At 37.7% G+C, this 57,671-nt stretch carries 42 protein-coding genes, 1 tRNA gene, 1 rRNA gene and 1 other RNA gene (1 of these 45 running past the window's edge); 19 read left to right on the top strand and 26 right to left on the bottom strand.

What is annotated here, in order from left to right; all coding sequences use genetic code 11:
* The 11 genes from gyrB to M0R21_02360 form a co-directional block, all read right to left on the bottom strand.
* Positions 1–239, bottom strand: partial view of a DNA topoisomerase (ATP-hydrolyzing) subunit B gene (gene gyrB / locus M0R21_02410; GenBank protein MCK9616664.1) — the 5' portion only. The gene continues 1,726 nt to the left of window position 1, outside the view; only the first 239 of its 1,965 coding nucleotides appear in the window; its start codon is at positions 237–239; its stop codon lies beyond the left edge, outside the window.
* Positions 240–367: 128 nt separating this feature from the next.
* Complete coding sequence (locus M0R21_02405) at positions 368–2,098, bottom strand: hypothetical protein (protein MCK9616663.1); 1,731 nt, start codon at positions 2,096–2,098, stop codon at positions 368–370.
* Between the two features lie 133 nt (positions 2,099–2,231).
* Positions 2,232–5,267 (bottom strand): tetratricopeptide repeat protein, encoded by a 3,036-nt coding sequence (locus M0R21_02400; protein ID MCK9616662.1) that lies wholly within the window; start codon positions 5,265–5,267, stop codon positions 2,232–2,234.
* Positions 5,268–5,411: 144 nt separating this feature from the next.
* Positions 5,412–5,796, bottom strand: an RNA gene (gene rnpB / locus M0R21_02395) — RNase P RNA component class A.
* A gap of 33 nt (positions 5,797–5,829) precedes the next feature.
* Positions 5,830–7,125 carry a bifunctional folylpolyglutamate synthase/dihydrofolate synthase gene (locus M0R21_02390; protein MCK9616661.1) on the bottom strand — a complete coding sequence of 432 codons (1,296 nt, stop codon included), beginning with the start codon at positions 7,123–7,125 and terminating at the stop codon, positions 5,830–5,832.
* The gene (locus M0R21_02385) at positions 7,125–7,976 is read right to left on the bottom strand and encodes a hypothetical protein (GenBank protein ID MCK9616660.1); all 852 of its coding nucleotides are present in this window, start codon (positions 7,974–7,976) and stop codon (positions 7,125–7,127) included. Before M0R21_02385 ends, M0R21_02390 begins: the two co-directional genes overlap by 1 nt.
* Complete coding sequence (locus tag M0R21_02380) at positions 7,969–8,379, bottom strand: biopolymer transporter ExbD (protein MCK9616659.1); 411 nt, start codon at positions 8,377–8,379, stop codon at positions 7,969–7,971. The genes M0R21_02385 and M0R21_02380 overlap by 8 nt, the downstream gene beginning before the upstream one ends.
* The gene (locus M0R21_02375; GenBank protein ID MCK9616658.1) at positions 8,376–9,119 is read right to left on the bottom strand and encodes a MotA/TolQ/ExbB proton channel family protein; all 744 of its coding nucleotides are present in this window, start codon (positions 9,117–9,119) and stop codon (positions 8,376–8,378) included. Before M0R21_02375 ends, M0R21_02380 begins: the two co-directional genes overlap by 4 nt.
* A 139-nt stretch (positions 9,120–9,258) precedes the next feature.
* Positions 9,259–11,238: a KUP/HAK/KT family potassium transporter gene (locus tag M0R21_02370; protein MCK9616657.1), complete on the bottom strand. Its 1,980-nt coding sequence runs from the start codon at positions 11,236–11,238 to the stop codon at positions 9,259–9,261.
* A gap of 60 nt (positions 11,239–11,298) precedes the next feature.
* On the bottom strand, positions 11,299–11,943 hold the full coding sequence (locus M0R21_02365; GenBank protein MCK9616656.1) for a DedA family protein: 645 nt from the start codon (positions 11,941–11,943) through the stop codon (positions 11,299–11,301).
* Between the two features lie 31 nt (positions 11,944–11,974).
* Positions 11,975–13,390 carry an inorganic phosphate transporter gene (locus M0R21_02360; GenBank protein MCK9616655.1) on the bottom strand — a complete coding sequence of 472 codons (1,416 nt, stop codon included), beginning with the start codon at positions 13,388–13,390 and terminating at the stop codon, positions 11,975–11,977.
* A gap of 260 nt (positions 13,391–13,650) precedes the next feature.
* On the opposite strand from M0R21_02360, the gene M0R21_02355 reads away from it, so the two are divergent.
* From M0R21_02355 to M0R21_02340, 4 genes are read left to right on the top strand one after another with little or no spacing between them, the layout of a single operon-like run.
* Positions 13,651–14,220 (top strand): RNA polymerase sigma factor, encoded by a 570-nt coding sequence (locus M0R21_02355; GenBank protein MCK9616654.1) that lies wholly within the window; start codon positions 13,651–13,653, stop codon positions 14,218–14,220.
* Between the two features lie 56 nt (positions 14,221–14,276).
* A complete protein-coding gene (locus tag M0R21_02350) occupies positions 14,277–14,744 on the top strand; it encodes a hypothetical protein (GenBank protein ID MCK9616653.1) in 468 nt (155 codons plus the stop codon).
* Between the two features lie 4 nt (positions 14,745–14,748).
* Positions 14,749–15,291 carry a periplasmic heavy metal sensor gene (locus M0R21_02345; GenBank protein MCK9616652.1) on the top strand — a complete coding sequence of 181 codons (543 nt, stop codon included), beginning with the start codon at positions 14,749–14,751 and terminating at the stop codon, positions 15,289–15,291.
* Positions 15,292–15,304: 13 nt separating this feature from the next.
* A complete protein-coding gene (locus M0R21_02340) occupies positions 15,305–15,808 on the top strand; it encodes a Spy/CpxP family protein refolding chaperone (protein ID MCK9616651.1) in 504 nt (167 codons plus the stop codon).
* A 98-nt stretch (positions 15,809–15,906) separates the two neighbouring features.
* Here the strand turns inward: M0R21_02340 and M0R21_02335 are convergent, their stop codons facing one another.
* From M0R21_02335 to M0R21_02320, 4 genes are all read right to left on the bottom strand, one after another.
* The gene (locus tag M0R21_02335; GenBank protein ID MCK9616650.1) at positions 15,907–16,992 is read right to left on the bottom strand and encodes an anhydro-N-acetylmuramic acid kinase; all 1,086 of its coding nucleotides are present in this window, start codon (positions 16,990–16,992) and stop codon (positions 15,907–15,909) included.
* Positions 16,982–18,274 carry a UDP-N-acetylmuramoyl-tripeptide--D-alanyl-D-alanine ligase gene (locus tag M0R21_02330; GenBank protein ID MCK9616649.1) on the bottom strand — a complete coding sequence of 431 codons (1,293 nt, stop codon included), beginning with the start codon at positions 18,272–18,274 and terminating at the stop codon, positions 16,982–16,984. The genes M0R21_02335 and M0R21_02330 overlap by 11 nt, the downstream gene beginning before the upstream one ends.
* Before the next feature lie 70 nt (positions 18,275–18,344).
* Positions 18,345–19,829 carry an SUMF1/EgtB/PvdO family nonheme iron enzyme gene (locus M0R21_02325; GenBank protein MCK9616648.1) on the bottom strand — a complete coding sequence of 495 codons (1,485 nt, stop codon included), beginning with the start codon at positions 19,827–19,829 and terminating at the stop codon, positions 18,345–18,347.
* 38 nt (positions 19,830–19,867) lie between these two features.
* The gene (locus M0R21_02320; protein MCK9616647.1) at positions 19,868–20,863 is read right to left on the bottom strand and encodes a type IX secretion system membrane protein PorP/SprF; all 996 of its coding nucleotides are present in this window, start codon (positions 20,861–20,863) and stop codon (positions 19,868–19,870) included.
* A 209-nt stretch (positions 20,864–21,072) separates the two neighbouring features.
* Between M0R21_02320 and porU (M0R21_02315) the strand changes: the two genes are divergently transcribed.
* The 4 genes from porU (M0R21_02315) to ispF all read left to right on the top strand — a co-directional run bounded on the left by porU (M0R21_02315) (position 21,073) and on the right by ispF (position 29,854).
* On the top strand, positions 21,073–24,513 hold the full coding sequence (porU, locus tag M0R21_02315) for a type IX secretion system sortase PorU (protein ID MCK9616646.1): 3,441 nt from the start codon (positions 21,073–21,075) through the stop codon (positions 24,511–24,513).
* A gap of 32 nt (positions 24,514–24,545) precedes the next feature.
* The gene (porU, locus tag M0R21_02310; GenBank protein ID MCK9616645.1) at positions 24,546–28,031 is read left to right on the top strand and encodes a type IX secretion system sortase PorU; all 3,486 of its coding nucleotides are present in this window, start codon (positions 24,546–24,548) and stop codon (positions 28,029–28,031) included.
* A gap of 73 nt (positions 28,032–28,104) precedes the next feature.
* The gene (porV, locus tag M0R21_02305; protein ID MCK9616644.1) at positions 28,105–29,337 is read left to right on the top strand and encodes a type IX secretion system outer membrane channel protein PorV; all 1,233 of its coding nucleotides are present in this window, start codon (positions 28,105–28,107) and stop codon (positions 29,335–29,337) included.
* A 28-nt stretch (positions 29,338–29,365) separates the two neighbouring features.
* Positions 29,366–29,854: a 2-C-methyl-D-erythritol 2,4-cyclodiphosphate synthase gene (gene ispF / locus M0R21_02300; GenBank protein MCK9616643.1), complete on the top strand. Its 489-nt coding sequence runs from the start codon at positions 29,366–29,368 to the stop codon at positions 29,852–29,854.
* Here ispF and M0R21_02295 read toward each other — a convergent pair.
* The 3 genes from M0R21_02295 to M0R21_02285 all read right to left on the bottom strand — a co-directional run bounded on the left by M0R21_02295 (position 29,835) and on the right by M0R21_02285 (position 34,119).
* A complete protein-coding gene (locus M0R21_02295; GenBank protein ID MCK9616642.1) occupies positions 29,835–32,063 on the bottom strand; it encodes a BamA/TamA family outer membrane protein in 2,229 nt (742 codons plus the stop codon). The genes ispF and M0R21_02295 overlap by 20 nt on opposite strands.
* A 453-nt stretch (positions 32,064–32,516) precedes the next feature.
* Positions 32,517–32,591: transfer RNA gene (locus M0R21_02290), tRNA-Val, on the bottom strand.
* 304 nt (positions 32,592–32,895) lie between these two features.
* Positions 32,896–34,119 (bottom strand): IS110 family transposase, encoded by a 1,224-nt coding sequence (locus M0R21_02285; GenBank protein MCK9616641.1) that lies wholly within the window; start codon positions 34,117–34,119, stop codon positions 32,896–32,898.
* A 160-nt stretch (positions 34,120–34,279) separates the two neighbouring features.
* Here M0R21_02285 and murB point away from each other — a divergent pair, with 160 nt between their 5' ends.
* A complete protein-coding gene (murB, locus tag M0R21_02280) occupies positions 34,280–35,296 on the top strand; it encodes a UDP-N-acetylmuramate dehydrogenase (GenBank protein ID MCK9616640.1) in 1,017 nt (338 codons plus the stop codon).
* Between the two features lie 9 nt (positions 35,297–35,305).
* Here murB and M0R21_02275 read toward each other — a convergent pair whose 3' ends face one another.
* On the bottom strand, positions 35,306–36,436 hold the full coding sequence (locus M0R21_02275; GenBank protein MCK9616639.1) for a glycosyltransferase family 4 protein: 1,131 nt from the start codon (positions 36,434–36,436) through the stop codon (positions 35,306–35,308).
* Between the two features lie 120 nt (positions 36,437–36,556).
* Here M0R21_02275 and M0R21_02270 point away from each other — a divergent pair, with 120 nt between their 5' ends.
* From M0R21_02270 to M0R21_02250, 5 genes are all read left to right on the top strand, one after another.
* On the top strand, positions 36,557–38,038 hold the full coding sequence (locus M0R21_02270; protein ID MCK9616638.1) for a polysaccharide biosynthesis C-terminal domain-containing protein: 1,482 nt from the start codon (positions 36,557–36,559) through the stop codon (positions 38,036–38,038).
* 97 nt (positions 38,039–38,135) lie between these two features.
* Positions 38,136–40,370, top strand: coding sequence for a Wzz/FepE/Etk N-terminal domain-containing protein (locus tag M0R21_02265; GenBank protein ID MCK9616637.1), 2,235 nt, complete (start codon positions 38,136–38,138; stop codon positions 40,368–40,370).
* Positions 40,371–40,390: 20 nt separating this feature from the next.
* On the top strand, positions 40,391–41,866 hold the full coding sequence (locus tag M0R21_02260; GenBank protein MCK9616636.1) for an O-antigen ligase family protein: 1,476 nt from the start codon (positions 40,391–40,393) through the stop codon (positions 41,864–41,866).
* Positions 41,867–41,937: 71 nt separating this feature from the next.
* Entirely contained in the window at positions 41,938–43,437 is a 1,500-nt protein-coding gene (gene amrB, locus M0R21_02255; protein MCK9616635.1) for an AmmeMemoRadiSam system protein B, read from the top strand.
* A gap of 18 nt (positions 43,438–43,455) precedes the next feature.
* Entirely contained in the window at positions 43,456–43,593 is a 138-nt protein-coding gene (locus M0R21_02250) for a hypothetical protein (protein ID MCK9616634.1), read from the top strand.
* A 181-nt stretch (positions 43,594–43,774) separates the two neighbouring features.
* Here M0R21_02250 and M0R21_02245 read toward each other — a convergent pair whose 3' ends face one another.
* Both M0R21_02245 and tsaD read right to left on the bottom strand, forming a co-directional pair.
* Positions 43,775–44,434 carry a CoA pyrophosphatase gene (locus tag M0R21_02245; protein ID MCK9616633.1) on the bottom strand — a complete coding sequence of 220 codons (660 nt, stop codon included), beginning with the start codon at positions 44,432–44,434 and terminating at the stop codon, positions 43,775–43,777.
* Positions 44,435–44,445: 11 nt separating this feature from the next.
* Positions 44,446–45,465, bottom strand: a complete 1,020-nt coding sequence (gene tsaD / locus M0R21_02240) for a tRNA (adenosine(37)-N6)-threonylcarbamoyltransferase complex transferase subunit TsaD (GenBank protein ID MCK9616632.1) — start codon at positions 45,463–45,465, stop codon at positions 44,446–44,448.
* Positions 45,466–45,534: 69 nt separating this feature from the next.
* On the opposite strand from tsaD, the gene M0R21_02235 reads away from it, so the two are divergent.
* Positions 45,535–49,968: a translocation/assembly module TamB domain-containing protein gene (locus M0R21_02235; GenBank protein ID MCK9616631.1), complete on the top strand. Its 4,434-nt coding sequence runs from the start codon at positions 45,535–45,537 to the stop codon at positions 49,966–49,968.
* A 68-nt stretch (positions 49,969–50,036) separates the two neighbouring features.
* Positions 50,037–50,330, top strand: coding sequence for a DUF2007 domain-containing protein (locus M0R21_02230; GenBank protein MCK9616630.1), 294 nt, complete (start codon positions 50,037–50,039; stop codon positions 50,328–50,330).
* Positions 50,331–50,381: 51 nt separating this feature from the next.
* On the opposite strand, the gene M0R21_02225 is transcribed toward M0R21_02230, so the two are convergent.
* From M0R21_02225 to tig, 4 genes are all read right to left on the bottom strand, one after another.
* On the bottom strand, positions 50,382–50,990 hold the full coding sequence (locus M0R21_02225) for a DUF4294 domain-containing protein (GenBank protein ID MCK9616629.1): 609 nt from the start codon (positions 50,988–50,990) through the stop codon (positions 50,382–50,384).
* Between the two features lie 89 nt (positions 50,991–51,079).
* Positions 51,080–52,315 carry an ATP-dependent Clp protease ATP-binding subunit ClpX gene (gene clpX, locus M0R21_02220; GenBank protein MCK9616628.1) on the bottom strand — a complete coding sequence of 412 codons (1,236 nt, stop codon included), beginning with the start codon at positions 52,313–52,315 and terminating at the stop codon, positions 51,080–51,082.
* A 1-nt stretch (position 52,316) separates the two neighbouring features.
* A complete protein-coding gene (clpP, locus tag M0R21_02215; GenBank protein MCK9616627.1) occupies positions 52,317–52,991 on the bottom strand; it encodes an ATP-dependent Clp endopeptidase proteolytic subunit ClpP in 675 nt (224 codons plus the stop codon).
* Between the two features lie 19 nt (positions 52,992–53,010).
* A complete protein-coding gene (gene tig, locus M0R21_02210; protein ID MCK9616626.1) occupies positions 53,011–54,363 on the bottom strand; it encodes a trigger factor in 1,353 nt (450 codons plus the stop codon).
* A gap of 306 nt (positions 54,364–54,669) precedes the next feature.
* On the opposite strand from tig, the gene M0R21_02205 reads away from it, so the two are divergent.
* On the top strand, positions 54,670–56,124 hold the full coding sequence (locus M0R21_02205; GenBank protein MCK9616625.1) for an aminoacyl-histidine dipeptidase: 1,455 nt from the start codon (positions 54,670–54,672) through the stop codon (positions 56,122–56,124).
* 62 nt (positions 56,125–56,186) lie between these two features.
* Here M0R21_02205 and M0R21_02200 read toward each other — a convergent pair whose 3' ends face one another.
* The gene (locus M0R21_02200; GenBank protein MCK9616624.1) at positions 56,187–56,783 is read right to left on the bottom strand and encodes a hypothetical protein; all 597 of its coding nucleotides are present in this window, start codon (positions 56,781–56,783) and stop codon (positions 56,187–56,189) included.
* A gap of 328 nt (positions 56,784–57,111) precedes the next feature.
* On the opposite strand from M0R21_02200, the gene M0R21_02195 reads away from it, so the two are divergent.
* Positions 57,112–57,348, top strand: a complete 237-nt coding sequence (locus M0R21_02195) for a hypothetical protein (protein MCK9616623.1) — start codon at positions 57,112–57,114, stop codon at positions 57,346–57,348.
* Positions 57,349–57,376: 28 nt separating this feature from the next.
* Positions 57,377–57,671, top strand: a 16S ribosomal RNA gene (locus M0R21_02190); the annotation flags it as partial.

Below are 57,671 nucleotides of genomic sequence, written 5' to 3'. Positions count from 1 at the left end.
AGCACTTTAACGGAATTATCTGTGAGTATTGTAACTTCTATCCGGTCGCAATAACCGACAAGAGCCTCATCTATCGAATTATCAATTACTTCATAAACCAAATGGTGCAATCCGCGTTCGCTAACATCACCAATATACATGGCAGGGCGTTTACGAACAGCTTCCAATCCTTCCAATACCTGAATGTTATCTGCAGTATAATTTTCCTGTGCAGATAAGTTCTTTCTCACATTATTCATAATCAATTATATATCATCCACAATAAAAGTAATCAAATGTATAAAAAATTTGTTTACATCTGACACTTAAAGTTAACAAAATCAAATATTTTATTAACAATTTGGCTAATGCAAAACGAATGAAACTGTTAAAAATTGTATGAAGCGCCAAGCAACACGTTAAAACCTTTCACAGGATAGTTGTTCCATAGGGAATAAGAAGAAGATGTGAGGTTATTCAACTGCAAAAAAGCGCTGATTTTCTCAGTTACGGAATACTGTGCCCCGATATTCATATCAAAAACGGGGTCTAATTGTTTGATTTTTTCATACACATACAGGCTCGATGTTTGTGTAACCGGATCAATGCGAGTTTCGTTTGTATAATCTTTTACGTATCTTTTCCCCGCAGTAAATAATTGGCTATTAAAGGAAAGACGTTTACTGGTTTTAAACTGCATTTGCATAACCAAATCCCAGTCGGGTCTATGGAAAGGCTTTTCAAGTTTATCCATCGAATAATGGTAATACCCGCCTTTTACAGTGGCAGAAATCCAGGAGTTGACATGGTACGAAGCTTCACCGGTAAAAGAGAACAGGGTAATGTCGTCGTATTCCACACTGAATTTGTTGTGAAATGCCTGTGCATACGAATTGGTGTCCTTGTTGTACGAATTGATGTCATTGATGTAAAATGGGTAATCCAATATCCGTGATGATGAGATAACGGCTCGCAGTGAAATTTCAGCAGAAGGATTGCTGTTGATTCCGGCAAAAATCCGAAATTTTTCGTTGCTGTTTTTGCGGACAGAAGTATTGTTTAAATAAGGATTTTCTTGGGTCAGGCTTCGAAGTCCGTTTTGCTGAAGATTCCCGTCAATTCCGGCTCTCAGCATCAGAAGGTCTTCGAGCAGGTTAATGCTGGCTTCCGCCTTAGGGTATAAGTAAAACTTACTCTCGGAACCTGAAACTATTACGGGTTGCAAACCTATCAGGATATTAAAACCCTGCATTACACCCCTGATGTAAGGCTGAATGCGGATGATAGAATTCTGTTTAGATAAAAGGCTGTCTTCGTTATCGTAAAAATCAGCATTGAGGTTAATTCCTACAATTTCTTTATCGGCAAAACGAAAGGCATCGTAATTTTTATACACTCCTGCATTTGTTCCTATGTTTAGTTCATGGCTTTCCCAGCGATCAGAAAAAGAGAAAAAGTGCAAATCGGCAAAATAATTGCCTTTTTCCAGTTCAGGATTGTTGCTTTGGTACAATAGCGTACCATTAAAAGTCGAAAACCGTTGCTTTATGTCATTTTTTGACAACGAATAGGTATAGTCACTGGGCTTATATCCGTAAAAGTGATGTACATCTCTTGAAAATCCAAGGTTTGCTGAAAGTTGTGTCTGGTTTTCAAAAAAATGTTTGCCGTTTAATGAAAGAGAGTTAGTGCTGTATGTACTGTTGTCGTAATCTTTGATGCTTCCGTTTACCGAGTGGTGTTTGTAATGTATATTCCAAGACTGTTTTTCGTTACGGGTGCTGCTGTAAAAAGCTTCAAGATAAGGTGTCCAGTAGTTTCCTATACCTGCTTTAACGTATCCTTTTGTGACATCAGGTAGCGATTCTCCGGCAACGTTGAGGGGTTTAACAGGCTCAACCTGGAAATTTGTTGGATACTGGCTGGTTCTAATAGAGTAAACGACGGTTGGGGCTTGTAGGGTTGACTGGTAAATGGATGGAGTTCCGTTGATTTTTGTGGCTTCGGGAACCGTAGGGTCAAAAGGAGCCACCACGGTAATTTCTTCATTTTGCGCCATTGCAGTTATGGGGAAATGCAAGCCAAACGTATAAATGAACAACGCAAAACAGGTTTTCATCCGAAGGAAATTTGTTTTACAAGTCCGGGGCGGAATTTGTTTACAATAGTTTTTATCCGTGTTTATCATTATTAACCGGAACGAACGTTGCATGGAAAAATATATGGAGTTGGATTTCATTTTTAGCTTGTTTTTAATTGTTTATTGTCGGTTTTTCACTACTAATAATGGCGTTTAGCTTCTCTTTGGCAATAGATTTTAGGTCTTCGCCTTCATAATTATCAATAATACTTTGCAGGGTTTGTTTCGCCTGAAAAAGATTACCTGTTTGTACATAAATATCACCCAACAGAATGAAACCGCTGGCAACCCAAAAGTCGTATGATGTAAAGTTTTCGGAAAGTGCAAAAACTTTTTTCTCAGCTTCCTGGTACTTTTGTTGTTCGAAAGCTATTTTAGCCAGATAGTAATTTGCTTCGGCACCCCGTTCTCCCTGTGAGAGTTGCAATGTGTTTTCAAATGAACGGGTTGCTTTGCCCATGTCTTTAAGAGCATAGGCTGAATGGGCAATGAGCAGTTGTGTTTCAGACTGTAACGATGCAGAAATTTTTTCTGCTGAAAGTAATTTATCGGCGGTAATCATTACTGAATCGTAGTTGGACAAACGATAATAACATCGCATTTGCCCGGCAGTAGCCTCCGTCCGGATATTGTTTTGTTCTGCCGATTCGTAAAGCCGTTTAAAAGCAATAAGCGCATCGGAATATTTTTTATCGGAATATTGTATTTCCGCAATTTTGGACCAGGAACTTTCGGTAAAACGGTTGGCTGGCTGCGAAACGACAAGGCTATATCCGGTTAAGGCTTCGTTTTTTTTATTGTTATTATACAAGCATTCAGCTTTGTAAAAAGCAGCATTCACAATAAATGCACCGTTCGGAAATTTCGACAGGTAGTTGCCAAATTCTGTAACAGAGCTGTTGCAATCGCCTTTCATGTACAAGTTTTCGGCAGCAATATAGGAAGCAGAATCTTCTTCGGCCATGGAAATATTGGCAAAGGGAATGTTTTTGGCAAATGCAAAATAGTCATCCACCCGATTCATGTCAATATAAATATTTTTAATGGTAACCAGTGCTTCGCGGGCTTCCGGGGTATTGGGGTATGTATCAACAAGGTTGCGGAGTGTTTGCAGGGCAAGGTCGTTTTGTTCGTTGTTGTAATAAATCATTCCGTTTTTCAGTTTTGCTTTGATGGCAAAATTGCTACGGGGAGTTTCGCTGATGATACGTTTGAAGTAAATCATTGCTTGTTCATTATTATTTTGTACTAACGATGTAACTCCTAACTCATAAAGGGCGTCGTCATAATAAGCTGATTTTTTGTATTTTTTTATCAGTTCGCTCAGGGCTGCCGATTTTGGGTTCAGTTTTCCCTGTGCACCATAGGCAAGGGCTTTCTGGTACAGGGCGTAATCGGCATCGTTTGCCGATGAGTTTAATGCTTTATCGTAATATTCGATTGCTTCGAGGTATTGTTTGTTGGCAAAATAACAATCTGCGGTTCGCAACTGTGCATCGGCAATTACAGTTGGTTCTTCCTTGCTTTTTGCAACGAGAAACTTCCTGAATCCTGTTAAAGCTTCTTTATAATTTTTTTTATTTAATTGAATATAAGCGATGTTATAATTGGCAAGATTGTAGTATTTTGATTGATAGGCGGAGGGCAATAACATAAACGAGCGGTAATTCGACAACGCTTGTTCGAAGTCAGAAAGCCGGTAATAACTTTCGCCCAGCCAGTAACGTGCAGAAGCGGTAAGCCCTTTGTTCAGGTTGTAAGTGAGTGATTTTTTAAACATCGCTACTGCTTCTTCAAATTTATTGTCATTGTACAATTCTACACCTCTGTTGAATGTGATATTTTGGTAGGCTTCTTTCAGCCGGTCGTCTTTCACTTTGATATTTTCGAGAGAGGCAAAAGCATCTTTGTAATTGTTCGACGAAAGGAAAAGATTCACAAGGTAAGTGTACATTTCATCTGCAAACTGCGATTTTGGAAACTCACTTATAAACAGCTTTATAGAATTAATTGCGTCATTTAGAGGGTTTTTCGACAATTCGTAGGAGAGTTTTGCATAATTGTACAGGGCGTTTTCCCTGAGTTCAGGGTAGAAATCCATTTTCAAAAAAGATGCAAATGTGTTTCTTGCAAATTGTTTTTCACCTGTTTTAATGTAACAGTCGGCTAACAGGTAAAGCGAATTTTGTGTGAGGGAGTCTTCGTCTTTGGCAATTTCCTGAAAAAACGGAATAGCCTTGGGGTAATTTGCTGTTTTATAATATGCAAAAGCTAATTGGTAAAACTCAGGACGGCTTACCTGACGCGTCGTACGGTCGGAATACAATTCAAGATATGGAATTGATTCGGCATATTTTCCAGTTTTGTAATACGATTCTCCAACCAGGCGGGCAAGGTCGAAAATTTTCTTTGTTTTTTCATTTTCGAGCAGGGGTATGGCAACCTGCAGAAGCGCATCATATTCGCCTTTGATGTAATGTATTTGGGCTATATATAACGGAACCATATTTTTAAAGGTTTCGTTGGTTTTAAGTTTATTAAAACCCGAAAGAGCGGTTTCATAATTTTTATTCAGATACGAAATGTGGGAATAATAATACAAAGCCGGGGCACTGTACTGGTTTTCCGAATCTTTTATTTCATAAAAATTTTTCAATGCTTTTTCAAAATCATTTCTTTTAAAATAACTTAACCCCAGTTTAAAATAATATTCCGCGAGGTCACGGTTGTTCAGTTCGAAAATATCGGTTTTCTCAAAAGCGGCAACTGCTTTTTGAAAATCTTTTTGGCTGTAATAAAATTTGCCGAGTTGAAAATAGGCAACTTTTGTATTATTATTGTCGGGATGGTAGGTAATAAACTCTATCATCCGGTATTCGGCATCGGGGTGCAGCAATTCAAGTGCACAAAATGCGGCATAGTATTCTGCATCAATACGTATAGCATCCTCTTTATCCGGAATGGATTGCATCACGTTTTCAAAAAGTGCCTGTGCGGCTCCGAATTTCTGCACTGAAAACATTTCTTTTGCCAGCCGATAGTCGGCATAGGGCTGCAGTTCGCTGGCTGTATTTTGGGAAAAAACTTTTCCTGTATTGCAAAGGATAATGAAAAAGAGTAATGATAAGAAGCTGGTTTTAATTTTCATATGATTCTGTCTAAAGAAAGATAAAAATACTTGAAAAAAGAGACTGATAATTATACATAACCAATAACTTTTCAACAGGGAACTATTGAAAAATAACGGAGATTACAACCCAATTAGTATAAAAATCTTTGGATAGAAAAAGAAAAAAGCAATCGTTCCGTAAGCAGGATTCTGTTTTATTCTGTCATTTATCTGGGAAGGCAGTTGCCTGCCAGCTCTAACGACCTACCCCTCCTTTACTTCCGAAGAAACCGGACGAGCAATCCGGATTCTGCAAAATGCAGAAATTCAGGATATATTTGGTCTTTCAACCCATAAGGTTTACCCCCGTCACCGATCGCCCGCTGACGTCGTAGGCTCTTACCCCACGTTTTCACCCTTACCCCGATTTAATCGGGGCGGTTATTTTCTGTGGCACTTTCTGTTCCCGGAAAACCGGGACCTTCCCGTTAGGAAGTATGGTGCTCTGTGTTGTCCTGACTTTCCTCCCTCCAGCCGAAAACCGGAGAGCGACAGATCGAACGATTGCTGCTGCAAAGATACGAAATATAAAAGAATGCAATTAAACTACTTCGGCAACTACAAAAATACTTCCGCTTACCAGTATAAGGTCTTTCATCGAAGCTGCCTTTTGCGCAAAAGTATAAGCCTCTTTTACTGATGAATATATATTGCCATGCAAGCCAAATCCGGCGGCTTTTCCGGCGAGTTCGGAAGCATCGGCTCCACGAGGAATGTTGGCTTTGCAAAAATAGTATGTTGCATTCCGGGGCAACATTTCCAAAACATGATCAATATCTTTATCGTTCGCCATCCCGATTACAAAATGGAGGTGATCATACTGCATAAGCTGCAATTGGGAAATGACTTCTTGCATACCGTCGGGATTATGGGCACAATCGCAAATGCAAAGAGGCTGTGATTGCAGAATCTGCCACCTCCCTGATAATCCGGTATTTTTGTTAACGTTTCGTAGCCCCCGGCGGATGGAATCTTCCCCAATCTTCCACCCATTTGCATTTAATACACGGAGAGTTTGCAACACAGTACGAATATTCTTTAACTGGTACTGCCCTGTGAGGTCGCATTGTAGTGATTTTAAATACAATGTGTTGTCAGGGAAATAAATATCTGTAACCAGGCAACGATTTTTTTTATCATAAAGAGCATTACCGGTAATAAATTCCTTGTCGGCAAAAAATATGGAGGAACCTGTTTCCTTAGCTTTATTGATAAAAATGTCCTGGGTAGAGGGGTGCGTTTCTCCAATCACCGTAGGAATATTTTTTTTGATTATTCCTGCTTTTTCGAAGGCAATTTTTTCAAGTGTATTTCCCAGGAAATGAGTATGGTCGAAACCAATATTGGTGATTGTTGATACGATGGGAGTTATGATATTGGTAGAATCAAGCCTTCCTCCCAGTCCGGTTTCGATTACGGCTATATCAATCTGTTCTTCTGCAAACCATTCAAAAGCCATCCCGACGGTCATTTCGAAGAAAGAAGGCTGGATGCTTTCAAACAATTCTTTGTATTTGTCAACATAGTGGGTTACAGATTTTTTGGAAATTTTTTTTCCGTTAATGCGGATACGTTCTCTAAAGTCCTTCAGATGGGGAGAGGTATAAAGTCCGGTTTTCAGTCCTTGAATTTGCAAAACAGAAGCAAGCATGTGCGAAACAGAGCCTTTGCCATTGGTGCCCGCAATGTGAATACTCCGGAAACGGGATTGCGGATTCCCGATAGCATTGCATAGCTGCAGGGTATTGCTCAGGTCGGCTTTGTATGCAGCAGCACCAATGCGGTGATACATAGGTAACTGGCTAAACATATAATCCAGTGCCTGCTGATAGTTCATCAGTTACGGGTAATAAAAATATAAGTAATAGTGCCTTTTTGTTCTTCCGGGGCACCGGGTTTGGCATCAAAATGCGCCTTAATTGCTGATTGTTCGGCAAGTTTCCACAGGGTAAGGTCTGTAGTTGTTGTTCCTCTTGCTCCCGATTTTGCACGGGTAACTTCACCCTGGCGGTTTACTGTAATTTCAACCACTACTTTACCTTGCTCTTTCGAACGGCTTTGTGGTACAGGGATATAGTTAGATTTGCGTCCTGAAAGTGCGAATGAAACGCCACCTCCGGTGCCGGTACCCACACCAGTTCCCTGACCTCCGCCTTGTCCGCCTCCTGAGCCTTGACCACCTGAACCATAGTAGTTTTTTGAATTTGGGGTGCCATTGGGATTTCCCTGATCGCCCGGGTTTCCGGTAATTCCTTCATTTCCTGTTTTGGCTTTTTTCTTAAATAAAGCATTGGGATTTACCGTTGGTTGCGGCTGGGCTATTTTTTCTTTTGTTCTATCGGGAGAAGTTTTCAAAGAGGTTTCTTCGCCATTTTCTTCGCTAAGAACATTTTCATCAGGGGCTACCGCATTTTTCGAAACGGTGGTTTGTTCGGATACGGCTGTAATTTTTGTTTCTTTAAACTTAGGCATGGCAATTTCCTGAGGTTGCTCGTCGCCCATTCCCTCTTCAGAATTGCCCAGGTTAACTTCTATTCCCAAACCAGTACCTCCGCCACCATCTTCAGGAAATGGAGGGATCGGAGTAGTAAAGGCTACCCATATCATCAGCAGGAATAGTAACCCATGAAAAATAAGGGTTCCTCCGAAGCCAAATATTCTGTTACGTGTTTCCTTTCGTTTATCCATTGCTCCCCTGAGGCGATTTGGTTGCAAGTATCATTTTTACTTTCAGTTTGTTTCCTATTTCGAGTATGTTTACTAAGTCCTGTACACTTAAACTGTTATCGCAACGTAAAATCACGGTGGCATCAGCTGATTTTTGCAATTCTTTCTGTAATATGGGTTCTAACATTTGGAAAGAAACAGGCTGGTTGTTGATAAAATACTGTAAATCCTTAGTTACAGATACTGCAATTTCCTTTTTATGAATTGCCTGGTTATGCTTTGAACTGGGAAGTGTAAGTCTGATTACATTGGGATTTAGCAGGGTGGACATGATGAGAAAAAACAACATCAGAAAAAACATGATGTCGTTCATGCTCGAAGTAGCTACTTCTGCTTTGATATTATTTTTTCTGCGGAGTTTCATTTGGTGGGTTCTTGCAGTAAATCAATAAATTCCATAGCATTATGTTCCATTTTCTGCACAATTTTGTCTACCATGATATTCAGCCAATGGTAGCAAACAAAAGCAAAAATACCGATAATAAGACCGGCGGCACTCGATACCATTTTAGTGTATAGTCCGGATGAAACGCTTGTTATGCTTATATCACCGGCAAGCGAAATGTCATGAAAAATTTTAATTACCCCGATAATGGTTCCTATAAACCCAAACATGGGGGCAATCCCGGCGATGATGGCTAAAATGACAAGGTTTTTTTCAAGTTTGTACACTTCAAATTTACCGACAATTTCAATAGATTCTTCTATTTCCTTGAGTGGTCTGCCTATGCGCTTTATTCCTTTTTCAATCATGCGGGCAACGGGTTTATCGTTGTTTTTGCAGAAAGAAAGGGCAGAATCAATCCTTCCATCCATGATGAAATCGCGGATGTTGTTCATAAAATTAGATTCCTGCTTAGATGCACGTTTAATGGCAAGGTATCTTTCAATGAAAACATACACTGCAATCAATGAAAGTAAAGCAATGGGAATCATAATAGGTCCGCCTTTTATCACAAGGTCAAGCAGGGTTAAGGTTTCGCTGACAGGCTGTTGTACTAAAGGCATACTTACCTGTTGTGCTGTTTGTGTCAGTGTGTCGGTAACCGTATCCATTCCCTGAACCGGGGAGCTGGGAATTTGAAGTAATAATCCGTTAAGCATTGATTTTTATTTTTTTGATTGGGTAAAGTTAGATAATTGAATAAGCAGACAATGGAGGATTTCCTTTTTTTTGTTAACAAACTGATGTTAATACAGAAATAACTGAAAAAGAGTAATTTTATTTTTCAGTTTGCATTTTTTAATGGGGAGCAGAAGATGTATGCCCGTTGTTGATACGTTTTAATTTTGATAATTCGACTTCTTCTACTATGAGAGGGACTTTTTCAACTATCACATTGCTGGTGTCGAGTCCTAGGGCTTTTACCTCCGAAATTCCGACACGTTTCAGGATAGAGTAAATATCCATAATAAACTGATCGAAGGGCGAAAAATCGAAATCATAATTTTGGATACGGTCAATAATTACAAATCGGAAATCACTTTGAATATTGTATTTACGAAGTGAAGGATAACGGCTTACCACGTCTATCTCATCGTTTTTCACCAATTCTTCAATAACTTTTTTAAAAAACAGGTTCAGTCGGGGAACAACCTTGAATCCCATTTTGAAATCAACCCGGATAATGGAATCGGCAACAATGGTATCTACTTTATATTCAAGCGTGTGTGGTTCATCAAGAATATCAACATGTACAAACCAGTAGCAGTCAGCACGTTTAGGTTTTTTGTTGATAAGGGAATAGATGATTTTTTGCTCAATGTCAGTTTTGTAATTTGCACGGGTAATATACACAAGGTTGGTAGCGTATTTTGGAATACTTTCGTCGTTACGCAAGTCTTTCAGTATTTCAATATAGTCTTTGATTTTAACGAATTCGGTGAATCGTTTTTTGATATTTCTGCCCCGGAACCACACAAACATTACGATCGTGAATATACCGGCAAGAAGCAGGGTAAACCAACCTCCACTTGAAAATTTATGTAGGTTGGCAATAAGGAAAGAACCTTCAATGGAGAGATAAACCAGTACAATCGGAATAGCATAAAGAAATGAGGCTTTCTTTTTAGACAGGTAGAAAAATAGCAACATGGTTGTCATTAACATAGTGATGGTTATTGACAAACCGTATGCTGCTTCCATATTGGAAGATTCTTTAAAAAAGATAATAACAAAAATTACTGCCAGGAATAAGAACCAGTTAACACTGGGAATATACATCTGCCCCTTAATGGTAGTAGGGTAACTTATTTTAACCTTTGGCCAGAAATTCAATGAAATAGCTTCGCTTATGATAGTATAACTCCCGCTGATTAGTGCCTGGCTGGCTATTATGGCTGCTGCTGTGGATAAGATGACACCAAAAATTAAAAACCAGGGAGGCATAATCATGTAGAAAGGATTGATGCCGGTTATCAGGATATCTGTATGGGTAAGTATCCAGGCACCCTGCCCTAAATAATTAAGCAACAGACTTATTTTTACGTATCCCCAGGTAATTCTGATATTTTTTAAACCACAATGCCCCAAATCGGAATACAAAGCCTCGGCACCTGTGGTACAAAGAAAAACAGCTCCGAGCAAAATAAACCCCCCAGGATATTGTACAAGCAATTTGTAGGCGTAATAAGGGTTGAATGATTTAATAATTTCAGGATAATTAAAAATTTGTATAGTACCTATAATGCTAAGCATCAGAAACCAGCAAAACATAATGGGACCAAAAAATTCTCCGATAAATTTTGTACCAAACTGCTGAATAATAAAAAGAAGTGCAATTATGATAAGCGCAATAGGTATAACATTTACGTGAGGATTAATGATTTTTAATCCTTCTATGGCTGATACAACGGTAATTGACGGTGTGATTACCCCATCTGCTAATAAAGCAGAACCCCCGATGATAGCCAGAATAAATACCCATTTTCTTTTTTTACGAATCAGGGCATACAGGGAAAAAATTCCTCCTTCTCCCTTGTTGTTAGCCCTTAAGGTGATAATAACATATTTTAGAGTGGTTTGCAGTGTAAGTGTCCAGAAAATACAGGAAATAGCACCGAGAATAAAATCATGGGTAATCCCTGCATTTGCACCGTTTACAATGGCTTTCATTACGTAAAGGGGCGATGTGCCGATGTCGCCATATACAATGCCTAAAGTAACAATAAGCCCTGTTAATGACAACTTTGAAATACCGGACCTGATTTTACGATTTTCCATTGATTGGGAAAAAACACGCAAAAGTAATTAAGTTTTTAATCGAAAAAATTTTCGGAGCCATTATTTTTGAAACCTGTGACGCAACGCAGTAAACACGGGTGGCAGTAATGAGATGCCGATAATGGCAAAAATTACTATGGAAAAATTACTTTTTACCGAGGGTAAATTCCCAAAGAGATAACCAGCAATGCTAAAAAGACTCACCCAAATTATATTCCCAATAAAACTGAAAGTATAAAACCGGGGATATTTCATTTTTCCCACCCCTGCAACGAAGGGTGCAAAAGTGCGGATAATGGGCATAAATCGGGCAATAATTATAGTTATCACCCCATGCTTTTCGTAAAAAGTATGGGTTTGGTCAAGATATTTCCTTTTTATCAAACGATAATCTTTTTTATACACTTTGTCTCCTAAAAACCTTCCAATCCAATAGTTGGAATTATCTCCGGCGAAAGCAGCAATTACCAAAATAACAACAATATATATAATATTTAATGGGTTCCCGGGCATTGCAGCTACTGCTCCGGCTGCAAACAAAAGCGAATCTCCGGGTAAAAATGGGGTAACAACCAAGCCGGTTTCGCAAAAAATAATTGTAAACAGGATTAAGTAAGTCCATGTTTGATAATCAACCACCCAATTTCGTAAAACAATATCAATATGGGTGAGAATGTAGATTAATTGGTTAAAAAGTTCTAGCATGAAAAATTATTTACGTAAAAAGTGCGCAAAATTAGCTAAAAATCATGCGAAACAATAAAAATAAAATGGCTGAGAGAAATATAGTTACAGGTAACGTAATTAGCCAGGCAATGGCGATGTTTTTTACCGTTTTCATTTGCAGATTTTTAAGCCCATTATCAGCAACCATAGAACCGGCAACTCCGGATGAAAGTACATGTGTGGTACTCACCGGCAAGCCTAACCAAGTAGAAACGCTTATGGTACTGGCAGCTATTATTTCTGCGGTTGCTCCCTGCGCATAAGTTAAATGGGTTTTGCCGATGCGTTCGCCTATGGTAACAACAATACGTTTCCACCCAATCATAGTCCCTAATCCTAATGATAATGAGATCATTAAAATTACCCACCAGGGGGAATATTCTGTAAATGTTTTAATATTTGCTATGTGTTTTTTAAATATTTTTGTTTCGGATGATGGAATAATATTATTGTATTGTATATTATATTCGGATATCAAGGCATTCGATTTCTTTGCAATAAGGAGGATATCTTTTCTTATTTCAAAATGTTTTTTTGAAGGAACCTGGGTAAAAAGTGTCGCGTGGGATACATACGATTGTATGGAATCAATTTCCAATTGTATGGAATGGAAAGTTGCCAGTTGTTCTTTATTAAGTTTAGCTGAATCAATTTTTGAGAGGGTAAATTCTATTCTTTGTAAACTTGTAACAAGTTGCTGGGGTTTTTTTGTATGGTCGAGTGCAAAATGAAAAGGAATAATGCCAATTAAGATTATCATTACCAGTCCAATTCCTTTTTGTCCGTCGTTCGAACCGTGCGAAAAACTTACACTGGTACAAGTTAAAATCAAGATGCTTCGAATCCAGAGAGGTGGAGCTTTTTTTTCAGGAGGGTCTTTAAATATTTTTTTATTTTTTATCAACTTTTTAAGTATAACCATCAGAATAAAAGCAAATCCAAAGCCAAAAACCGGTGAAATAAGCAGAGAGAGACCAACATCGCCTATTTTATTCCAGTTTAAAACCACCGAGTGTCCTCCCGGCATTAGCATATAAGCAAGGCCAACACCAAAAATTGAACCTATTAATGTATGCGAACTTGAGCAGGGAATACCAAAATACCATGTTCCCAAATTCCAAAGTATAGCAGTCAACAGCAATGCCATTATCATGCTTAAACCATGGTAAATATTCTGATCTATAAGGGCTTCAGTAGGTAAAAGATTAACTATACCCATTGCTACTGCAATTCCACCTACATATACTCCTATAAAATTCCACATCCCTGACCAAATAACTGCAACTTTAGGTTTTAAAGAGTGAGTATAAATTACAGTTGCCACCGCATTGGCTGTGTCGTGAAATCCATTGATAAATTCAAAAGAACAGGCTGCCAACAAGCATATTATCAGTAAAATAGTTAACCAAATATCTAAACCGAACATGTTAATTCTTTATGTGCTTACATGATAAATTCATATTAAAAAATATAAATTTTGCGCAAAAGTAAACTGTACAACCGAGGTTTTTTTAAGCTAATGTTAATTTTAGGTTAATTTAATATGATTTTTGCGTTTTAATTGTGCAAGTATAATGCTAGTAATTGTATTACGCAAGTTTTCCCCATTTCTTTTGTCTGATGTATTATTGCAATTAAACTCCGGAATTCAAAAGTTGTCATAATAGAGATGCCAAGTCCATTGCTATGACCGAAAACGAACTTATTATTAAAGCCATTCAGAATGAGGAAAAAGCTTTTGAAATAATAGTAGAACGCTATAAAACAATGGTCTATAAAATATGTTTTGGGTTTATTCATAATACTGACGATGCCAATGATATTGCTCAGGACGTTTTTGTAGAAGTATTTCAATCGTTACCAAAATTTAAAAATGCTTCAAAATTTTCAACCTGGATTTACCGTATTGCAGTAAATAAATCAATAAATTTTCTCAGAAGTGTGAAACGCAGACAATGGATACAAGCATTTGAAAATATTTTATATTCAAAAAATTATGAAGAAAATGAGCCTGTTGCAACAGAAAACATGCATCCGGGCTATGCCATTGAAAATAAGGAAAGAGCCGCAGAATTGTACAAAGCTATAGAAACATTGCCTGAAAAACAGAGAATAGCATTCACTTTACACAATTTCGATGATTTACCATATAAAGAAATTGCCGCTGTAATGCATACCAGTTTGCCGTCAGTAGAATCGCTTATTCACAGAGCCAAGATTAATCTTCAAAAAAAATTAATTTACTTATACCATTAAATATTTTCAAACGCAAGTTTTATTAATAGCAGGTGTCGAATTAAAAAAGTAAGACAATGGAATGTAAAGAAGTGCAATCGAAAATGGTGTTTTATTCCGAAGAAAGCTTCTCTGTTTCGGAAAAAAGACTAATTACCGAACATCTCTTGACATGTCAACAATGCAATTTACTATTTAATCAATTGCAATCTGTTTTTCAGGAGATGAAAGAGGATTTGCAAAATGCAAACATCAATCCATATTTTACGGCTAAGGTAATCGAAAAGATAAAAAATCAGAATACAATCCGCTCAGCACCTATGTCATTTTTTTTAAATAAGTTAACCCCCTTGACTGTTGCTGTAATTGCAGGGATAATTGTCGGTATCATCATAGGAAATACCCTGTGGTATGGTAGTGTCCCTTTCACCGTTTTCTCCGACAGGGATACAGTTTTGGCAATTTCCGCCAGTGAATATTATCTTGATGATGATGGCGTTTTGCAGGAATCACTAAATACTTATTTGGACGTTAATAACAAATAAAAATATGAGTACCACAAGAAAAATAGCACTTCTTACGTGGACAGTAATTATTCTGTTAATCATAAATATTGCTGCCCTTGGCACAATGGCTTACCATTCCTTCAGGCATAGTACTCCCGAAGAACAAAACCCAAGAGGTATCGGTGGTGGATTCATTGAAAAAGAGTTGCAATTAAGCCCTATGCAGAAAACTCAGTTTAAGACATTAAGAATGGAGTTTTTTTCTTCATCTTCTGAAATTTTTAAACAGCAGCGCGAAAACAAGCAAAAAATGATTCGGGAACTTTCGAATGATACTCCCGATACTTCTGAGTTGCATGCAATAGCACTTTCGATGGGGGAGTTACATAAACAATTGAAAATAAATACATACAGACACTTTATTGCTCTACAAAAAATATGTACTCCCACACAACGCAAAAAATTAAAAACGCTTCTGAACAAAATTCCACAACTTAACGATGCCAAACCGGGAAAAGAAATGCAATACAGGCATCACCATGGCTGGAAAAATCAGCAACAAAGAATAAATAAAGATAATAACTAATAATCAATCAATCATGAAAACTATGAAAATGATAACGGCTGTACTTTTTATGCTGGCTTTTATGGCAGCAAATACAGCCATTGCACAACCTGGAAGCGGGTATGGCAAACAACGGCTCGATGAAAAAAACTGTAATAGAGCATACTATAACCATAGTTTGCCAAATTTGTCTGAAGATCAGCAGACAAAAATTGAAAAACTCCACGATCAACATTTCAAATCTATGCAGGCAATCCGCGACCAGATGGCAGAAAAGAAAGCCAGGCTGAACACATTAAACCATGCCGATAAACCGGATATGGATGCCATTAACAAAGTAATTGAAGATATCGGGCAGCTAAAAGTGCAAATGATGAAGAAAAAGATTACGCATCGCTTGGAAATCAGGAATTTGCTTACTGATGAACAAAAAATTGTTTTTGACAAACAACCAATGGGTAAAATGCACAAAAAACATTTTCGCAGTGGCAAACAGGGCAGAGGCAATCAAAACTGTCCTTATAATAACCAGAATTAAAATAACTTACAATATTTGTCTGAAAGAAGCAGGGCAGCAGATTAATAGTTGCTCTGTTTTTTGTTTTGATAAAAAAATTAAAACGCAATTACACAAAATTAGGGTTCATAAACACATCCTCCCGTATTGTCAATACGTGCACCGGTTACCGATTGCAAACAATTGGCTTTTTTCTGCATCCGCAGTATTCCCAGAAACGCAAAAATGAGAGCTTCTTTATAATCAATAATCAGATTATTGGGTATATACAAATGGCTGTTGCAGTATTTTCGGAGCAGTTTTGTCAGAAAAATATTTTTTGCCCCGCCTCCCGTTACCAAAGTGGTATGTTCACTTGTATTGCCAGAAATAGAATTAATTACAACAGAAATCTGGTATGCAGCATGTTCCGTTACTGTCCGAATCAAGTCGGGTATGGGAAGTGAATATTGCTGCAAAAGTGGAAATACATTTTTTTCAACCCATTCTTTACCCAGTGATTTGGGTGGAGGTGTTTTATAAAATGCGAGTTGGTTTAATGCCTGAAAAAGTTCCAAATGTAATTTACCTGTGCGGGCAAGTTCCCCGTTTTCATCAAATTTTTTGCCGAGTAATTCTGATAAATGATTGATAACGATATTTACAGGGCAGATGTCAAATGCAATACGTTTATAAAAAGCATTATAAGAAATATTGGCAAAGCCACCCAGGTTAATACAACAATCATAATCAGGAAATAACAATTTATCGCCAATGGGTACCAGGGGTGCTCCCTGCCCGCCCAGTGCTACATCAAGAGAACGAAAATCGCAGACAACGGCAATGCCGGTTTCGGCTGCAATAGAAGCACCCTCACCGATTTGTAATGTAAAACCTTTATCTGGTTGGTGAAAAATAGTATGCCCGTGGCAGGCAATAAAATCGGGTTTCAATGTGTAACTGGTGATAAACTCTTTGACTGTTTTCCCAATGAAATGACCCAATTCTACATGCGTTTGCGCTAAGGTAAGGGCATTTTTCCCAGGTAGCTCGCTGAGTTTCTTTTTCCATTGTGCATCGTAGTCATAGGTTTGCGCCCTGATGATTTGGAACGACCATTTTCCGTTTTCTTCTGTAAATTCGCAATATGCCATATCAAGCCCGTCGAGCGAAGTGCCCGACATGATACCTATGGTTTTCCATGTGGATTGAGGTTTATAGCACATCGGTAATATCTTCTAAATGAATTCCTCTCGAACCTTTTATCAAAAGGCAGGTGTTTTCAATATTCTGTTGCTGAATAAATTTTTTTGCCTGTGCTACATCTGCAAAGCAATGAAAACTGGTATTTGTATTGACTTTGCAAAATTGGGAACCTATTAAAATAACCTTGATCAAACCTTTATTTTCTATTTCTTTAATAATAGTTTGGTGTTCTTTCTCGCTTTCCGTACCCAGTTCAAGCATATCGCCAAGGATGAGCATTTTTCTTGCAAATTGCAGGGTGGAGAAATTGTCAATTGCTGCTGACATGCTGGTTGGATTGGCATTATACATGTCGAGGACAAGGGTGTTTTTAGCAGTTTGCAGCATCTGCGATCGGTTATTGGAAGGACGATAATTTTCGATGGTATTTTTTATTGCCGAAAAAGAAACACCGAAATAAGTTCCGACAGCGATAGCCGCTTGGATATTTTCAGAGTTATAATTGCCTATCAGATGGGTAGATATGTTATAGTTTTTTTCTCCGGTATTGACCATTATTTTTACAAAAGGATTGTTTTCAATCGTTTTTACCGAATAACTTGACAAGGAATTTTTACCATATTCAATCGTCTGTACCCCGTTGAGGTTTTGCATAAGCAACAAGTTGTCGCTGTTAACAAAGGCTTTTCCGTTATTTTGGCAAAGAAATCTGTATAGTTCTGTTTTTGTCGCAATTACTCCATCAAAGCTGCCAAAACCTTCCAGATGGGCTTTCCCGATGTTGGTAATCAACCCATAGGTGGGTTTTGCCAAATGGCACAAAAATTCAATTTCCCCGGGATGATTGGCTCCCATTTCAACGACCGCAATTTCTGTTTTTTTCGAAATGGATAGTAGGGTGAGAGGAACTCCGATGTGGTTGTTGAGGTTGCCTGCTGTGGCAATAAGGGCGTATTTTTGTTTTAATACATTGCTTATAAGCTCTTTGGAAGTAGTTTTCCCATTGGTCCCCGTGATGGCTATTACGGGGATTTCAAATTGCATACGATGAAAAGTAGCGAGTTGCTGAAGGGTTTGTAATACATTGTCGGTCAAAAGACAGCGGTCGTTTGTAGCGTATCCTGCATCATCAACTACGGCATAGGCGGCTCCGGCATCAAGAGCTGATTGTGCAAAAATATTTCCATTGAAATTTTCTCCTTTTAATGCAAAGAAAATACATCCCGGAATAATTTTCCTGCTGTCGGTTACGATGGCAGGGTGACGGGTAAAAATTTTATAAATACATTCAATATCAATCATTTTAAATGAAATTGAAAAAACCCCATCACAACAATTTGCGATGGGGTGGATTTAGATATTTTTTTTAAGTTTACTTTCTTTTTCCAACTATAGGGCTCCCCACCCTTGACATGGCACATCGGAAGCCGATATAATCGGCGCTTAAATCTTCGTCGAGGAATCTGCGTGAGCCGGGGCTGAGGAAGTAGGCTCTGTCTTTCCATGAACCACCTTTGTAAACCCTTGATTTATCGCTTACGAGTGAATTAATACCGTATTCATACATGTAGTTGGTAGTATTAGTATTGGAAGGTTTCGCGTTCCAATCATTGGTAATAGTTGAGGGGTAATCTCCATCGAGGTAATTTTTATTGTCGGCTTGCCGGTAATTACGACGGTTGGCACTTTCTTCGGGAGTAACTTCGCGCCAGCGGATTTTTCCAAGGCTGTCTTTTTGTTCGAGTACGCCATCGGCATCGGTAGCTTTTGTTTTGAATACATTGCCACGATAGGGGCTAAGGTCGGCAATATCCTGAAACGAAAGGGGACGATACACATCAAGTACCCATTCGGCAACGTTACCAGCCATGTTATACAATCCGAAATCGTTGGGCCAGTATGCATCAACTTCTCCGGGGATGTCGTTGGCATCGTTCAGATTGCCGGCAACGCCCATGTAGTCGCCTCGTCCGCGTTTGAAGTTGGCAACAAAATCACCATAGGCTTTATGGTTATCGGTTCTGAGACCACTTCCGTTCCATGGGTAGATACGGCGTTCAACTATGCGTTCGTCGGAAGTATTTCCTACAAGACCCAGAGCGGCATATTCCCATTCGGCTTCGGTCGGCAGGCGGTACTTGGGCATCATGATTCCATCTTCCACTTTTGCCCTACGGGCTCCGGTACCGTTAGGGTTATAACTTTTAAGGTTTTTATTTACAATACCTTCGTATTGTCCTGCTAGGTATGCTTCGGTATTAAAATTATTGTCTCCTCTTTGGGCGGGATCGTAATCAAGTATGCCTGCTTTTACAAGCATCATTTCGTTCACCCTATCGGTACGCCAGAGGCAATAATCATTGGCTTGCAGCCAGTTAACACCCACTACAGGATAATTGCGGTAAGCCGGGTGACGAAGGTACACTTCCACTAAAGGTTCGTTGTACGAAAGCCTGTCACGCCATACAAGGGTGTCTGGCAAAGCTTTACGGTAAACAGCCGGGTGGTCGGTATAAAAAACCCTGTGCAACCAATACAGATATTCCACATAATCGAGGTTACTTACTTCGGTTTCGTCCATGTAAAAAGTCTGGACAGTAACTCTTCGAGGAATATTATTCCAGTCGTACATAGGATTGTCTTCGGTACGTCCCATAACAAAGGTTCCGCCTTCGATAAGTACAAGTCCCGGACCTGTTTTTGTTTCTTTAAAAGGAGGTTTTTCGAAGCCACCGTTTTTTTCGTTGTTGTATTCCCAACCAGTGGTTTTTGAAACATCTTTTTTAAAACACGATGTCAGTAAGGTAAGAGAGCCTATAACTGCTACTGTGAGAATGAATTTACCGTATTTTACCATTGTGTATTCTTTAATTTAGGTTTGCAAAGATAAAAAATTTAGAAATTGGGAACATCAAGTGGCCGGATTTTTCGCATCTTTTCAATACATCTGAATTGATAAACCAAAGATACTTCATGTGCTCCTCCGCTTGCATTCCCGAGTTTAGATACCGTATAATCGTAACTATATTCAATTTTTAAGGCGTCATATTGAATCCCTAACATAGCTATAACGGCATCAGGGTTCTCAAAATTGTGCCGGTACCAAAATCCTCCTACAAAAGGGAAAGCATTCAGGTATATACCCGCATTTAACTGGTGAAATTTCCCTTGCTGCTGGTAAAGAATTTGTGGAGAAATTGCCCAAATATCAGATGGATCATCTCTTGAATAATCTCCTGCAACACTAAATATTGCACCGGCATGAGCGGTTATTTTCATATCAAGATTGCTTTTCCCGTTATCATAAAATGCAATATCCGGCTCCGAAAGATGGTGAACGGCTACTCCACCGTATAATTTTTCGTTGTAACCAAGCAATATTCCGGCTCCGAAATCGGCAAAACCAACACTTTCGTTGCTGGGTGGTTTTTCACTGGTAGGATTTATTGTTCCCTGGCGGGTATTTATTTGATCTTCGAATATTAATTTTCCCCAATCTAATTTATTAAACTGGTAAGCTCCCTGCAATGCCATACTGGCTATAAGATGGTCGGAAACATTGAACCGGTAGTTGTACATTCCGGTAATTGCATTAGTAGAAATAATTCCTCCACCTGCCTGGTCGCTTACGAACATAACACCGACACCTCCATGTAGTGCTTCAACATATTGATCGTACGAAGCACTATAGGTTACAAATCCATTAGAAATGGATGGCCATTGGTTCCTATAGTTCAATGTCAAGCGTGGACAGACTTTATTTCCTGCAAGTGCAGGATTCAGGTAAAGCGGATGGGCAAAGTATTGTGAAAACTGTGCATCTTGTGAATACCCAAAAGATACACACATACTACTACTACATATAACTATGAAAATGAATTTTTTAAGCATATATCAACCCGCTGTTTTTCGCAGGCAATAATACAAATATTTTTTAAAAACCAAATTATTTTTTTTACTACATCTACATTTACAATATTAACAATAAAGATAACGTTAAATTTGCAGTCTTATTTTAACTTGATGTAAAGGCAGTTTAACACCTTTATCAAGGAATGACTGCGAAGGCAAGTTTATTGATGTTTTTTACTTCCAACTATATGAGAAATAAAGTATTACTATTAATTTTCATTATTTTCAGCGTTCAGATTACTTTTGCCCAGATTGCAATAACTGAAGATAGTACTTACTATAAAGCAGGGATAAAAGCAACGGTTAGTACCTATAATTCGGTGCTTGAAACCGGTAGCTGGTACAAAATAGGCGTAAAAAATACAGGAATATATAAAATTACCTATAACGACCTGTCTTCCATGGGCATCAATGTTTCATCCATTAACCCACACAATATTAGGATATACGGAAACGGGGGTGGAATGCTGCCCGAAGCCAACAGAGATGCAAGGTACGATGATCTTATTGAAAACCCGATTTTTGTGAGCGGTGAAGAAGATGGAAAATTCGACCCAAACGATTACATCCTTTTTTATGGACAATCGCCGACCGTATGGAAATACAATTTATTAAAAAATTATTTTGAACATAATCTCAATATTTATTCCGATTATACTTATTACTTTATAACTACCGATTCCGGAATAGGGAAAAGGATTTCATTATTAGCATCATCTTCTCTTTCGCCAACAAACCACGTAAATACTTTTAACGATTACGCTTACCATGAGGAAGAAAAAATTAACCTTATAAAATCAGGAAGAATATGGCTGGGCGAAGTCTTTGATGCCGTAAAAAGTTATGATTTTAACTTCAATTTTCCCGATTTGAATACGGCTTCACCAGTAATTCTTAATGCTAACGTGGCGGCAAAATCACCCCAGGCAAGTGTTTTCAGCTTTACTATAGAAGGGGAAGCCTTAAATGTAGTTGTTAATTTTTCAGACCCTAGAAATAGCCATGAATATGCCGTTGAAGCTTTGGGTAATAAAGAATTTATGGTTACTTCACCTTCCATAAATGTTAAAACTACTTATAACAAGCCGGCTTCATCATCAATAGGCTGGTTGAACTTTATTGAACTGAATGTAATCAGAAACTTGATCTTCCATGGAGGTCAACTACCTTTTAGGGATATTACATCAGTAGGTGATGGTAAAATTGCTGAACTCCGGCTTGAATCGTCGGCTTCAGAAACCCAGGTTTGGGATGTTACCTACCCTGACAGTATTGCCAGGCTTTCGCTTAATACAAATGGAAATATTAATACTTATAGATGGCAGAGCAGCAAATTACACGAATTTGTAGCTTTCGACGGCTCTTTGTATTACCAGGTTGAAAATTTTGGTAAAATTGATAATCAAAACCTACATGCTCTCGAACCTACAGAGATGCTGATTATTACACATCCTGATGTTTCAGAACAAGCATACCGTCTTGCTACTTTTCATGCAGAACATGACAATTTATCTGTTACAGTTGTTACTCCGCAACAGATTTACAATGAGTTTTCTTCAGGTGCCCAAGATATCTCTGCCATCCGCGACTTTATAAAAATGCTTTATGACAGGGGACAAAAAAGTACTCCTTTACAGTATGTTCTTTTGTTTGGTGATGGCTCGTATGATTATAAGGATTACCTGCAGAATAACACCAATAAAATACCATCATTCCAGAGTAAAGCATCTTATAATGATGTAACATCATATGTTACAGATGACTATTTTGGTTTTTTGGAAAATAATGAAGGAAATACATTTGTAGCAAATCTTGATGTGGGTATAGGAAGACTTCCTGTAAATACCCTTGAAGAAGCAGAAAAAATGGTGGATAAAATAATGTATTATTCAGTGCAAAGTCCGGAAATAATGGGCGAGTGGAGAAACATAATTTGCTTTGTTGCCGACGATGAGGAAGGAAACATACATATTGAGCAAACGGAAGCAATTGCAAAATACATTGAAAGCACTTATCCTACCTTTAACATTGATAAAATTTACCTGGATGCGTACGAACAGGTATCTACTCCGGGTGGAAACCGCTACCCCGATGTAAATGTAAGTATTAACAAACGGGTAGAAAAAGGTGCGCTGTTTCTCAACTATACAGGACATGGTGGAGAAGTGGGATGGGCACATGAAAGAGTGTTAGAAATCAACGATATTGAAAGTTGGAAAAACATAAATAACTTGCCTTGTTTTGTAACTGCAACTTGCGAGTTCAGCCGGTTTGATGACCCCGGAAGGGTTTCGGCAGGTGAATTAGTATTTTTGAACCCCAATGGAGGTGCCATTGCCATGTTCACTACCACGAGACCTACCTATGGTGACCCCAATGCACATCTAAACATGAGTTTGTATAAATATGCCCTCCAAAAATTAAACGACAAAAATCCTAAACTGGGTGATATTTTAAAACTTGCCAAACGTGAAAATGGTTCAGACCCCACCAACGGACAAAAGTTTATCCTGCTTGGCGACCCTGCTATAACTATTAACTACCCTGAATTAAAGGTAGTAACCACTTCTATAATTGATAAATTTACCGGAAATGCAACAGATACCCTTAAAGCATTATCAGACATTGAAGTGAGAGGGGAAATAAGGGACATCGGGAATCGTAAAGTGGATGATTTTAACGGTACGGTAAATATTGAAGTTTTTGATAAAATAAATACCATTGAAACAAAAGGCAACGATGGCGGAAGTACAATTACTTTCCAACTCAGAAAAAGTATTATTTACAAAGGAAAAGCAAATGTAACAAATGGAAACTTTGTACTTAATTTTATTGTTCCCCGCGACATCGCATTCCAATATGGAAACGGCAAATTGAGTTTTTATGCTTATAGTGATAAAAACGACGCCTCCGGATACGATAACAATATCATAGTAGGTGGTATGGCTGAATATTTAGCCGATGATGATGCAGGCCCTGACATTCAAATGTATATAAACGATAAAAATTTCGAATCAGGCGGAATCACCGACGAAAATCCAAAACTGTATGCTTATATCAGCGATTCGAGCGGTATCAACACCGTAGGCAACGGCATTGGACATGATATCATAGCAGTACTTGACGGAAATACTGAAGAACCCCAAATACTCAATGACTATTACGAGTCGGTACTTAACACCTACAAGGAAGGCTTTATACTTTATCCTTTTTTCGGACTAACCGAGGGGTTGCATACTATTTCGCTAAAAGTATGGGATGTTTTTAATCACTCATCGCAGGCATATATTGAATTTTATGTGAAAAATTCTGGGAAATTCAACCTTACCCATGTATTGAATGCCCCTAATCCCTTTTCGGATGAAACAAAAATCATTTTTGACCATAACCAGGCAGGTAAACAAATGAAAGCAATAGTGAAAATATATTCATCAGAGGGGCAATTAGTTACTTCGATGGAAAGTACTTTTACTGCCGATGGATACCGTTCGGTTGCAGCCGTTTGGAATGGGAAAGATAGTAATGGTAGTAGTGTAAGACAAGGGTTGTATCTTTACAGACTCAACGTGATAACCAATGATGGATATTCTGCGGAAAAGGGGGGAAAACTTGTAGTTGTAAAAAATTAATAGTTTGTATGTTACCATACTAGTATCAAAATATGAAAAAAATATTTACTGTATTTGTGGTATTTTGCCTTTTTGGCATATTAAATGCGCAACAGGTAGTACCTTTAAATTATAATGGTCGTATTGGTGAACTTTTTCAAAATATTGACTACGCAAAGTCGCAAACAAAACCAGAACAGGCTGCCTTTGCTGAAAATTCGGTGCTTGCTTCCGGTAATTGGTATAAAATAAAGGTGAAGGAAAGCGGGATTTATAAAATTACATACGAACAGCTAAATGCTTGGGGCATTGATGCGGCTGGTATTAATCCGCAAAAAATCAGGGTGTTTGGTAATTCTTTCGGAATTTTACCCGAATCCAATACCTACTATCGTCCCATAGATTTACTCGAAAATGCAATATATGTAAACGACGGTGGCGATGGGGAATTTAATCCTGGCGATTTTTTTCTTTTTTATGGTAAATCGCCCGATTCATGGAGAATTAATCCGTTTTACAAAGTGTATGAACACATTAAGCACCTGTATGCTGATTATAATTGTTATTTTCTGAATTTTAATACTGAGGAAGGAAAACGGATAGTCGAATCTTCAGTTTACCCTTTTGTGCCCAATTCCTACGCAACAACTTTTACCGATTATCGTGTTTACGAAAAAGACAGCATCAATCTTATAAAATCAGGAAAGGATTGGTATGGAGAAAAGTTTGATAACCTGCAAACAAAAATTGAATTACCCTCCTACTATTTTCAGGATGTAGTAGTAGGAAAACCTGCCGGAGTCCGTTTGAAGATAGCTGCAAAGTCGGCAGATTCTACTTCATTTGATATTATAAAAGATGATGTATCCATTCTGCATTGCGATGTGCCTGATCTTGACCCGGCATTGAGTTCTGTTTATGCCCGTTCTGCCATGCAGCTCAAAACCTTTACAATCACTCAGCCCGAATTGAATCTGAGCCTGCAGTACAATCCAGGAACCGTTTCTTCGCAAGGCTGGCTTGATTTTATTGAACTTAATATTGAAAGGCAATTGAAATTCAGAAGTGGTCAGCTTTTGTTCAGAAATGCGTATGCAACAGGTTATCAAAAAATTACTCGTTTTGGAATGCAGTTTAGCACTCAGGTGCCAACTATCTGGGATTTATCACGACCAACTTCAATAAAAGAAATTATTCCCCAAGTGGTAGGAGACTCCCTGTTTTTTACCTTGCCAACCGATACTTTATGCGAGTTTGTTGCTTTTGATGCTTCGCAATTTTTTACACCTGAATTGATAGGCTTAATTAATAATCAGAACCTGCATTCTGTTAAAAATATTGATTTACTTATTATTACACAAGAAGTATTTTACAATCAGGCAGTACGGCTTGGCGAATTGCACAAAAACAACGATGGCCTCACATATGCAGTAACCATTCTTCCGGAAATTTATAACGAATTTTCTTCCGGCATTCAGGATATTGCAGCCATTCGCGATTTTGTAAGAAATGTTTACTTTACTTCCGATTCTCTCAGTCGTCCGAGGTATCTATTATTGTTTGGTGATGGTTCATTTGATCCTAAAAACAGGTATCCCGATAATAATAACTTCGTTCCTACTTTTCAATCCGAGGAATCATTAGTTAGCACAGGTTCCTATGTTTGTGATGACTTTTACGGACTTCTTGACAAAGAGGAAGGAGAAGGTGCTGTAGGAAATGTGGACATAGGAATTGGACGTTTAGCGGTTTCAACAGTGGCAGAAGCCGATGCAATCGTCAACAAAATTGAACATTACATGATTCCTTCTCCTCTTACTCTGCGCGATTGGAGAAATATTACCTGTTTTATTGCCGATGATGAAAATAAAAACCTGCATTTCGACCAGGCGGAAGAGCTTAGCGAGATTGTAAAAGATAAAGACCCTGTATACAATATTGATAAAATATACCTTGATTCGTACAAACAAATTACTAATGCGACAAGCTCTTCGTACCCGGACGCTACGAAAGCCCTTGCAAAGCGTATTGAACAGGGTGCACTAATTATAAATTATACCGGACATGGCAGCGAATTAGGACTTTCCGGCGAAGGATTGGCTACAACTCAGGACATAGAAGAATGGGAAAATATTGATTGCCTGCCACTTTTTATCACTGCAACCTGCGAATTCAGCCGTTTCGACGACCCTGAAAGGGTGTCTGCCGGCGAATGGGTAATGCTGAATAGCAACGGAGGCGGAATAGCATTATTTACTACAACACGACCGGCTTTTTCCACCCCTAACTTTAACCTGAACAAAAGATTTTACAATTATGTTTTTGCAAGAGATGAACAGGGAAATTATTTACGGCTCGGCGATATTGTGAAAAAATCAAAGGTCCCTTCTTCTATATATTTCAAAAATTTTGTTTTATTGGGTGACCCTGCACTCAGGCTGGCGTATCCTAAGTTGCACGTATTGGCTACAAAAATTAATGATATACAGATAGAAAAATTTGCAGATACCTTACAGGCTTTCGACAGATTTTCTTTATCCGGGATAATCACAAATGCATCCGGGGAAAAAGTAGACGACTTTAATGGAAAGGTTTTTGTAAAAATCTTTGATAAATCAACAGAATACCACACGCTTGGAAACGATTGGGATAGTTATAAAACTGGTTTTTTCCTTCAAAAAAATGTTATTTTCGATGGTTCTGCAAGTGTGGTGAACGGAGATTTTACTATCAATGTACTCATTCCCCGCGATATTATGCTGTCTAACGGCTTCGGCAAATTCAGCTTTTATGCCGAAAATGGTTCGGTGGATGCTACCGGTTATTTCGATAAAATTGTCATAGGCGGTATAAATCCTGATCCTTTGCCTGATACCGAAGGTCCTGCTATTTCCATGTACTTGAATGATACATCATTTCGTTCAGAAGATGTCGTACATAACAATGCGATGCTGATGGCAGCTTTGCACGACACCAGCGGAATCAATGTTTTGAATTCAGGCATAGGACACAATATTATCCTGACTACCGATCACAATAATTATTCTTCTTTTATTGTAAATGATTACTTTACACCGTTAGTAGATAATTATACCGACGGGATAATCAAATTGCAGTTAGAAACCCTTCCTGAAGGAAAGCATACCCTGACACTTAGAGCTTGGGATCTTTATAACAATTCTTCCGAAGCGGAAATAGAATTTAATGTTCAGAATACTATACAGTTAAAAACGCATAACGTGCTTTGCTATCCCAATCCTTTCAGCGATAAAACCTGGTTTGAATTTTCGCATAACCAATTCAACGGAGGACTCTCTATGCTGATTGAAATCTGTACAATGACCGGGAATAAGATAAAAACGATAGGACCTGTGCAAATTACTTCTGAAGGATATGTATCCCAATTAGTTGAGTGGGATGGGAGATCTGACAATGGTAGCCCCATATCTAATGGGATGTATATTTACAAAGTTAAAATACTGGAAAGTAAAAATAATTATATAGAAACTTCGGGTAAGGTAATAGTTAGTAAACAATAACACGGATATATTTTCGTTTAGTTTTACTAAATAGATTTTTAATAAATTTGTGCCCTTTAATTTAAGAAATATTATGTATCAAATCAAGAAAATCGCATCAATCGCATTTATTATTCTTCTGACAACACAAATTACCAATTGCTTTGCGCAGAGTAAGAGTGATTATATTGGGCGTAATCTCAATACTATAACTACAGCAGTTCCTTTTCTGATGATATCACCCGATGCCCGGGCAGGGGCTATGGGCGATGCTGGAGTTTCTTCTTCCCCCGATGCCAATTCTATGCATTGGAACCCTGCAAAATATGCATTTATTGAAAATAATCTTGGTTTTTCTGTTGCGTATAGCCCTTGGCTAAAAGCTTTGGTAGATGACATAAACCTTTATTATGTAACAGGATATTATAAACTTGGAGAACAACACGCAATCGCCGCCTCTCTTTTATTCTTTTCACTGGGTCAAATAGAGTTTACCGATGTTAATGCCGAAAGAATTGCTACCCGCAACCCAAACGAATTTGCTATTGACCTTGCATATTCCCGGAAATTTTCACCCAAATGGTCTGGAGCCGTAGCAGGACGGTTTATTAATTCCAATATTACGCAAAATATTAATGTGGGAACTTCTTCCACAAAACCGGGCAGATCCGTAGCTGCCGATGTGGCTGTTTATTATGTTGACGATATTTCTTTCCCCCAAAATAATATTGATGGAAAATTTTCATTTGGACTTGATATTTCAAATATAGGTACAAAGATATCTTATTCTGACGACAATACCCGCAAAGACTTTATACCTACCAACCTCCGCCTTGGACCTTCTCTTTTGTTAAATCTCGACGAATTTAACAGCCTTACCTTCATGGTTGATTTTAATAAATTGTTGGTTCCTACTCCTCCCATTTATGAGACGGATAGTAATGGACCTGTTGTGGGACCCGATGGAAATCAAAAAATTTTAAAAGGGAAAAACCCGGATGTATCCGTAGTTTCAGGTATGTTACAGTCGTTTTATGATGCTCCCGACGGATTTAGTGAAGAAATAAAAGAAATATCTTATTCCATAGGCGTAGAATACTGGTACGAAAAACAGTTTGCCATCAGGGGTGGATACTTCTATGAAGATGAAATGAAAGGGAACCGCAAATATTTTACCCTTGGTGCGGGATTAAAATACAATGTTTTCGGCCTTGATTTCTCTTATCTCATTCCTACCGACCAGAAAAATCCGTTGGAAAATACGTTACGCTTCACTCTCTTGTTTGATTTTGCTGCTCTTAATAAAAAAGATAAGAGCCTTAAATAAAATATATTTCTGACAAAAGAAAATAAACGTGAATTTCAGGGTGGGCTTGGGCTATGATATACACTGCCTTGCCTTGGGCTGCAACCTTTGGCTTGGCGGAGTGAAAATACCCCATACCAAAGGAGCCGTAGGACATTCTGATGCTGATACCCTGATTCATGCACTTTGTGATGCACTATTGGGCGCAGCGGCTTTACGGGATATAGGATATCATTTCCCTGATACTTCTCAGGAATTTAAAGGGATAGACAGTAAGATTCTTCTCAAAAAAGTTATGGCGCTAATTACAGATAAGGGCTTTTATGTTGTAAATGTTGATGCTACCGTTATTATTCAGCAGCCCCGTTTGGCAAACTACATACCATTGATGGTAAGTACCTTGTCGGGTATTATGAATATGCCCACTGATAATGTTAATATTAAAGCAAAAACAGCAGAAAAATTAGGCGCTGTAGGGGAAGAAAAAGGTGTGGAAGCTCAAGTCATCGTTTTGCTGGCTAAAACGGATAACCTATAGCAAAATTCCAGATAATATCTCCAATTTGCATTGCAGGTACTTTAATCCAACGATCTTCCTGCGGGAGTGATGGACTACGGATAGGAATAGCACCATCAATTCTGAAAATGAAATAACTAAAATCGAGCCGAATCCCAAAACCGGCGTCCATTGCTATTTGATTAATAAAGGTAGAAGAGGAAAATTTCCCATCAGGAAAGTCGGAATTAGTGTTCAACGTCCATATATTTCCTGCATCGGCAAAAAATGCACCTTTCAAAAAACGATAAATGGGGAAACGGTATTCCATATTTCCTTCCAACAAAATATCACCCATTTTATCAAAATTGGCGTCCGAAGTATCCCGGAAAGCCCCCGGACCAAGAGAGCGAATTCTCCATCCCCGCATGCCATTAGCTCCTCCGGAATAAAAACCTTTTTCAAAAGGCAGAGATTTCGAATTTCCATAAGCATAACCTAATCCTGCGGCGGCTCTTATCACTATCAGATTCCGTGGATTAATGGCATTGTAATACCTAAAATCAAAATCACTTCTTAGGTATTGCGCATAACGGATATTAAACAAGGTATAATCTCCATTGGCATTCCGGGTGTTATCAATGTATTTGCTGTACAAGTTAAGGCTATTGCCAGATGTTTCCATATTCAAACGGAAGTATTCAAAGTGTTTCTGGTGTCTTTGCCCCTGGTTGCTAAATATAAGGCTGTATTTCAGCGCCATAATTAAATGGTCTGTGTACTGGTATTTATAGCGTGGGTCTTTAAGCGAATTTAAATAATCGGTAAACTCAGATGAGGGAAAAATGCGAACAGAATTAATTTCAAAAGGTGATAAAATATGGGCAATGGTTTGACTTTGTTTCCACTCGTATCCAAAAGAAAGATTGGTAATATAGCGTTTGTAGAAAGGTCGTAACTGGAAATTAAAACCACCGGTAAGGCTAGTATTGGGGCTCGAAAATTTGGAAACCCTTTCCTGTTTAACAGGGAAAACAATCCGGGGAAAATCAAAACGGGCTTCAATACCTGTTTCTATGGTGTTGAAAAATAAAAATTCATTGGAAGGTTGGGATTTCCCAAGATTTTTTTGCATTTCGAGTGAGCCTTTCAACTTGAGATTGAGGATTTCAGATCCTCTGAAAATATTGATATTTTGATATGTTGAATATCCTGTTATGCCAAGATACCCTCCTTTGTTTGTGCCTTCAGTTCCATACGAGGTTCTTTGTAATGGATTTCTTGTTAGTTGAATATGGCAGTCAAGCCAAGTACTGTCCACTGTAGATTTTTTATCAGGGGAAGAAGAAAAGTCAAAATTAACAAACCGTATTACTCCCAAACCCGACAAGCGGTTGTAAGTAAGCTGCACGTCTTCCATACGGTAGGGCGAATTTTTTTTGAGAAATAAATTCCTTATCACCGATTTGGGTTTTAGACGTAATTTATCCTTATACAGAAAATAGCGGTTGTTTCCCGAATTAATAGTGTCAAAAGGCACATTTGTACCAACTTCTGGAGAAAAATCCGGAAATATGTAAATAGAATTGATAAAGCATCGAGGGTGGCTTCTCGTTTCCGAAAAATTAGAATTGTTGGCAAATTGTTTTTTACTATCCTGAATATCAATTGTAATATTAAGTTGATGGCTTTTTAAGGTACTATCTACATGAAAAAGAATATATTCCTTGGAAAAATAATAAAAACCGTTGTTTTTCAAAAATGTGGTGATCCTGTCGCGTTCATCTTCCAGTGTATAGGCATTATATATATCACCTTTTTTGAGGAACGATTGTGGAATATCTGATGTAACCAGGGAGTCAATCATCCGATCGCGAATTGCATAACTGATATTGCGGATGGTATAAGGAGTTGATAAACGAATATTGTAATTTACTATAGCTTTTTTCTTTTTATATTTAATATTTTTTGCTATATGTGAAGAAAAATATCCCTTATTGTTCAGATAGGCTTTTATTTGTTTTAACGAAGTATTCGTTTGTACAGTATCAAGAATAACAGGCTTTTGTCCTATTGTTTTTTTTAACCATCTGTTTACACGGTTGTCCTTACCTTGGTTTGCAGTTTCATAAACCCATATATTAAACCGGAATATACCAAGAAATTTTTTATTATGTTTTTGTAAAATATAGCCATTAATCTCATCTTTTGTGATTTGATTGTTGCTGATGGTTATTTTATTTTTATCCAATAAATATCCTTTTCGGACTGAGTTTTTAGAAGATGTACATGAAAAGAATAAGCTACAAATCAGCAATATCAATACTGGGATTCGGACGTGGCTCATTAACTTTCGGCTAAAGGTTACAATAATATGACAACAAAAATATTAAGAATAATGTGTAGAAACAATTAATTATTATCATTCAGGGCAAACAATTGGTTTTTCAAGAGTAGGCTATGCCTTAATTGAGGAGGGATACTTTTACAGCTAAAGAAATATCGGCAAATTCTTCCGTCTTCTAACTTTTAGTTCTGCCCGTAAATACCTTATAGATAGGAAGATGCTTTTTTAATCTTTCCGTTAAAGCATCACGTGTACTACCGATATAAAATTTATTCAGAGCTTCAGAAAATATAACATGCTTAAATGGCATGGGAAAAATAAAAAAGCCATCTGTAACTAGATGGCTTTCATTTTTCGTGGGAGCAACAGGATTCGAACCTGTGACCCTCTGCTTGTAGGGCAGATGCTCTGAACCAGCTGAGCTATGCTCCCAAAGAGGCTGCAAATTTACACCAAAATTTTACTTAAACAATAAGTAAATAAAATTTTTTTATATGAAAACTAAAATTTGTAAATATCAGAAAATCATAGCAATATATTTATGTGATTTTATTAAATTTCTTCTATAAATCCTTTCTGTTGTATTGCGATGGATACTGAGCATTTGTTTGCTAATTTCTTCTTCAAGGTCTATGCCTTATGTTTTTGTTCGGTATCCCGTATTGCTACGAGAGCGAAAGATGCCAGTTTGTAAACGGGGTTATTCCAATAAAATCGGGACATTGCCACCACAAATTTAAACGGTCTTTTCCCCGCAACTGCGGGATTGCTGTTGCAACTTGCTTAATTTTTCCTGATAATACTTTTGCTTTCTGCTGATTTGCTCTGTAGATAATTTGATTTGAGGTTCTTTATATACCTCTTGTTTTGTCAGCACATTCCAAATAATGACCAATTGTTTCCGTGCTATGGCTATGAGTGCTTTTTTACTTGATTTGCGGACGGCTAATTGTTCAAACTTGGTTTTTAGATAACAAGTTTGGGTGCGGCTGGCTGCCCATGCGGTTTGAACTAATATTCTGCGCAGATATTTATTGCCTTTTGTAATGGAACGGCTTTTTATTTTTCCTGCACTTTCATCGTTCTTTGGTCTTAATCCGCACCAACCTGTAAGTTGCTTTGCTGTTTCAAATAGTTTGATGTTACCGCCTAATTCGGCTAAGATAATAACGGCTGATAATTGTTTTATTCCCGGTATGGTTTGCAGCAGGTCGAGTTGTTCTTTATACTGCACTTCAGCTATTTTTTGTGCCTGTGCCAATAACTCGTTGTACTGCCTTTCTATATGCAGATAATCTTTGTATATCTGCCGTAACAGAAACACATCGTGTTCTTCAATGATGCCTTCCAATGATTGTTTTACTTTTGCTCCGTGCCGGTTCAAAATACGACTATGAACTAATGCAAGAAGTTGTTCAGGAGCATAATTGCCTTTGCTGATACTTTCAACAATATTTATCACTGTCTTGCTGCCAATAGTAGAACTCAACGAAGCAATCTTGATGTTGCACTGTGAAAGTTGTTTTTCTATTTGCTGCAAACACCGCGTCATTTGTCCTTGCAACTGTGCATAACGTCTCAGGTAACTACGCAACACACGTATCGTTTTTTTAGGAACCACACTGCCTTTAAGTAATTTTTTCTCTAACAATGTGGCGATCCATTGTGCATCTTGTACATCACTTTTCCGTCCAGGCATCTGTTTGATAAAATACGGATTAACCAACAAAAGTTCAAATTCATTTTCTAACGCCCGCCAAACAGGCATCCAATAAATACCGGTGCTTTCCATTGCCACGTTGTAAACCTGTTCTCCTTGCATCCAATGGCTCATATCTGACAAGCCCTGAGTGGTTGTTGAAAATTGTTTTACTTCACTTTGATATTTTCCTTTTTTGACACACGCAAAAATTATATCTTTGTGCACGTCCAGTCCGCAAACTCGTTTTAATTTGTTCATACAAATGTTTTTGACCGCAAAATTAATGTACTTCAAGTACGAACGGTTGCTGAGAAGCGGACTGGATTTTTATCCCGTTTATGTGTAATTCAAAAATTTTATGAAAGTTTGCCATATGAAAATGTTTGTACAAAATAACGGAGAATTATAAAATAATTATATGATAATCAGAGAGAATGTTTCAATCAAACGATTCAATACTTTTGGGATAGATGTGAAGACGCGCTTTTTTATTGAAGTTTTTTCTCAAAAAGAGCTTGCAATATTTATTCGGCAAAACCTTTATGGGTTTTCATCATTTCTTGTTCTTGGGGGGGGAAGTAATATCCTGTTTTTAAGAGACTATGATGGGGTGATAATCAAAATGTCATCGAAGGGAATTACACAGGTTGACGAAAATGAGGAAAATGTGTTTATAAAAGTACAGGCAGGTGAAACTTGGGATGATTTTGTAAAATATTGTGTTGAAAATAGTTTGGGTGGGATTGAAAACCTTTCACTCATTCCGGGAACGGTTGGAGCCTGCCCTATTCAAAATATTGGCGCATATGGGTCTGAGGTGAAAGATACCATCGTCAGGGTTGAAACTTTGAATACAGAAAATGGTAATATCTGCGAATTTTTGAATAAAGATTGTAAGTTTGGATACAGAAACAGCATTTTTAAGAATGAAGTTAAAGGGAAGCATATAATTACTTCTGTAATATTCAAACTCTTTAAGAATCCGCAGCCCAATATCGCTTATAAATCGCTTGCAGGGATATTTGAGAAAAACCTTTCTGATAAAATTACTATTAGCGCTGTCAGGCAGGCAGTGTGTGCAATAAGAAAGGAGAAACTTCCCGATCCTGAAAAATTGGGAAATGCTGGAAGTTTTTTTAAAAATCCAATAATTTCGCAACAAAAATATAATGAATTGAAAACAATTTTTCCTGATTTTCCTGCTTATGTCCAAATAGACGGAAGCTATAAAATTGCTGCAGGGTGGCTTATTGAACAAACAGGCTGGAAAGGCAAACGGTTGGGTGAAGCGGGTGTACACGAAAAACAAGCTTTGGTGCTGATAAACTTTGGAAAAGCAACGGGGATGGATATTTGGAACTTATCAGAAAAAATAATTCTTTCAGTTTTCGAAAAATTTGGAACCAGATTGGAGCGGGAAGTGAATATTGTTTAAATGCTTGAATTATAATTGATTCAACACTTTTTCGATGGTTTGCCAAAGGCGTTCAGCCGTTTTATCCCAACTGAACTTTTTACATTGAATTTTCCCTTTTTCAATTAATTGCATACGCGTTTTTTCATTGCGGGCAATTTCAGTCATTGCCGAAGCGATATTATCCGGATCGAAAGGATTTACCAACAAAGCTGCATTGCCGGCAATTTCAGGCATAGAGGTTATCCCAGAAGTAATCACAGGAACTTCGGCTTGCATAGCTTCAACAATAGGTATTCCAAATCCTTCAAAATAACTTATATAAGTAAGAGAAAGAGCCGCTCCCATCACTTTATTCAATTCTTCGAGACCCAGTCTGCCCGTGAAAAGCACATCCCGTTTATACGATAAGTTATTATAGGCCTCTTCAATGGCATTCGTCCACCATTTTTTGGCTCCCACAATCAGCAACTTGATACCGGAATTATCATTTTTTTTAAAAATGTCGAAAGCTTTAAAAAGATTGACAAGATTTTTCCTTGGGTGTAAGGAACCTACAAATAAAAAATAAGGATGTCCTTCTGTATATTTTTTAAGAGTTAATTTTTTTTGATTTTCATCAGAAGGCTGATATATAGTGTTTGCTCCGTTATACAACACATCAATTTTTTCACTTTCAATGGCATATTGTTCTATAATATCATTTTTCGAAAACTGAGAAACTGTGGCTATACGAGAAGCTTTATGGGCAAATTTAGGAAAATAGTAGTTGTAATATTTTTGTTCAAATACAGGAAGATCATCAGGATAATGCTCAAAATTAAGATCGTGAATTACTTGTATGGAGGGCACTGGAGAACTCAGGCTTAAATAACCGTCAGGAGAAAGAAATACATCAGCTTGAGTGGATTTGAGTATTTTCGGAACAGAATATTCAAACCAAATATAATATAAAAAAGGATGGCGAGCTTGTGGAAAAATTTTTACAGGAGAAATATTTTGATTAAAAATAAAAGTATCATCAAATTTTCTGTCAAAAATAAAGATGAAATCATGTTCGGGATGACAACGGGTTATTCTTGAGAGGGTTTCTTTTGTAAACCAACCGATGCCTTCTAATTTATCCTTTATAAGCAATCTTGTATTAACAGCTATCTTCAACTTTCTGGTATTGTTATTAGTAATTATATGAAAAATTGATAAAACAATAAAAAGCTTTGAAACATTGATAAAATCAATATTTTTGCACAAAATTAGAATTTTTCGAACTATCTGGCTTGTATGCAGCGAAAATTCCTTACAAATCTTGCTTTACTATTATTTTTAAATTTTCTGGTAAAACCCTTTTGGATTTTTGGCATAGACCGAACCGTGCAAAATGTTGTAGGATCAGAAAGTTATGGATTCTATTTTGCAATTTTCAACTTTTCGTACCTGTTTAATATTTTACTCGATTTCGGGATTACCAATTTTAATAATCGGAATATTGCCCAGAATCATCAACTGCTGAACAAGTATTTTTCGAGTATTGTCATTTTAAGGTTTATTCTTGCAGTGGTATATACAGTGGTTACTTTCACGGTAGCCTTGATTATCGGTTACAAAGCACCACAACTTTATTTGCTTGCATTCCTGGCATTTAATCAGTTCCTGATTTTTTTCATTTTGTATCTGCGTTCAAATATCAATGGCTTAATGATGTTTAAAACGGACAGTTTTATGTCTGTACTTGATCGTTTGCTGATGATTGTGATATGCGGTGTACTGTTATGGGGCAATATTACGATAACTCCTTTCAAGATTGAATGGTTTGTATATGCTCAGACCGTGGCTTATCTGTTGACTGCTTGTGTTGCTTTATTTTTTGTAATTCGTAAGGCAAACTTTAAACGTTTGGTATGGAATAAACCGTTTTTTGTATTAGTTATCAAACAAAGCCTCCCGTTTGCGGTGTTGTATTTGCTCATGATGTTCTATTATCGGATAGATACTGTGATGATTGAGCGCATGTTACCCAAGGGAATAGGATCAGTGCAATCAGGAATTTATGCTTCTGCATTTCGATTGCTTGATGCTTCAATTATGATAGCCTATTTATTTTCGGTATTGTTATTGCCTATTTTTTCCAGAATGCTCAAAAACCGGGAATCTGTTGAGCAAATGGTCAAGTTATCATTTACTTTATTGATTACAAATGCACTCATAATTGCTATTGGCGCTGCATTTTACAGAGAAGAATTAATGCAATTACTATATCCCCAACATCATAACGAAACATTAGCCTTTTACCAGTTAAGAATCCAACAATCTTCCTCTATTTTTGGTTTCCTGATGGGTAGTTTTGTGTTTATTTCCTCAACTTATATTTTCGGAACATTACTTACTGCAAATGGAAATCTAAAACATTTGATTATCATTTCCGTAGTAGGTATGGTGATAAATGTTGCCCTCAATTTAATATTAATTCCTGGAATGGAAGCTGAAGGTTCGTCTATTGCCAGTTTTGTATCTCAATTGGTTACGATTATCTTGCAGATTATTTTTGTACAGTACATCTTTAAATTTAATAGGAATTTTAAATATATTACTACTCTTCTGTTATTTGGACTTTGCCTCTTAGCTGTTAACTGGCTGTCGAAAGAATTTTTTACAGATTGGGAAACCGGATTTGTAGTAATGATATTATCTTCCTTTGCATTGGCAGCTTTACTGAAATTATTGAATTTGAGGGGTATGATGTCAATAATCAAAAATGGCACCTGAAGGTCAGATGATTTTAGCTCAATTTGTCTTTAGGATAAAAACCTTGTGTTTTCAATTTAAATTTATATTTTTGGCTTTCTAAAATTTTTCGATGGAAATGGCAAATAATCATAAAGAAAATAAAGAATTTAATTCTACTAATATTATTATTTTTATTTTACAATGGCAAAAACCCCTTATTATTGTTACAGTTTTTGCCATAGTTTCTTCTGTCATTTTTTCTTCTCCTTTTTTTATTACCCCTTTGTACAGGGCAACGGTAGTAATGTTCCCAACATCTTCAAATGCAATATCCAAAGCATTATTAGGCGATAATGATGGCAACAAACATGATATACTTGAGTTTGGAGTGGAAGAACAAACTGAGCAAATGCTTCAGATGCTTAATTCGAATAAAATACGTGAAAAAATTATTGAAAAATATAATTTAATTGAGCATTATAATTTGGAAACAAATTCAAAGTATAAATATACTAAACTTTATAAACAATACGACAATAATATTCGTTTTCGCAGAACAGAATACATGGCAGTACAGATTACCGTTTATGATAAAGACCCGCAGATAGCTGCCAATATAGCCAATGATATATCAGATTTACTTGATACTGTTAAAAATCAGATACAAAAAGATCGTGCACAAAAAGGTTTTAGAATTGTAGAAGCAGAATATGAAAAATTAAAATCCGAGATAAAACAGATGGAGGATTCGTTATCGGTATTACGAAAATTAGGTGTAAACGATTACGAAACCCAGGCTGAAATGATGAACCAGCAGTTGGCGATAGAATTAGCAAAAGGAAATACGTCTGGAATCAAGAGGATTCAGGAAAACCTTGATAAACTTGCCATTTATGGAACTGCCTATGTTTCACTGCGTGATGCTTTGGAACACGAAAAGAAACAATTAAGTTTAGTCAAAACAAAATATGATGAAGCCAAAATAGATGCTGAACAGATACTCCCACAAAAATTTGTGGTTAATAGCGCCTTTAAAGCCGAAAAGAACTCATACCCCATTCGTTGGATAATAGTTTTGATAACAACAGTTTCATCTTTTTTGATGACTCTGCTTATTATTATTATCTATGACAATGTTAAAAAATCGGAATATTTTAAAAAAAAAGAAATACTTACTCTAAAACCTGAAAATAAACAGGGAATCATCATTTCTGAAAAAGATGAAATTATATCAAAATTACCAGAATCAACCCCCAAAGTCGTTAAAGAGCCTCCTCCCAAAATATTAAATAACAAAATTGAAGAAAAAATTAGCCCGGAAGTAAAATTGCCTGCCAGCACTCTTCAGGAAACAATCACAAAAAATTCAAAAAATTATATTACAAACCTGCCTCAGAATATGGAAAACTATTTTAATAATTTAAATCTGCTTAAAATATTGTTAAAGTGGAAATGGCACATCGTTGTCATTACAGCATTGGCAGCATTTCTGTCGCTATTTTTTTCGAGCTCGATTTTTATTAAGCCCAAATATAAATCTACAGCAATTGTATATCCATCAAACATAGCTCCATATTCTGATGAAACCGAAACAGAACAAATGTTACAATGGCTGAATTCAAAAGATATTATGGATAGCGTAGTGAAAAAATACGAACTCATCCGGCATTATGATATTAATGTCAATGATAAGGAATATTACAGTCTGCTGAGCTATTTCTGGGGCAAAAATGTGAATATAACCAAAACTCAGTATGCTTCGGTTAAAATTGATGTTATGGATACCGACCCTAAAACAGCTTATGATATTGTATATTCTATCCTTGATTTTTACAACAAAAAAGTTCATAATATTCATAAAATTAAGTATGATGAAGTTGTAACCGTATGTAAAAAACAATTGGATGACAAGCAGAAGGAAATAGATTCTGTAGAAAACAAATTGCATACATTGAGAACAGAATATGGAATCATTGATTATGGTAACCAAACCCGTGAGGTAGCAAGGGGGTACCTGCGTACGGTTGATGGAAATAATTCCTCACGGATAAATACACCCGAAGTATTAAAATTAAAAAAGAATATTGAACAAAAAGGTGGCGAGTTTGTGATTTATAATACAAGAATTTATGATTTAATGCGCGAGTACAGCGACTTGTATGCTCAATACGAAAAAGCAGTTAAAGACTCAAAAAAAGAATTTACTTTTTCGAATATGGTTAGCAGTCCAGTTGTGGCTGATAAAAAAGCGTTTCCCAAACGCGCTCTCATTTTACTCTATACCATAACAGCATCTTTATTGTTTTCAATAATAGGTATTTCTGTTGTGGAAAATTACCGAAATAAGAAACAGGCTATTGCCGAAATGTAAAAAAGCTAAATTCTTTTGTGTTGAAAAATATTTTAAAACAACTTACAGGATATGCTTTATCAGAAAAAAACAAGTATATTATTGTTTATCTAATTAGTCTATCTTTTGTTGCTTTTAATGCTTATTTAATTACCAAGGATATTTATTGGGGTTTATTATTGCCGGTATTAATCGTAATTGGGATGTTTTACATTTATAGTCTGGACAAAATTCTGCTAATAATAACATTTCTTACCCCTTTAGCTATCAACTTCCGTGATTATGATATAGATGTGGGTGTTTCTTTACCCACCGAACCAATGATGCTGGGAGTGTTGCTGTTATTCATCTTTAAATTGTTTTACGATAATCAGTTCGATAGAAAAGTAACTTTCCACCGTGTAAGCATTGCTATTTTCATATATTTATTCTGGATTCTGATTACCAGCATTACGAGTGAACTCCCCCTGGTTTCATTCAAATTCTTCTTCTCAAGACTTTGGTTTATTGTTCCTTTTTATTTTATAGGTACGCAGCTATTTAGAAAAATTTCTACAATTAAACTTTTTAGCTGGCTATATATTATACCGTTGCTTATTGTAATTGCGTACACAATTATTCAGCATTCTTCATATGGGTTTGATGAAAAATCGGGACATTTTGTAATGACACCGTTTTATAATGATCATACTGCTTATGGTGCAGCCTTAGCGATGTTTGTACCTGTTGTAGTTGGCTTTATTTTTAATAAGCAATACCAAAAGAAACAAAGAATAATTTCATTTTTTGTACTTGTTGTTTTACTTATTGCTTTGACTCTGTCGTTTTGCAGAGCCGCCTGGATTAGTCTTATTTTTGCTTTTGGTGTTTATATTCTGATAATTTTAAAAATTAAGTTCAAGTGGATAGCATTTTCTGTAATTAGCATAATAGGACTGTTTTTTGCTTTTCAATGGCAAATACTTGATGCGCTTGAAAAAAACAAACAAGATTCTTCAGCAAATTTTGTAGAACATATACAATCTATTACCAATATTTCGTCAGATGCATCCAACCTTGAGCGTATCAACCGTTGGCAAAGTGCATTAAGAATGTATAACGAACGACCTTTTCTTGGATGGGGACCGGGAACTTATCAGTTCGTGTATGCTCCTTTTCAACGGTCGAAAGAGAAAACTATCATCAGCACAAATGCCGGTGATATGGGAAATGCCCATAGCGAATATATAGGACCTCTGGCGGAAACGGGTTTTATTGGTATGTTAACCGTTTTTGGTATTCTTATCACGGTAGTGTATTCCGGATTAAATGTTTATAAAAAGGCGAAAAGCAGAGAGATAAAATTAATAAGCTTAGTAACCCTTTTAGCTTTAATTACATATTACTTTCATGGCATAATGAATAATTTTCTTGATACCGATAAAGCTGCGGTACCTTTTTGGGGTTTCATTGCCATCATAGTTGCACTCGACATCTATCATAACGAGGAAGAAAAAAATTCAGTAATTAAATCCTAATAAAAAATACCGGGTTTGCAGGGTATTCTTATATTAGCCGCTTCGTTTTCCAGTGAAATAAATCTATTCTCATGAAGAAAGGTTATCTGTTAATAGCTTGGTTTTGTTTGATAATCCAATACAGCTATTCACAGTTTTCTACCTCTAATCCAAGCCCGAAACTTCGGGCTGCAACTGTAGCAGGTCAGTTTTATTCTTCTGACAGTGCTGAACTCAGCCGAAATTTACAGTTATTGTTTCGGAAAGCTGCGTCGCGACAAACAGAAAATATCAGGGCTTTAATTTGCCCACATGCCGGGTATGTTTTTTCGGGAGAAGTGGCTGCATCCTCTTACAGTCAATTGGATAGAAATAACACTTACGAAAATATTTTTATCATAGGAACAAGTCACCGGGTGGATTTTAAAGGCGCATCAGTTTATAACTGTGGAAATTACATCACTCCGCTTGGTGAAGTTCCAGTAAATACGCAGCTTGCAGACGAACTGTTGCAAAAAAATGAAATTTTTACCTATAACCCACAAGCTGATGCTTCGGAACACAGCATTGAGGTACAATTGCCCTTTTTGCAGTATTATTTAAAAAAACCTTTCCGGATATTACCCATAGTAATAGGAAGCCAGACTACTACCGATTGTAAAACCATAGCCGAAGCTCTTCGTCCTTATTTTAATGAAAAAAACCTGTTTGTAATCAGCACAGATTTTTCGCATTATCCTGATAGTAAAAACGCAGGAACTATTGACAGTTTAACGGCTAATGCTATAATTAAAAATTCACCCGAAGCGCTTACGGAAACCATTAATGCAATAGGGCGAAAAAATATTCCTCACCTGATAACCAATCTCTGTGGATGGAATGTAGTTTTAACATTGTTGTATTTGACCTACGATAATCCAGAAATTCAGGTAAAACCGATTATTTACAAAAACTCAGGAGACTCACCCTACGGCGACAAAAACAAAGTGGTTGGTTATTTTTCCCTGGCTTTTGAGGGGAAAAAGCTTCAGAATATATTTACACTAAGTAATAAGGATAAATACGATTGCATAACCATTGCCCGTAAAACCCTTGAAGAATATCTGCAGAAAGGTAAAATTCCCGCTTTTGCAAACGATACTTTATCTGAAACGCTTAATAAAACCGGTGGAGTTTTTGTTACTCTGAAAGAATGGGGTAGCCTGAGAGGCTGTATTGGAGTATTTTCTTCAGAAAAACCAATATATCAAACTGTTAGTGAAATGGCTATCGCTGCTGCAGTTAGCGATTATCGTTTCCCAGGAGTAAATGAGGACGAGCTTGGTGCCATTACAATCGAGATATCCTTAATTTCTCCGCTGCACAAAATTTTTTCGCCTGAGGAAATAATCCTTGGGAAGCATGGTATTTATATTGTTAAAGGTTCCGATTCAGGTACTTTTTTGCCTCAGATTGCCATTGAAGAAGGCTGGAATACGGAGGAATTTCTCGGACATTGTGCCCGTGATAAAGCCGGAATAAGTTGGGATGAATGGAAAGACGCTGAAATTTATACTTTTGAGGCTCAGGTTTTCTCTGAAGAGAAAAAATAAACAATTTATCGGGTTGAAATGAAAGATATGCAGCACAAAACAAAAATACACTGGCAGAAAAATATGGCATTTGATGCCCGGGTAAACGGACATATCATCCGTATGGATGCCGACGAAACCGGTGGGCGGCAACTCGCCCTAAACTCTTGCTTTTAGCAGCCGTTGGAGGATGTTCAGGCATGGACGTGGTTTTTCTACTTGCAAAGATGAAAATCGTTCCCGATGATTTCAGTATGGAAATTACGGAAAAAGTTACAGAAACACATCCTGAAGTGTATGAGAAAATTCAGATTGCCTGCAGTTTTGAAGGCGAAAACAGCCAAGATAAACTATACAATCAACATTCTCTGATAGCTGTAAGGAATTCACTTAAAATCATTGCGGTCGCTCCCCAAATAATGGTGTTGTTTACCTTAAAACAGGGAGCCTCAAATGTAACTCCCGACTTGAAAGAGAAAGATTGTATGCTCAGATTAGCGTCGTCAAGAAGGTGTATAAGATTAACTTCAAGAAGTTTTTCTACTTCTTTTTTATCGGTTACAAATTGTGGTTTTACGGAAGAAAATGCAACAAAAGGCTGTACCCTGAAATAACTTGGAGGAATGTACAATTGGGTAAGCTGCCCAATGACGGTGCATTTTTCAACATCAATACCAATTTCTTCCACACTTTCCCTGATGGCAGTCTGCTCAAGCCCTGAATCATATTTTTCTGTTTTTCCTCCCGGAAGAGAAACCTGACCGCTATGAGGTCCATTATAAACAGGACGTTGAATTAGTGGAATATACAAGGAACCTTCGTCGGGATACAGCAACAGCAATACAGCACTATCGCGCAACAACAAATATTGATCCAAAGCAACAATATCTTTTATACGATGGGCTGGAGCCATTTTTATCTGGGCGGCTTTACCCGGCAATGGCTTTTGCAGGCGAAGATGCAACCTATGGATAAAAGTATTGAAAGTTGAACTGGTCATTGTTACTGAAATATCCATCTGGTAGATTTTTACAGTTTGCTTCGCGAATATGGTTTCGATTTCAGTGAACCAAAGTTATTTTTGAGGTATTTGTAATAGCCGGTAACGGCAATCATGGCTGCATTGTCGGTAGTAAATGCAAAATCAGGAATAAAAACCTCCCATCCTGCATTTTCCTGCTTTTCAAGCATGGCTTTACGCAATGCCGAATTGGCTGAAACACCTCCGGCAACAGCCACGCGCTGAATTCCGGTAATTTTTACGACTTCCTGCAATTTCTCCATTAATATTTGAATTATCGTATGCTGTAATGATGCACACAAATCATTTTTGTTCTCCTCAATAAATTGGGGATTTATTTTCAGGTTATCGCGAATAAAATACAGAAAAGAAGTTTTTAAACCGCTGAAACTGAAATTCAATAAAGGTATTGAAGGTTTGGGAAACCTAAAAGCGTTAGGATTTCCATTCGTAGCCAGTGTATCAATCAAAGGACCTCCGGGATAGGGGAGTCCCATAATTTTTGCTGCTTTATCAAAAGCTTCCCCGGCAGCATCGTCAATCGTTTGTCCAATAATTTGCATTTTAAAATAATCGTCAACACGGACAATCTGGGTATGCCCTCCCGATACGATAAGGCAGAGAAAGGGGAAAGCGGGAACTTTTTCAGGTGTGTTAGGATTTTGAATAAAATGTGCGAGCACATGGGCTTGGAGGTGGTCGGCTTCCAACAGCGGAATACCTAGCCCGAATGCAAAAGCTTTGGCAAAAGAAATTCCTACCAGCAGTGAGCCTAAAAGTCCTGGACCTTGGGTAAATGCAACAGCATGCAATTGTTCCTTACTGATTCCGGATAAATGAAGTGCCTGGTGGATTACCGGGATGATATTTTGTTGGTGTGCCCTCGAAGCCAGTTCGGGTACTACTCCGCCAAATTTGCGATGGATTTCCTGACTGGCAATACAATTGGACAAAACTACGTTATTGCAAAGTACGGCAGCAGAAGTATCGTCGCAGGAGGATTCTATTCCTAAAATGTAAATGTGCACCGTTTTTATTTTATTTTTGTAAAAATCAAAATCAGCGGCAAAGTTATCAAAAAAAAGCTTCTTAAAATATTGATTAAAACACTGCTCGGAATACTATTATTCTTTGTAGTACTCGTGGGGTTGCTTCAGGTTCCGAAAGTACAAACCTACCTGGCATCCCGTACTGCTACCTTTCTTTCTGCCCGTTTGCATACACAGATTTCCATTGGGGAACTGAGCGTTACCGGATTCAGAAAAGTAAAACTTAAAAATGTATTAATTATTGATTTGCATAAAGATACACTTCTTGCTTCTCAGAGTATAAGCCTAAAAATAGGTAACGTATCTATTAGAACACGCCATCTGAAAATCAGGAAGATTGTGATTGATCATGCCGGTTTCAGTTTGATAAAATATAAAGATGAAGAATACCTTAACCTCCAGTTTCTGATTGATTTTTTTTCTTCAGGTACAAAACCTACAACTTCTGAAACCAAGGCAGCCAAACCCTGGAAAATAAGTTGCGATGCAATTGATATTAAAGGTTCAAAATTTGAATACTACAATCAAAGCAAAAAATCGGGCTATCCCGGGATGAATTATGAGCATCTCGCAATCACGCATCTTAACCTTTCAGCCGACCATTTGAGCGTAGTTGGAGATACCATTTCGGGCGACATTCTGCATTTAAGCTGTCGCGAACGTTGTGGCTTTACACTGGAACATTTATCGGCAAAAGCCAGGGTAAGTTCAAGGGAAATTTTTACGCAAAACCTTGTAATAAAGACTCCTGATTCGGATTTATTACTTGACTTATCCTTTTCATATCCTAATTACTACGCATTTAATTATTTTGTTGATAGTGTGAAAATTAATTCTACTATCTTTCCTTCAGATTTAAATTTGAATGATATTGCATACTTTGCCCCTGCAATGAAAGGTATGGATAATACTCTTTCGCTTGAAGGTATAGTAAAGGGAGAAGTCAGCAATCTGAAAACCAAGAATTTTTTGTTCGGCATGGGGGAAACTACCCGGTTTAAGGGAAATATTTCAATGACAGGTTTGCCCAACATAAAAGAAACATTTATCCATTGTGCCATTGATGATTTCTATACAAATGTTGCCGATCTGCAAAAATTTAAACTCCCGGGCGAAAATAATACCCTTGCTATTCCTGAAAAACTGCTTGCTTTTGGTGATTTGGAAATTAAAGGATTGTTTACGGGTTTTTATAACGATTTTGTTTCGAATGCAGTTTTTAATACCGAACTGGGAAAGCTGTCAACGGATATTTCGGTAAAAAATAATCTTGCACTTCGCACCCTTTCGTACAACGGGCAATTAACTGCCAAAAGTTTCGATTTGGGAACATTAATGTCGGCAAAGGAATACTTTGGAAAATTAAATACCCACCTGGAGCTGGAAGGATCAGGGGTAACTACTGAAAATTTAAATATTACGATGAATGGTACTATTGATTCTCTTAATTTTAAAGGGTTAAATTACAGCAATATCATAGTAAAAGGAGATTTTATAAACCGAAAATTCAATGGAGTGCTGAATGTTGACGATAAAAATATCGGTTTCGACTTTACCGGGCTGGTTGACTTTAATGATACTTTGCCGGTATTTAATTTTGTTTCCAATATACAACACGCGAAGCTCAATAAGTTACAGCTTACACAACGCGATAGCCTTTCGGAACTAAATACAAGCATGGCATGTAATTTCAGGGGAAATACTATTGATAATCTTCAGGGAGAACTGCGTTTCGACAATACAAGTTATACCGAGAACGGGAAAATCTACCATATGGAGCACCTCGGGCTGAAAACGGAAAATATCAGGGACAACAACCGTACACTTGTTTTGGCTTCCGATTTTGTTGATGCTACCTTCAGCGGAAAATTTACTTTCCTGAATTTTTACCGCTCATTCAATTCGATATTGAACCATTATCTCCCTTCGGTAATTTTACGTTCGGATACTCTTACCGATGCCAGTTCGAAACAAAATTTTGTTTATTATATCCTTCTCAAAAATACCTCGGCTCTCAGCGAATTATTTTTACCTCAGTTAATCGTAACCCCACAGACAAAATTTGAAGGGACTTACGATTCGCAGAACGAAGAACTAAGCATAAACGGAAGCGCCAAGGAAATAGTGCTGAACGGTATTAAATTCCGGAACTGGACACTTAACGGGAAGAGCAAGAAAAAGGAATTTATTGTAAATACTGGTTGTAAATACCTTGTACTGAAAGAACCTCAAAGGGATGACTCTCTTTCGCTGGGGCTCGACAGCTTGTACCTGGAGGCAGAAATATATGGCGACAGTATTAACTACCGGATAAACTGGGACGATTATACCCATATCAACAGGAATAAAGGACAACTGTCAGGGTATGCAAATTTTACCCGTTATCCCCAGGTGTTACTCAGGATAATGCATGGGGAAATGTTGATTAATGATTCGCTGTGGACAGTTGCCCCTGATAATATTGTTATGGTTGATTCCAATTCCATTAATTTTTACAATCTTACCTGTAAAAGTAAGAGCCAGTCGCTGGGCATAAACGGTATTATCTCTCCTGATCCTTTGGACAGGCTGAATATTTCTATTCATGATTTCAATATTGATTATTTAGATTTTATAACAGGCAGGTCAAAACTTGATATTGACGGTATTTTAGATGGAAATGTAGCCCTTACCGATGTGTATCATGCTACCGGCTTGCTTTGTAATGTGAAACTACGGAAATTTTGTTTCAGTAAAGAAGAACTGGGTGACCTGATGCTGAATTCAAGCTGGGATAATGAGCAAAAAACATTGGATATTAATGCAACGATAGAATATACCGGAAATGTTGGCATTAGTTACCCGCTTACCTGCAAAGGCACGTACACACCCGGGAAATCTGCCGAAAACCTGAATCTTGATATTAATCTAAAAAATTTAAAGGTAAAAACCTTAACACCCTTTGTAAAGGGAATTTTTTCTGACCTGAAAGGCTATGCCAGCGGCGATTTCCGGTTAAAGGGTACGACGGAAAAACCGGAACTGACAGGTAAGCTCCACTTAATGCGTTCTGAGTTCAGGGTGGACTACCTGAACGTATTGTATTCTTTTGCACATGATGTAAACTTTGATAATAACAGAATTTGGTTTAATGATTTGGTTATAAACGACACGTTGGGAAATACAGGTGTTTGCAGCGGAAAAATTTTGCATGATAATTTTGCAAATTTTCGCCTCGATTTATTGGTAAAGACGAAAAAGTTAGCCGGACTGCATACTGAGTATTACCACAACAGCCAATTTTACGGCAATGCCTTTGTGGGTGGTGATGTTGCAATAACCGGCCCGGTAAATAATATCAGTATTTCGGTGAAGGTAGCTTCTGAAAAGAATACCGAACTTTTTATCCCGGTAAATTTAACTGCAGATGTTTCGGAGAACAACTTTATTAGGTTTGTTAATGCTTCCGATACGGTACAAATTTCTGAATTTACGCCTGAGATTACCGGTGTCAACCTGGATATGGATGTGAATGTTACACCCGATGCCGGGATTAAGATATCTCTTCCGATGCAAATGGGCAATATCAGCGTAACAGGAAGTGGAAATTTGAAAATGGGAGTGAACCCGGCAGGTGATTTCAGAATTTTTGGCGATTATACCATGAATGAGGGTACTTACCAGTTTAGCCTACAAAATATGATTAACCGGCAATTTTCTATCGAAAAAGGTGGCATGATAAAATGGAACGGCGATCCTGCTGATGCCAATATCAATCTGAGTGCCGTTTATTCTCTTAAAGCCTCCCTGAGCGGTTTGCCTATTGATTCTTCTCTGATAGCTCAACGCATTCCGGTAGATTGTATATTGATTCTGAAAAATAAACTTACCAATCCTGATATCAGCTTTCGTATTCGTTTGCCTAATTCTGACGAACAAATTGCCCAGCAGGTGTTCAATGTGATTGATACTACCGACCAGGTGGAAATGAACAAGCAAATGATTTCACTGCTGGTTTTAAATAGTTTTAGTTACAGCGCCATGAGTTCTTCTATTGCATCCAGTGTCGGCTCTTCCGGTTTTGAACTGCTGTCGAATCAGTTTAGCAACTGGCTTTCGCAAATCAGCAAGGACTTTGATATTGGGGTGAATTACCACCCTGGCGATAAAATATCGTCGGAACAACTTGAACTGGCGCTTTCTACACAGTTATTCAACAACCGGGTGCTGATAGACGGAAACTTTGGAGTAAACGGAACCCAAAACTACCAGGGAGCTACTTCGAATAACAACAATGCTATTATTGGTGATGTGAACGTAGAGGTGAAAATTACCAAGGACGGCAGGTTGAGGGCAAAAGCTTACAATAAATCGAATGCTTACGATTTGTTTAACGATAACTCGCTATACACGCAGGGGGTAGGTATTTTTTACCGCAAAGAATTTGATCGCCTGGGTGACCTGTTTCGCAGGAAAAAAAGTAAGCTGCCCGAAAAGATCTAAAATACACTCGGTAAGGTAAGAAATGTTTTACTTAAACAAAACCGGGATGCAATTTATCAGAATAAAAAGTGAATAAAGTAAACAGAATAAAACTTATGGAAGAAGAAATCAGGGCTGTAGAAGTTTTTGCCGGAACGGCATGGGAAGCCGGCTTGGTAAAAAGCTTGCTGGAAAATGCGGAAGTACAAGCGTTCCTGCTGGATGAAATAAGGGGAACACTGGCTCCCTGGCACATAGCTCCGGGTGGGGCAGGTGCCGTAAAAGTGGTTGTATCAAGTGTTGATTACGAAAAAGCAGTTCAGGTGGTAGCCGATTTTGAAGACAACCAGAACCAGAACTCGGTTCTGGATGAAGAGCTGTAAGGTTGCGGTAAAAAATAAAAATCTTTAATTTCAACCGCAACTTAAAACTCCTTAAATCTGTCCGTTTTCAATCATCAGCACAATGAGTTCGATATTGCTGTCTTCACCGTAAGGGTCGTAGGGTTCTTTTAAGTTGTAACCGAATATCCTGGCAAAACTCTGCCAGAAAAAGGCAGAAAACCACCCCCGGAATTCGTCAACGATTGCATAGGAAGTGTTACCCGTTTCGCGGTCAATGAGTTTAAGAAGAATTTTTCCCTGCGAAAAAGTGAGTTTCTCCAGTTCGGGGCCAAACTGTTTTTTAAGGTCGGCTTCCACCTGTTTCATCAGGCGTTTCTTCTCTTTGTCGTTTTTCACTTTCAGCAACATCTCGTTGTATTCTTTATACCGTATCCCGGCTAATTTGGCGTAAGGATATACCTTTTTGACGTTACGTACTAATTTGTCGTACCTTTTTTCGGCATGGCGGTTGGCAAATTTGGAATGGGCGTAAATTTTTACTTCCGGCAAGCCAATATAGGGAACGGTATCACCATTGATGATAACAGCCGCCACCCTGTACAGTTTAATTTTTGTTACAGTATCACTTTTGTGGGTTCCCTGTGAGTTTGCGCAGTAGGCGGAAATGAGAAAAAATAATATGAAAATAACTTTTTTCATTGGTTTAGCATCCAATGTTATAATCAACAATTGTGCCGTGAAAATGTTGGTTGTTTATTACAACGCTGAAAAGAACACAGTATTGCCTGTCAGGCTACCTTAAGGAGGTTAAGCTGTGATTTTTCAATTTTTTCGCGGGCATATCCGGTTGAAATATGAAATTTTTTAGTACTCTTTTTTGATGGCAGGTCGAACATGGCATCGGTCATGATATTTTCGATGATGGAGCGCAAGCCGCGGGCACCCAGTTTGAATTCTACGGCTTTATCTACGATAAAATCAAGGACATCGTCATCAAACGATAGTTTGATGCCATCCATGTCGAACAGCTTGATATATTGTTTTACAAGTGCATTTTTAGGTTCGGTGAGTATCTGCCGTAAAGCCGATTTTTCGAGAGGGTTCAGGTGAGAGATTACCGGGAAACGCCCAACAATTTCAGGAATAAGTCCGAAACTTCGCAAATCTTGTGGGGCAATGTATTGGATAAGATTGTTTTTATCCAGAGCTTGCCGTTCTTTATCGGCTTTGTAGCCGATGATATTGGTTTGCAAACGTCCGGCAATTTTTCTGTCAATACCATCGAAAGCACCTCCGGCAATGAAAAGGATATTCTGGGTGTTAATGCTTATCATTTTTTGTTCGGGGTGCTTTCTTCCCCCATGGGGAGGCACGCTGACAACTGACCCTTCGAGCAGTTTTAGCAATGCCTGTTGAACACCTTCACCCGAAACATCGCGGGTAATGGACGGATTATCGCTTTTGCGCGATATTTTGTCAATTTCATCAATAAATACAATTCCTTTTTCGGCTGCAGGCACATTAAAATCGGCTGCCTGTAGCAGGCGCGAAAGAATGGTTTCCACGTCTTCGCCCACGTAACCGGCTTCGGTAAGCACGGTGGCATCGGCAATGGCAAAAGGGACATTCAGCATTTTAGCTATGGTACGTGCAAGCAGGGTTTTCCCTGTACCCGTTTCGCCAGCAAGGATAATATTCGATTTTTCTATTTCTACTTCGTGTCCGTCGCGGTCGTAAGGCTGGCTGATACGTTTGAAATGGTTGTAAACGGCTACTGAGAGTACTTTTTTGGCTTCTTCCTGCCCAATAACATATTGATCGAGATATTTTTTTATTTCGGCGGGCTTACGCAAATCGGTTTGCGAAAAGGAATTCTTGTTGAGCGAGGGCAATTCTTCTTTCAGAATAATATTGGCTTGTTCTATACAAACATCGCATATAAAGGCATTTAAGCCGGTAATAAGCATTTGCACTTCGGTTTTATTTCTTCCGCAAAAAGAACAACGTTCAACAGTTTTTGCCATTTTATTTTTTGTTTTTGATAAGTACTTCGTCAATCATTCCGTATTCGCGGGCTTCTTCGGCAGTCATCCAGAAGTCACGGTCGGCATCCTGCCATATTTTTTCGTACGGTTGTTTGGAGTGCAGGGCAATGATTTCGTACAATTCTTTTTTTGTTTTTTGAATTTCACGGGCAGTGATTTCGATATCAGAAGCCTGACCTTCAGCTCCTCCCATGGGTTGGTGGATGAGGATGCGTGAATGCCTTAGTGCGGTACGTTTGCCTTCTGTGCCTGCGCAGAGCAGAATGGCTCCCATTGAAGCTGCCATTCCCGTACAGATAGTTGCAATATCGGGAGAGATGTATTGCATGGTATCGTAAATACCCAATCCGGCATGTACCGAACCGCCGGGAGAATTCAGATAAATCTGAATATCGCGCTTTGAATCCACCGATTCAAGGAAAAGTAATTGTGCCTGAATGATGTTTGCAACAGTATCGTCAATAGGGACGCCAAGGAAAATAATACGATCCATCATCAATCTTGAGAATACATCCATCGTGGCGATATTGAGTTGCCGTTCTTCGATGATGGTAGGGGAAATGTAACTTCCGGTGATAGAAGTAAACTTATCTAAAGTTATACTGCTGATACCCTGGTGTTTGATGGCAAATCTGCGAAATTCATTGTTTTGCATATTTTACAGGTATTTAATATTAATGGTGATGGTTAATTACCATTTCGTAAAAATCGGAATACGAAATTTCTTTGATCAGAACAGTAAAATTTTCTTTGAAAAATATGTTCATCTTTTCGTCGTATATCTTGTCGTTGATGCGTTTGCTTTGTTCTTCATTTTCAAGGATAGAGTCGGCAATGCGATCGAGAGCCTGCAATTGTTCCGGTGTTTCTTCGGTATCCGTCCTTTTGAAAATGGCTTTCACATACTCGCGCATATCCTCTTGTGTAACTTCGATGCTATTGCCTTTTAATATTTTGTTTTCAATAAGCTGCCAGCGAAGGCTTTCGGCATAGCTGGGGTACTGTTGTTCGAGTTGCTCCTGTGTTATTTTTCCTTCATTGATTTCAAGAAGCCATTGCTGAAGAAATGCATCGGGAAGCGGAAGTTGGGTTTTTTCCAATAACACGTCTTTCACATCGTGTAAAAATTTCCCTTCGCTTTCATTAACAAGCTGACTGCTCATATCTTGTTTTACCCTTTCGCGAAATTGTTCTTCGGTTTGGGGTGTATCAGTTGCAAAGATTTTTCCAAATAATTCCGTATTCAGTTCTGCGGGCTGGTTGTGTTTGATAGTTTCAGGAGTCAATGAAAAATAAACCGGAAGGGTTTCAATTTTATTCTTTTCAACACCAAGGATATAAGTAAGCTCAAACTCTTCGAAAGCTTTTTTAATTTCAACAATTATTTTTTCACCTTTTTTTAATCCGATTATTTTTTCTTTAATGGAATTATCTTTTATCCTGCTGGTAATAAAGGCACTTGAATGTGCAATTCCGTTTTCAACATCGTTTCCATCCTTATCGGTTTCAGCAAAATGTGCGGTAATAATATCATTGTCGGCAACTACTTCCGATTCAGTTTGCGTACCATTCTGATTACAAATGTCCTGAACTTGTTTGTCAAGGTCGGAATCAGTAATATTTATGTGATAATAAGGAACTTCAATCTCTTTTCCGAAAGCAATATTCATAGAAGGAGCTATACCCAGATCGAAAACAAAAGTAAAGTCTTTTTGTTCGTCCCAGTTTATTGCCGGGCTTTTTTCTGTATTGGCTACGGGATGACCTAAAATATCAATAGCATTGTCTTTAAGATAGTTCGTTAATGCTTCGGAAGCGATTTTGTTTACTTCTTCGGCAACTACGGCTTTTCCATACATACGATTAATCATTCCGAAAGGTACATTCCCTGGTCTGAAACCCGGAATATTGGCTTTTTTCTGGTAATCTTTCAGAAGTTTGTTAACATTTTCCTTATAATCGGTTTCAGGAATAAAAACGGTAATAGAAGCTGTAAGTTCGCCTGTGTTTTCAAGTTGAATATTCATCAAAATACTTTTTATAAATAATTGAATTTATGATTTTTAAACTAAAAAGGGTTTAGTCTGAAAAATTGCAGCAAAGGTATCAAAATTATTATGCAAAATAATAAGTTTGAATGATTTCATTTTAGTAAGTATTAATGCCCCCGAATGGGTTTCAGGATGGAAAAAACACATAACATCTTGTTTGTAACATATATAAATAGAATTTTAAATAAGAATCGTGTTGTTTTTGTTGGGAAGTTATTTTCTGGAACCAGGTATTTGAATTTCTCAAATTTTTTTAAGTTTGCCGCAAATAAAAAAAGGGACATGACTAACGATATACTTACATTACAACCGGATTCGCTCTGGTTCTTTTTCAACGAAATCTGTAAAATTCCCCGTCCATCAAAAAAGGAAGAAAAAATTGCAGAATATCTCATTACATTTGGGGAAAAGAGAAATCTATTCACTGTAAAAGATGCAACGGGCAATATTATTATTCGCAAACCGGCAACTCCCGGGCTTGAAAAGAAAAAATCCGTTATTCTGCAAAGCCATATTGATATGGTGTGTGAAAAAAACGACGGTACTGTTCATGATTTTGACAGGGATCCCATTCAGCCCTATATTGATGGCGAATGGGTTAAAGCAAAAGGAACTACACTGGGTGCCGACGATGGCATAGGCATAGCCGCTCAGCTTGCATTGCTAGCAGCAACCGATATTGAGCACGGACCCATCGAATGTGTGTTTACTGTGGATGAAGAAACCGGACTTACAGGGGCTTTCGGGCTCGATGCCCGCAATTTGAACAGCAAAATACTGTTAAACCTCGATTCGGAAGACGAAGGTGAATTATTTATAGGCTGTGCCGGGGGAATTGACACCGTTGCTAAATTGCCAATTAAGTTGGCTCAGGTACCTTCGGATGTAGATACCTATATAATTAAGGTGTCGGGTTTATTGGGAGGACATTCTGGCGACGATATCAATAAAGGCAGGGGTAATGCTAATAAAATACTTGCCCGTCTGTTGTTTGAAGGAACGAAACGGGGATTGCGGTTAAGCGATTTCGATGGGGGAAATCTGAGAAATGCCATTGCCAGAGAAGCGCAGGCGCTGGTAACTTTGCCTAAAGATAAGTCCTTGCTTTTCCTTTCGTTTGTGAAAAATTTCGAAAATAGTATCAAAACTGAATACAGGATAACAGAACCGGGGCTTGCAATCAGTTGCCTTCCTACAGTACCTCCATCCGGTATTTTTGATGAAATTACGCAGCAAACGCTAATACATACATTACTTGCCTGCCCGCACGGCGTGATTACCATGTCGGCTGATATCCCTGATTTTGTGGAAACCTCTACAAATCTTGCCTCAGTAAAATGTAAGAATAATCATATAGAAATTACTACCAGTCAACGGAGTTCTGTGGAAAGTGCCAAAATGTATGTGGCATCCATGGTAGAGAGTGTTTTTGTATTGGCGGGCGCGGTGTTTACTCATTCCGATGGTTATCCCGGATGGACTCCGAACCCCGATAGCGAAATACTGGAAATAACACGTACTGCTTATGAATCATTATTTAAGGTAACCCCCAAAGTTTTAGCTATACATGCAGGACTTGAATGTGGTTTAATAGGGGAAAAAATTCAGGGGATGGATATGGTATCCTATGGACCTACTATCAAGGGAGCACATTCTCCCGACGAAAGTTTGCATATCCCCAGTGTACAGCGTTTCTGGAATCTAACCTTGGAAATATTAAAACGTATTCCTGAATAGTTTTTGTAGTTACAATTGTTTCAAGAAAGCCGTAAATCTCATGATTATGGCTTTCTTGATATTTATAAATCTACCGAAAACCCAATCCGTATGATGGGGTTATCGTAAGGAGAATACTGCGATTCGAGAAAGTTCCATAATACAACAATATCAAAGCTTGTTTTATCAGAAATATATTGCCTGTAGCCTCCTCCGGCAAGCAAAGATGGAACATAACGGGTTTCTCTGGCTTTGGAGATGGTATTGCCATTATCGTAAAAATCGTCAAACGAAAGCCAGAGCATTTCGTATTCTAAATTGGCAAATACCTCTGGTATAACAAAGTAACGGGCAAATACACTTCCTCCAATGATATTGCCTGTATAGGAAAGCCATTTTGCGCGATAAGGATCATAAAAGGCTTTTTTGTACTGATAATACTTATAGGTTGCGGAAATTCCTGCGTGAAAATTTTCGATTACTTTATATCCACAAAGCGGAGAAATATCAATAAATGTTTGATCGCCAAACTGAAATCCGATATTTCCACCTGTAAACCACCTGTTATCCTTCGCAGAAAGTGCACTGTTGGGGAGAGGAGGTTGTGCATATACGTAATGACAAAATACTAAGATGCTGCAAAACAGTGCTTTTTGAATTATATAACGCAATCGTACCATAATATAACCTGAATAAAAAATTATTACTGTAAAAGTAAAACAAAAGATAATACTCTCGCACATAAAGTAAAAAGAGTAAAAATGACAGATAGTTAAAATACAGATATATACGTTTTTTAATATGTAAAAAAGTCAAAAACCAGACGGAAAGAAACAGAGATTGTAAAATTATTTTTCAATCAAATGAATTCATTTTAAACGGTTTCAAAGAAATATTACAGGGAGAGAAATAAATGGTTTGTTTTATTCGAAAATATAGTTCTATATTTGCACCCGCTTTAGACGAAAGGTTCTTTATAAAAATGTTCAAAAATTTTTTCAGATAAATTTGGAGGAGATAAAAAATGTTTTACTTTTGCAGCCCCAAACGTTGATTGAAAAAAGAGATAAAAAAATAATTAAAAAAAATTTTTCAAAAAAGCTTGCAGGATTAAAAAAAGTATTAATTTTGCACTCCCTTTCGGAAGAAACAACGGGAGGAGAAAACAGAAAAAAGTTCTTTGAAAATAATGAGAAGCCAAGTAGCAAATATCCTCGAATTCCAGAGAGAATTAAGAGTGAGTAAATCTTGAGACATTAAAGATCAACTTTTTACAATGGAGAGTTTGATCCTGGCTCAGGATGAACGCTAGCGGCAGGCTTAATACATGCAAGTCGAACGGGATTCCGGGTAGCAATATCTGGATGAGAGTGGCGCACGGGTGCGTAACGCGTATGCAACCTACCTTCAACCGGGACACAACTCGCCGAAAGGCGGGCTAATATCCCATAACATTCCGAAAGGACATCCTTTTGGGATTAAAGCTCCGGCGGTTTTAGATGGGCATGCGTGACATTAGTTTGTTGGTGAGGTAACGGCTCACCAAGACTATGATGTCTAGGGGTTCT

Source organism: Lentimicrobiaceae bacterium, assembly GCA_023227965.1.
Lineage (GTDB): Bacteria > Bacteroidota > Bacteroidia > Bacteroidales > JALOCA01 > JALOCA01.
The sequence above is the reverse complement of the archived record's forward strand: the minus strand, read 5'-3'. Positions and strand labels throughout refer to the sequence as shown.

Coding starts and splice junctions, on each gene's coding strand:
- M0R21_02405 (MCK9616663.1), bottom strand. CDS start 2,098: ATGAAAACCTGTTTTGCGTTGTTCATTTATACGTTTGGCTTGCATTTC.
- M0R21_02400 (MCK9616662.1), bottom strand. CDS start 5,267: ATGAAAATTAAAACCAGCTTCTTATCATTACTCTTTTTCATTATCCTT.
- M0R21_02390 (MCK9616661.1), bottom strand. CDS start 7,125: ATGAACTATCAGCAGGCACTGGATTATATGTTTAGCCAGTTACCTATG.
- M0R21_02385 (MCK9616660.1), bottom strand. CDS start 7,976: ATGGATAAACGAAAGGAAACACGTAACAGAATATTTGGCTTCGGAGGA.
- M0R21_02380 (MCK9616659.1), bottom strand. CDS start 8,379: ATGAAACTCCGCAGAAAAAATAATATCAAAGCAGAAGTAGCTACTTCG.
- M0R21_02375 (MCK9616658.1), bottom strand. CDS start 9,119: ATGCTTAACGGATTATTACTTCAAATTCCCAGCTCCCCGGTTCAGGGA.
- M0R21_02370 (MCK9616657.1), bottom strand. CDS start 11,238: ATGGAAAATCGTAAAATCAGGTCCGGTATTTCAAAGTTGTCATTAACA.
- M0R21_02365 (MCK9616656.1), bottom strand. CDS start 11,943: ATGCTAGAACTTTTTAACCAATTAATCTACATTCTCACCCATATTGAT.
- M0R21_02360 (MCK9616655.1), bottom strand. CDS start 13,390: ATGTTCGGTTTAGATATTTGGTTAACTATTTTACTGATAATATGCTTG.
- M0R21_02355 (MCK9616654.1), top strand. CDS start 13,651: ATGACCGAAAACGAACTTATTATTAAAGCCATTCAGAATGAGGAAAAA.
- M0R21_02350 (MCK9616653.1), top strand. CDS start 14,277: ATGGAATGTAAAGAAGTGCAATCGAAAATGGTGTTTTATTCCGAAGAA.
- M0R21_02345 (MCK9616652.1), top strand. CDS start 14,749: ATGAGTACCACAAGAAAAATAGCACTTCTTACGTGGACAGTAATTATT.
- M0R21_02340 (MCK9616651.1), top strand. CDS start 15,305: ATGAAAACTATGAAAATGATAACGGCTGTACTTTTTATGCTGGCTTTT.
- M0R21_02335 (MCK9616650.1), bottom strand. CDS start 16,992: ATGTGCTATAAACCTCAATCCACATGGAAAACCATAGGTATCATGTCG.
- M0R21_02330 (MCK9616649.1), bottom strand. CDS start 18,274: ATGATTGATATTGAATGTATTTATAAAATTTTTACCCGTCACCCTGCC.
- M0R21_02325 (MCK9616648.1), bottom strand. CDS start 19,829: ATGGTAAAATACGGTAAATTCATTCTCACAGTAGCAGTTATAGGCTCT.
- M0R21_02320 (MCK9616647.1), bottom strand. CDS start 20,863: ATGCTTAAAAAATTCATTTTCATAGTTATATGTAGTAGTAGTATGTGT.
- porU (MCK9616646.1), top strand. CDS start 21,073: ATGAGAAATAAAGTATTACTATTAATTTTCATTATTTTCAGCGTTCAG.
- porU (MCK9616645.1), top strand. CDS start 24,546: ATGAAAAAAATATTTACTGTATTTGTGGTATTTTGCCTTTTTGGCATA.
- porV (MCK9616644.1), top strand. CDS start 28,105: ATGTATCAAATCAAGAAAATCGCATCAATCGCATTTATTATTCTTCTG.
- M0R21_02285 (MCK9616641.1), bottom strand. CDS start 34,119: ATGAACAAATTAAAACGAGTTTGCGGACTGGACGTGCACAAAGATATA.
- murB (MCK9616640.1), top strand. CDS start 34,280: ATGATAATCAGAGAGAATGTTTCAATCAAACGATTCAATACTTTTGGG.
- M0R21_02270 (MCK9616638.1), top strand. CDS start 36,557: ATGCAGCGAAAATTCCTTACAAATCTTGCTTTACTATTATTTTTAAAT.
- M0R21_02265 (MCK9616637.1), top strand. CDS start 38,136: ATGGCAAATAATCATAAAGAAAATAAAGAATTTAATTCTACTAATATT.
- amrB (MCK9616635.1), top strand. CDS start 41,938: ATGAAGAAAGGTTATCTGTTAATAGCTTGGTTTTGTTTGATAATCCAA.
- M0R21_02250 (MCK9616634.1), top strand. CDS start 43,456: ATGAAAGATATGCAGCACAAAACAAAAATACACTGGCAGAAAAATATG.
- M0R21_02245 (MCK9616633.1), bottom strand. CDS start 44,434: ATGGATATTTCAGTAACAATGACCAGTTCAACTTTCAATACTTTTATC.
- M0R21_02225 (MCK9616629.1), bottom strand. CDS start 50,990: ATGAAAAAAGTTATTTTCATATTATTTTTTCTCATTTCCGCCTACTGC.
- clpX (MCK9616628.1), bottom strand. CDS start 52,315: ATGGCAAAAACTGTTGAACGTTGTTCTTTTTGCGGAAGAAATAAAACC.
- clpP (MCK9616627.1), bottom strand. CDS start 52,991: ATGCAAAACAATGAATTTCGCAGATTTGCCATCAAACACCAGGGTATC.
- tig (MCK9616626.1), bottom strand. CDS start 54,363: ATGAATATTCAACTTGAAAACACAGGCGAACTTACAGCTTCTATTACC.
- M0R21_02205 (MCK9616625.1), top strand. CDS start 54,670: ATGACTAACGATATACTTACATTACAACCGGATTCGCTCTGGTTCTTT.
- M0R21_02200 (MCK9616624.1), bottom strand. CDS start 56,783: ATGGTACGATTGCGTTATATAATTCAAAAAGCACTGTTTTGCAGCATC.